The 57,671-nt window shown below is 71.6% G+C and carries 45 protein-coding genes (1 of these 45 running past the window's edge); 34 read left to right on the top strand and 11 right to left on the bottom strand.

Annotated elements, in window-relative coordinates; genetic code table 11:
• A protein-coding gene (mnmA, locus tag FHS38_RS08055; RefSeq protein ID WP_184732340.1) for a tRNA 2-thiouridine(34) synthase MnmA crosses the window boundary here: on the top strand, positions 1-737 show its 3' portion. The gene continues 430 nt to the left of window position 1, outside the view; the window shows 737 of its 1,167 coding nt (coding positions 431-1,167); its start codon lies beyond the left edge, outside the window; its stop codon occupies positions 735-737.
• Positions 738-835: 98 nt separating this feature from the next.
• Here the strand turns inward: mnmA and FHS38_RS08050 are convergent, their stop codons facing one another.
• The gene (locus FHS38_RS08050) at positions 836-1,438 is read right to left on the bottom strand and encodes a hypothetical protein (protein ID WP_184732338.1); all 603 of its coding nucleotides are present in this window, start codon (positions 1,436-1,438) and stop codon (positions 836-838) included.
• 248 nt (positions 1,439-1,686) lie between these two features.
• On the opposite strand from FHS38_RS08050, the gene FHS38_RS08045 reads away from it, so the two are divergent.
• The 13 genes from FHS38_RS08045 to FHS38_RS07985 all read left to right on the top strand — a co-directional run bounded on the left by FHS38_RS08045 (position 1,687) and on the right by FHS38_RS07985 (position 19,963).
• Positions 1,687-2,226 carry an LOG family protein gene (locus FHS38_RS08045; RefSeq protein ID WP_184732336.1) on the top strand — a complete coding sequence of 180 codons (540 nt, stop codon included), beginning with the start codon at positions 1,687-1,689 and terminating at the stop codon, positions 2,224-2,226.
• 15 nt (positions 2,227-2,241) lie between these two features.
• Complete coding sequence (locus FHS38_RS08040; RefSeq protein WP_184732334.1) at positions 2,242-2,931, top strand: SDR family oxidoreductase; 690 nt, start codon at positions 2,242-2,244, stop codon at positions 2,929-2,931.
• Positions 2,932-2,991: 60 nt separating this feature from the next.
• Positions 2,992-4,014, top strand: coding sequence for a methionine synthase (locus FHS38_RS08035; RefSeq protein WP_184732332.1), 1,023 nt, complete (start codon positions 2,992-2,994; stop codon positions 4,012-4,014).
• Positions 4,015-4,047: 33 nt separating this feature from the next.
• Positions 4,048-6,351 (top strand): NAD-dependent DNA ligase LigA, encoded by a 2,304-nt coding sequence (gene ligA / locus FHS38_RS08030; RefSeq protein WP_184732330.1) that lies wholly within the window; start codon positions 4,048-4,050, stop codon positions 6,349-6,351.
• Between the two features lie 362 nt (positions 6,352-6,713).
• Positions 6,714-8,849 (top strand): putative bifunctional diguanylate cyclase/phosphodiesterase, encoded by a 2,136-nt coding sequence (locus tag FHS38_RS08025; protein ID WP_184732328.1) that lies wholly within the window; start codon positions 6,714-6,716, stop codon positions 8,847-8,849.
• Positions 8,850-9,478: 629 nt separating this feature from the next.
• Entirely contained in the window at positions 9,479-9,775 is a 297-nt protein-coding gene (gatC, locus tag FHS38_RS08020; RefSeq protein WP_130880053.1) for an Asp-tRNA(Asn)/Glu-tRNA(Gln) amidotransferase subunit GatC, read from the top strand.
• 1 nt (position 9,776) lies between these two features.
• Positions 9,777-11,276 (top strand): Asp-tRNA(Asn)/Glu-tRNA(Gln) amidotransferase subunit GatA, encoded by a 1,500-nt coding sequence (gatA, locus tag FHS38_RS08015; RefSeq protein WP_130880054.1) that lies wholly within the window; start codon positions 9,777-9,779, stop codon positions 11,274-11,276.
• Complete coding sequence (locus tag FHS38_RS08010) at positions 11,273-11,527, top strand: hypothetical protein (protein WP_184732326.1); 255 nt, start codon at positions 11,273-11,275, stop codon at positions 11,525-11,527. The genes gatA and FHS38_RS08010 overlap by 4 nt, the downstream gene beginning before the upstream one ends.
• Positions 11,528-11,541: 14 nt before the next feature.
• A complete protein-coding gene (gene gatB, locus FHS38_RS08005) occupies positions 11,542-13,050 on the top strand; it encodes an Asp-tRNA(Asn)/Glu-tRNA(Gln) amidotransferase subunit GatB (protein WP_184732324.1) in 1,509 nt (502 codons plus the stop codon).
• 186 nt (positions 13,051-13,236) lie between these two features.
• Positions 13,237-13,827, top strand: coding sequence for an AMIN-like domain-containing (lipo)protein (locus FHS38_RS08000; RefSeq protein WP_184732322.1), 591 nt, complete (start codon positions 13,237-13,239; stop codon positions 13,825-13,827).
• A gap of 347 nt (positions 13,828-14,174) precedes the next feature.
• The gene (locus FHS38_RS07995) at positions 14,175-16,406 is read left to right on the top strand and encodes an MMPL family transporter (RefSeq protein ID WP_184732320.1); all 2,232 of its coding nucleotides are present in this window, start codon (positions 14,175-14,177) and stop codon (positions 16,404-16,406) included.
• Between the two features lie 147 nt (positions 16,407-16,553).
• Positions 16,554-16,772 carry a hypothetical protein gene (locus tag FHS38_RS07990; RefSeq protein ID WP_184732319.1) on the top strand — a complete coding sequence of 73 codons (219 nt, stop codon included), beginning with the start codon at positions 16,554-16,556 and terminating at the stop codon, positions 16,770-16,772.
• 161 nt (positions 16,773-16,933) lie between these two features.
• Positions 16,934-19,963: a helix-turn-helix transcriptional regulator gene (locus tag FHS38_RS07985; protein ID WP_184732317.1), complete on the top strand. Its 3,030-nt coding sequence runs from the start codon at positions 16,934-16,936 to the stop codon at positions 19,961-19,963.
• On the opposite strand, the gene FHS38_RS07980 is transcribed toward FHS38_RS07985, so the two are convergent.
• The 3 genes from FHS38_RS07980 to FHS38_RS07970 form a co-directional block, all read right to left on the bottom strand.
• Positions 19,941-20,105, bottom strand: a complete 165-nt coding sequence (locus FHS38_RS07980; RefSeq protein WP_184732315.1) for a DUF6191 domain-containing protein — start codon at positions 20,103-20,105, stop codon at positions 19,941-19,943. The genes FHS38_RS07985 and FHS38_RS07980 overlap by 23 nt on opposite strands.
• Positions 20,106-20,182: 77 nt before the next feature.
• Positions 20,183-21,361, bottom strand: a complete 1,179-nt coding sequence (locus FHS38_RS07975) for a PQQ-dependent sugar dehydrogenase (RefSeq protein ID WP_184732313.1) — start codon at positions 21,359-21,361, stop codon at positions 20,183-20,185.
• Between the two features lie 154 nt (positions 21,362-21,515).
• Complete coding sequence (locus FHS38_RS07970; RefSeq protein ID WP_184732310.1) at positions 21,516-22,508, bottom strand: aldo/keto reductase; 993 nt, start codon at positions 22,506-22,508, stop codon at positions 21,516-21,518.
• Between the two features lie 72 nt (positions 22,509-22,580).
• Here FHS38_RS07970 and FHS38_RS07965 point away from each other — a divergent pair, with 72 nt between their 5' ends.
• The 7 genes from FHS38_RS07965 to FHS38_RS07935 all read left to right on the top strand — a co-directional run bounded on the left by FHS38_RS07965 (position 22,581) and on the right by FHS38_RS07935 (position 33,646).
• A complete protein-coding gene (locus FHS38_RS07965; RefSeq protein WP_184732308.1) occupies positions 22,581-23,543 on the top strand; it encodes a 2-hydroxyacid dehydrogenase in 963 nt (320 codons plus the stop codon).
• A gap of 292 nt (positions 23,544-23,835) precedes the next feature.
• Entirely contained in the window at positions 23,836-26,745 is a 2,910-nt protein-coding gene (locus FHS38_RS07960; protein ID WP_184733355.1) for a putative bifunctional diguanylate cyclase/phosphodiesterase, read from the top strand.
• Positions 26,746-26,988: 243 nt separating this feature from the next.
• On the top strand, positions 26,989-28,845 hold the full coding sequence (locus tag FHS38_RS07955) for an acetolactate synthase large subunit (protein WP_184732306.1): 1,857 nt from the start codon (positions 26,989-26,991) through the stop codon (positions 28,843-28,845).
• A 30-nt stretch (positions 28,846-28,875) separates the two neighbouring features.
• Positions 28,876-29,400, top strand: coding sequence for an acetolactate synthase small subunit (ilvN, locus tag FHS38_RS07950; protein WP_130880067.1), 525 nt, complete (start codon positions 28,876-28,878; stop codon positions 29,398-29,400).
• A 155-nt stretch (positions 29,401-29,555) separates the two neighbouring features.
• Positions 29,556-30,557: a ketol-acid reductoisomerase gene (gene ilvC / locus FHS38_RS07945; protein ID WP_184732303.1), complete on the top strand. Its 1,002-nt coding sequence runs from the start codon at positions 29,556-29,558 to the stop codon at positions 30,555-30,557.
• Positions 30,558-30,844: 287 nt separating this feature from the next.
• Positions 30,845-32,449 carry a phosphoglycerate dehydrogenase gene (gene serA / locus FHS38_RS07940; RefSeq protein ID WP_184732301.1) on the top strand — a complete coding sequence of 535 codons (1,605 nt, stop codon included), beginning with the start codon at positions 30,845-30,847 and terminating at the stop codon, positions 32,447-32,449.
• Between the two features lie 207 nt (positions 32,450-32,656).
• A complete protein-coding gene (locus tag FHS38_RS07935; RefSeq protein WP_184732299.1) occupies positions 32,657-33,646 on the top strand; it encodes a TetR/AcrR family transcriptional regulator C-terminal domain-containing protein in 990 nt (329 codons plus the stop codon).
• Positions 33,647-33,671: 25 nt separating this feature from the next.
• On the opposite strand, the gene FHS38_RS07930 is transcribed toward FHS38_RS07935, so the two are convergent.
• Positions 33,672-35,237 carry an MFS transporter gene (locus FHS38_RS07930; protein ID WP_184732297.1) on the bottom strand — a complete coding sequence of 522 codons (1,566 nt, stop codon included), beginning with the start codon at positions 35,235-35,237 and terminating at the stop codon, positions 33,672-33,674.
• A gap of 96 nt (positions 35,238-35,333) precedes the next feature.
• Here FHS38_RS07930 and FHS38_RS07925 point away from each other — a divergent pair, with 96 nt between their 5' ends.
• The 3 genes from FHS38_RS07925 to FHS38_RS07915 all read left to right on the top strand — a co-directional run bounded on the left by FHS38_RS07925 (position 35,334) and on the right by FHS38_RS07915 (position 37,570).
• Entirely contained in the window at positions 35,334-35,936 is a 603-nt protein-coding gene (locus tag FHS38_RS07925; protein WP_184732295.1) for a TetR/AcrR family transcriptional regulator, read from the top strand.
• 198 nt (positions 35,937-36,134) lie between these two features.
• The gene (locus tag FHS38_RS07920) at positions 36,135-37,331 is read left to right on the top strand and encodes a cytochrome P450 (protein WP_229822741.1); all 1,197 of its coding nucleotides are present in this window, start codon (positions 36,135-36,137) and stop codon (positions 37,329-37,331) included.
• A gap of 44 nt (positions 37,332-37,375) precedes the next feature.
• Positions 37,376-37,570 carry a ferredoxin gene (locus FHS38_RS07915; RefSeq protein ID WP_184732291.1) on the top strand — a complete coding sequence of 65 codons (195 nt, stop codon included), beginning with the start codon at positions 37,376-37,378 and terminating at the stop codon, positions 37,568-37,570.
• Positions 37,571-37,584: 14 nt separating this feature from the next.
• On the opposite strand, the gene FHS38_RS07910 is transcribed toward FHS38_RS07915, so the two are convergent.
• On the bottom strand, positions 37,585-38,844 hold the full coding sequence (locus tag FHS38_RS07910) for a helix-turn-helix domain-containing protein (RefSeq protein WP_184732289.1): 1,260 nt from the start codon (positions 38,842-38,844) through the stop codon (positions 37,585-37,587).
• Positions 38,845-39,033: 189 nt separating this feature from the next.
• On the opposite strand from FHS38_RS07910, the gene FHS38_RS07905 reads away from it, so the two are divergent.
• Positions 39,034-39,960 (top strand): proline dehydrogenase family protein, encoded by a 927-nt coding sequence (locus FHS38_RS07905; RefSeq protein WP_184733354.1) that lies wholly within the window; start codon positions 39,034-39,036, stop codon positions 39,958-39,960.
• 44 nt (positions 39,961-40,004) lie between these two features.
• The gene (gene pruA, locus FHS38_RS07900; RefSeq protein ID WP_184732287.1) at positions 40,005-41,636 is read left to right on the top strand and encodes an L-glutamate gamma-semialdehyde dehydrogenase; all 1,632 of its coding nucleotides are present in this window, start codon (positions 40,005-40,007) and stop codon (positions 41,634-41,636) included.
• Positions 41,637-41,813: 177 nt separating this feature from the next.
• Here pruA and FHS38_RS07895 read toward each other — a convergent pair whose 3' ends face one another.
• Positions 41,814-42,164 carry an SH3 domain-containing protein gene (locus FHS38_RS07895; protein WP_184732285.1) on the bottom strand — a complete coding sequence of 117 codons (351 nt, stop codon included), beginning with the start codon at positions 42,162-42,164 and terminating at the stop codon, positions 41,814-41,816.
• 142 nt (positions 42,165-42,306) lie between these two features.
• Positions 42,307-43,191: a phosphatidate cytidylyltransferase gene (locus FHS38_RS07890; RefSeq protein WP_184732283.1), complete on the bottom strand. Its 885-nt coding sequence runs from the start codon at positions 43,189-43,191 to the stop codon at positions 42,307-42,309.
• Positions 43,192-43,521: 330 nt separating this feature from the next.
• On the opposite strand from FHS38_RS07890, the gene FHS38_RS07885 reads away from it, so the two are divergent.
• On the top strand, positions 43,522-43,674 hold the full coding sequence (locus FHS38_RS07885; RefSeq protein WP_184732280.1) for a hypothetical protein: 153 nt from the start codon (positions 43,522-43,524) through the stop codon (positions 43,672-43,674).
• Positions 43,675-43,933: 259 nt separating this feature from the next.
• On the opposite strand, the gene FHS38_RS07880 is transcribed toward FHS38_RS07885, so the two are convergent.
• Positions 43,934-45,517, bottom strand: a complete 1,584-nt coding sequence (locus tag FHS38_RS07880) for a purple acid phosphatase family protein (protein WP_184732279.1) — start codon at positions 45,515-45,517, stop codon at positions 43,934-43,936.
• Between the two features lie 130 nt (positions 45,518-45,647).
• Between FHS38_RS07880 and FHS38_RS07875 the strand changes: the two genes are divergently transcribed.
• The 4 genes from FHS38_RS07875 to cimA all read left to right on the top strand — a co-directional run bounded on the left by FHS38_RS07875 (position 45,648) and on the right by cimA (position 51,522).
• Positions 45,648-46,688, top strand: coding sequence for a 3-isopropylmalate dehydrogenase (locus FHS38_RS07875; protein ID WP_184732277.1), 1,041 nt, complete (start codon positions 45,648-45,650; stop codon positions 46,686-46,688).
• A 261-nt stretch (positions 46,689-46,949) separates the two neighbouring features.
• The gene (locus FHS38_RS07870) at positions 46,950-48,056 is read left to right on the top strand and encodes a branched-chain amino acid aminotransferase (RefSeq protein ID WP_184732275.1); all 1,107 of its coding nucleotides are present in this window, start codon (positions 46,950-46,952) and stop codon (positions 48,054-48,056) included.
• 162 nt (positions 48,057-48,218) lie between these two features.
• Positions 48,219-49,583: an MFS transporter gene (locus FHS38_RS07865; protein ID WP_229822713.1), complete on the top strand. Its 1,365-nt coding sequence runs from the start codon at positions 48,219-48,221 to the stop codon at positions 49,581-49,583.
• Positions 49,584-49,887: 304 nt separating this feature from the next.
• Positions 49,888-51,522 (top strand): citramalate synthase, encoded by a 1,635-nt coding sequence (cimA, locus tag FHS38_RS07860; RefSeq protein WP_184732273.1) that lies wholly within the window; start codon positions 49,888-49,890, stop codon positions 51,520-51,522.
• 77 nt (positions 51,523-51,599) lie between these two features.
• Here the strand turns inward: cimA and FHS38_RS07855 are convergent, their stop codons facing one another.
• Complete coding sequence (locus FHS38_RS07855) at positions 51,600-52,247, bottom strand: TetR/AcrR family transcriptional regulator (protein ID WP_184732271.1); 648 nt, start codon at positions 52,245-52,247, stop codon at positions 51,600-51,602.
• A gap of 106 nt (positions 52,248-52,353) precedes the next feature.
• On the opposite strand from FHS38_RS07855, the gene FHS38_RS07850 reads away from it, so the two are divergent.
• A complete protein-coding gene (locus FHS38_RS07850; RefSeq protein ID WP_184732269.1) occupies positions 52,354-53,871 on the top strand; it encodes an FAD-dependent monooxygenase in 1,518 nt (505 codons plus the stop codon).
• An 11-nt stretch (positions 53,872-53,882) separates the two neighbouring features.
• On the opposite strand, the gene FHS38_RS07845 is transcribed toward FHS38_RS07850, so the two are convergent.
• Entirely contained in the window at positions 53,883-54,506 is a 624-nt protein-coding gene (locus FHS38_RS07845) for a YceI family protein (RefSeq protein ID WP_184732267.1), read from the bottom strand.
• 219 nt (positions 54,507-54,725) lie between these two features.
• Here FHS38_RS07845 and FHS38_RS07840 point away from each other — a divergent pair, with 219 nt between their 5' ends.
• Together FHS38_RS07840 and FHS38_RS07835 are read left to right on the top strand one after the other, a co-directional pair.
• A complete protein-coding gene (locus FHS38_RS07840) occupies positions 54,726-57,128 on the top strand; it encodes a polysaccharide lyase 8 family protein (RefSeq protein ID WP_229822712.1) in 2,403 nt (800 codons plus the stop codon).
• A gap of 199 nt (positions 57,129-57,327) precedes the next feature.
• On the top strand, positions 57,328-57,671 hold a 344-nt coding region (locus FHS38_RS07835), incomplete at its 3' end, for a carboxyl transferase domain-containing protein (RefSeq protein ID WP_311775269.1).

The following is a 57,671-nucleotide window of genomic DNA, read 5'->3' as shown; positions in this document are numbered from 1 at the left end:
GCCACTACGCGACGGTCGTGCTGAACGAGGACGGCACTCGCGAGCTGCACCGCGCGAGCGACATGGCCAAGGACCAGTCGTACGTCCTGGGCGTGCTGGACGAGAAGCAGCTGGCGCACGCGATGTTCCCGCTGGGCGACACCCTGACGACCAAGGACGAGATCCGGGCCGAGGCGGAGCGCCGCGGCCTGGCCGTGGCGAAGAAGCCCGACAGCCACGACATCTGCTTCATCGCCGACGGCGACACCCAGGGCTTCCTCGCCAAGCACCTGGGCACCTCCGAGGGCGACATCGTCGACGAGACCGGCACCAAGATCGGCACCCACGAGGGTGCGTACGGCTTCACCATCGGCCAGCGCAAGGGCCTGCGCATCGGCCACCCGGCACCCGACGGCAAGCCGCGCTACGTCCTGGACATCTCCCCGGTGAACAACACGGTCACGGTCGGCCCGGTGGAGGCCCTGGACGTGACCGCCCTGACCGCGATCAAGCCCCGCTGGTGCGGGGTGGCCCCGGAGGGCGTCGGCACGTACACGGCGCAGCTGCGCGCCCACGGCGGCGAGACGTCGGTGACGGCGGAGCTCGTCGGCGAGGAACTGCGCGTCTCCTTCGCCGAACCGGTCCGCGGTGTGGCCCCCGGCCAGGCGATCGTGCTCTACGACGGCACCCGGGTCGTCGGCTCGGCCACGATCGCGGCGACGGACCGCGCCCCGGCGAACGCCGCCCACAGCGGCTGACGACCGTCCCGCTACGCCCGGCCCGCACATACGGCGGCGCCGGGCGCCGGTCTTTTCCGGCACCCGGCGCCGCCGGATGAAGAAGGGCCGCAGAGGCGTCAGTGCTGCGTCGTGGTGCGCACGACGTTCGTGACCTCGCACTTGCCGCCGCTCGTGGAGGCGCCCGGCTTGGGGACGTACGGGGTCGAGACGTCGAGGTTGCTCGTCTTGCCCGGCTGGACCCACGGGATGGAGGGGTTGCGGGTGCCGATGACGGCACCGTCCGGGCCGGTGAACTTCACGGTGATGCGGTAGTCGTACGAGGCCGTCGAGCTGCTGTTGGTGGCGGCCAGCTTCGCGGTGACGCCCAGCCGGTCGGTGTACGCGCAGTCGAGGATCTTGATGTCCCGCATCGCGGAGTTCCGGCTGCTGCTGCCGCCGGTCGAACCGTAGGTGGTGGAGCCCGACGAGGTCGTCGAGTCACCGGACGTGCCGCTGGTCGTGCCGCTCGTCGTACCGGACGAGGTCGTGCCACCGCTCGTGAGCCCACCGGTGGAGTCGCCCGACGTACCGCCCGACGTGCTGCTGCCGCCCGAGGAGGACGAGGAGGAGCTGTGGCTGGACCCGCCACCACAGCTACCGCCGTGGCTGCCGCGCGCACCGGTCAGGGCGACGACGGCGATGACGAATACGGCGGCGCCGCGGACATGACGAAGCTTCACGTGAGAACTCCCCCGAGGAATTGGCTTGATTCGTGCCCGCTTGACGAGCGCACGTCAGGCTAGCAATGCCGGGCCGTGCCCCCAAATCGCGGCGTGGACTGTGACGAGGCCGCGACGGAACAGATCCGGAAACGGGACAGAGGGTGTCCGAAAGCAGGTCATAGCGGAGGTCCGTACGATTCGCGCCCTTGTCCCGGCGGGTACCGAGTCACCGTCGAGCCGCATATTCGCGCGCGTACCGTGGGCTTATGCATATTTCCGTCTTCTGCTCCGCCGCCGACCTCGACGACCGCTACACCGCCCCCGCCCGTGAATTCGCCGAACTCATCGGCAAAGGCGGTCACACCCTGGTCTGGGGCGGTTCGGAGTCCGGTCTGATGAAGGTCATGGCGGACGGCGTCCAGGCGCACGGCGGGCGGCTGGTCGGGATCTCGGTGGAATTCCTCGCGGCGAAGGCCCGTAAGAACGCCGACGAAATGGTGATCACCAAGGATCTCGCCGAGCGCAAGGCGCAGTTGCTCGCGCGGGCCGATGCAATCGTGATCATGGTCGGCGGCACCGGAACGCTCGACGAGGCGACGGAGATCCTGGAGCTGAAGAAGCACGGAATGCACACCAAGCCCGTGGTGCTGCTGAACGCCGCCGGTTTCTACGACGGGCTCAAGCAGCAGTTCCAGCGGATGGACGCGGAGGGTTTTCTGCCGCTTCCCCTCGCCGACCTGGTGTTCTTCGCGGAGGACGGCGTGGGCGCGATGGCGTACCTGGAGGAGTCCGCCGGGATTCAGTAGGGCAAGCTGGGCGGTATGGCAACACATCTGATCACTGGGTCCGGTTCCGGCATCGGGGCGGCGGTCGCCCGTCGGCTGCTCGAGCGCGGCGACGAGCTGTATCTGTTCGCGCGGGACGCGGGCCGGGCGAAGGACCTGGCCGCGCAGTTCCCCGGCGCCCGGACGCTCGTCGGCGACCTGTCCAACCCCGACCGGCTGGCCTGGGCCCTCAGCCAGCAGTCGCTGCCCGACCACGTCGACTCGCTGCTGCACATCGCGGGCGTCTGCGACCTCGGCGGCGTCGGCGACCTGGCGCCCAAGGCGTGGAACCGCCAGCTCGCCGCGAACCTCGTCTCCCCGGCCGAGCTGACCCGGCTGTTCCTGCCGCAGCTGCGGGTCACCAAGGGGCACGTGGTCTTCGTCAACTCCGGTGCCGGGATGCGCGCCCACGCCAACTGGGGCGCGTACGCGGCGAGCAAGCACGGCCTCAAGGCGCTCGCCGACGCGCTGCGCGAGGAGGAGCACGGCAACGGCGTCCGGGTCACCAGCGTCTACCCCGGGCGCACGGCCACCCCCATGCAGGCGAAGGTGCACCAGCAGGAGGGCAAGGAGTACGACCCGCAGGCGCACATCGACCCCGAGTCCGTCGCGACGACGATCCTGCTCGCGATCGACCTGCCGCGGGACGCGGAGATCAACGATCTGACGGTCCGGCCGGGTCGCTGACGCGGCCACCGGCAGCCGTCGGCGCGGCGTGACCCCGGTCCGGCCCCGTACCCTTCCTGCGTGAGCGAGAAGAGCAAGTTCAGCTGGGGTGCGGGCGTCGCCACCGGGGTCGGTTCGATGCCCGGGACGGACGCGCGCGAGGCCGCGAAAACCGTCACGGGGTCGCTGGAGGCCCTGCCGTATCTGCCGGAGCTGCCCGCGCGCGGGCCCGGCGCCGACATGATCGGCAGGACCGCCGGGCTGCTCGTGGAGGTGTTCGCGCACGTCGAGCCGAGCGGCTGGCGGATCAGCGACCGGCCGGGCCGGGACACCCGGCGCGCACGGTCGTGGCTGGGCGAGGACCTGGACGCGATCGAGGAGTTCACCCAGGGGTACGAGGGCCCGCTCAAGGTGTCGGCCGTCGGCCCGTGGACCCTGGCCTCCGCCCTGGAACTGCGCGGCGGTGAGGCGGCGCTGAGCGACCCCGGAGCCTGCCGGGACCTGACTGCCTCCCTCGTCGAGGGGCTGCGGAACCATCTGACGGAGGTGCGGCGCCGCGTGCCCGGCGCCCAGGTGGTGCTCCAGCTCGACGAACCGTCCCTGACCGCCGTGCTGCTCGGCCAGGTCCGCACGGCCAGCGGCTACCGCACCCACCGTGCCGTCGACCGGGCCGTCGTCGAGGGCGCGCTGCGTGACCTGGTGGGCCTCGCGCGGGACGTCACCGGCGCACCCCCCGTCGTGCATTCGTGCGCCCCCAACGTGCCGTTCGCACTGCTGCGCCGAGCCGGCGTCGAGGGCGTCTCGTTCGATTTCTCGCTGCTCACCGAGCGTGATGACGAGGCGATCGGCGAGGCCGCGGAGGCCGGGACCAAGCTCTTCGCTGGCGTGGTGCCGGGCGTGGACGGTCCATTGTCAGACCCTGCCGGTAGCGTCATGGGTGTCAGGACGCTGTGGCGCAGGTTGGGGCTGTCGCCGGGGACTCTCGCGGAGTCCGTGGTGGTCACCCCGTCGTGCGGGCTCGCGGGCGCTTCGCCCGCATATGCCCGGGCGGCCCTCGCCCACTGCGCCCGGGCGGCGAGATCACTCGCAGACAACCCTGAGTGACTGCGCTCTTGGAATAAACGGGAGGACGAGACGGTGGCTGGCGAACAGCACGGCGAACAGCTCGAGGCGAAGACGCCGCTTGCTACGGCACCCGCTGAGGCGCGGGAGAAGCACGCGCTGCTGGCCGAGCAGATCGAGGAGCACCGCTTCCGGTATTACGTGAAGGACGCCCCGGTCGTCAGTGACGCCGAGTTCGACCAGCTGCTGCGCTCGCTGGAGGTGCTGGAGGAGGAGTATCCGGAGCTGCGCACCCCCGACTCGCCCACCCAGAAGGTCGCGGGGTCCTACGAGACGGAGTTCACCGCCGTCGAGCACCGCGAGCGCATGCTCTCCCTCGACAACGCCTTCGACGACGAAGAGCTGGCCGGCTGGGCCGAGCGCGTCGCCAAGGACATCGGCGGGGGCACCCCGTACCACTTCCTGTGCGAGCTCAAGGTCGACGGCCTCGCCGTCAACCTCACGTACGAGCGCGGCCGGCTCGTCCGCGCCGCCACCCGCGGCGACGGCCGCACCGGTGAGGACATCACGCCCAACGTCCGCACCATCACCGAGATCCCGCACCGCCTCCAGGGCGACCGCGTCCCCGCCTTCGTCGAGGTGCGCGGCGAGGTGTACTTCCCGATGGAGAAGTTCCAGGAGCTGAACGCCCGCCTGGTGGAGGCCGGCAAGCCGCCGTTCGCCAACCCGCGCAACGCGGCGGCCGGCTCGCTGCGGCAGAAGGACCCCAAGGTCACCGCGTCCCGCCCGCTGCACATGGTGGTGCACGGCATCGGCGCCCGCGAGGGCTTCGACATCGACTGCCAGTCGCACGCCTACGAACTGCTGCGCGAGTGGGGTCTGCCCACCGCCGCGCACGCCAAGGTCGTCGACTCGCTGGCCGATGTGCGGGAGTTCATCGCCCACTACGGCGATCCCGAGGTCCGGCACTCGATGGAGCACGAGATCGACGGCACGGTCGTCAAGGTCGACGAGATCCCCCTCCAGGGCCGTCTCGGCTCCACCTCGCGCGCCCCGCGCTGGGCCATCGCCTGGAAGTACGCCCCGGAGGAGGTCAACACCAAGCTGGTCGACATCCGCGTCGGCGTCGGCCGCACCGGGCGCGTCACCCCGTACGCCGTGGTGGAGCCCGTCACGGTCGCGGGCTCCGAGGTCGAGTTCGCCACCCTGCACAACCAGGAGGTCGTCAAGGCCAAGGGCGTCCTCATCGGCGACACCGTCGTGCTGCGCAAGGCCGGCGATGTGATCCCCGAGATCCTGGGACCGGTGGTGGATCTGCGCGACGGCACCGAGCGGGAGTTCGTGATGCCCGCCGAGTGCCCGGAATGCGGGGCCGGGCTACGCCCGATGAAGGAGGGCGACATCGACCTCCGGTGCCCCAACGCCCGGTCCTGCCCCGCCCAGTTGCGTGAGCGCATCTTCTATCTGGCGGGCCGTAAGGCGCTCGACATCGAGGCGCTCGGCGAGGAGACGGTCCGGGCGCTCACGAGCCCCGACGAGGGCTCCCGCGCGCTCACCACCGAGGCCGACCTGTTCGACCTGAAGGTCGAGGACCTGCGCGACATCCGCATGTGGCGCCGCGACACCCGCAAGGGCGCCGGCGAGGACGACCGCCTCCTCGTCCCGTACTTCTACGGCCAGGGGAAGACGGTGGGCCGGGGAGAGGAGAAGCGCACGCTGCCTCCCGAGCCGAAGGAGAACACCAAGAAGCTCATGAACGAGCTGGAGCGGGCCAAGTCCAGCCCGCTGTCCCGCATCCTCACCGGGCTTTCCATCCGCCACGTGGGCCCCGTAGCGGCCGTCGCGCTGGCACGGGAGTTCCGCTCGCTGGACCGGATCGCCGAGGCGAGCGAGGAGGAACTGGCGGCCGTCGAGGGCGTCGGCGGCACCATCGCGGCCTCGGTGCGGCAGTGGTTCGCCGAGGACTGGCACCGCGAGATCGTGGAGAAGTGGAAGGCCGCCGGCGTCCGCATGGAAGAAGAGGTCGGCGAGGACGAAGGCCCGCGCCCGCTGGCGGGACTGACGGTCGTCGTCACCGGAACGTTGGCCTCCCACACCCGGGACGGGGCGAAGGAAGCCCTCCAGAGCCAGGGCGCGAAGGTGACCGGATCGGTTTCCAAGAAGACGGACTTCGTCGTCGTCGGCGACAACCCCGGGTCGAAGTTCGACAAGGCCATGCAATTGAAGGTCCCCGTCCTGGAAGAGGACGGCTTCGCCGTGCTGCTCGCGGAAGGGCCCGAAGCGGCCCGCGCGGCGGCGGTCCCTCAGGAGGGTGGCGCGGGCGCCGGCACGGACGACAGTTCGGGTGACGCCAAGGCTGACGTCCCCGCCGCCGGCTAGGGCCCGTCCGTCCGGCGGATCTTCGTGGATCGGCGGGCGGTGTCCGCTGTGAGCGCGCGGCGGAGGATCGCCCTCGTGCCGGGCGTCGGGAGCCCGCGAAGATCCACCGGGCGGGCCCCGGCCCGCTCCCCGGCTCGCCGGGGGGCGCGCGGGGGAGGCGGGTACCCAGGTCGCCACCCCAGCGGAGTAATGCCCGCATAGTCAGTGGGCATTACCTCTACAGCGCCTACCAAAGGCCGGAGGAGGGCGGATCGCAATCGGGCAACCGCTGCCGATCGCTGCCCGTCGTAGCCTTCTGCGGCCTACTGTTGAGATGTGCGCCTGCCGTGGCGCGGGCACCGCCGGCTGTGAGAGGGACGGGCATGAAACCCACCGACAGCGCCGAACCGGCCTCGCGGCTGCGCCGGGTCCCCCCGCCCGCGCTGCCGGCGGTCTGTGTCGTGATGGCCGCGCTCGCGCTCGCCACCGGAATCTGTTGGGCACTCAGCACCGGACACGGCCTCTTTCCCGGCCGTGCCGTCGGCTGGTCGCTGGCGACGCTGACGGCGCTCATCGTCGCCCATCTCGTCGCACTCGGCCGGGACCGCTGGTGGGGCGGCACCGGATCCGGCGCCGCCCTCACCCTCGCCGTCCTGATGCTCTACGGCTGGGTCCCGGCCGCCCTCATCAGCATCACCGTCGTCACCCTCGTCGCCACCGCCCGCAGGCACCGATGGCGGCAGGCATTACTCCACGGCGCGGTCGACATACTCGGCATCGTCGCCGCCGGTCTCGCCCTCGCCCTGTGCGGGACGGCCGCCACCGTCGAAGCCCCCTGGCTCCCGGACACCTGGCAGCTCACCGACATCCCCCAGATCGCCGTCGCGGCCTTCCTCTACCTCGTCGTCACCCGGGCCCTGCTCTGGTACTCGATGGCCCCGCGCAACGGCGGCATCAGCAGCATCGCCCGTACGGCCCTGGTCCGGCAGGCCCTCGTCGGCGGCGCCCTCCTCGGCATCGCCCCGCTCATCGCCGTCGTCGCCGACCACGCCCCCCTGCTGCTGCCGCTCTTCGCGGTCCCGCTCATCGCCCTGGACTCCACCCTGTGGATCGCCCACGCCCGCGCAGAGGAGCAGCTCCGCGACCCCCTCACCGGGCTGCCCAACCGCCAATGGCTGCTGGAAAGCACCTGGAACGCCCTCGACGAGGCCGAGCAGGCCGGCGACCGCGCCGCCCTCGTCCTCATCGACCTCGACCGCTTCCGGTCCGTCAACGACACCCTCGGCCACCTCGCCGGCGACCGGCTGCTGCTCCAGATAGCCGAGCGACTGCGGCTCGCCCTGCCGCACGGCGCGGAGGCCGCCCGGCTCGGCGGCGACGAATTCGCCGTCCTGCTGCCCACCACCGACTCCCTGACCAGCGCCCAGCGGGTGGCCCGGTCCCTGGTCGCCGCCCTCGGCTCACCGCTCGACCTGGACGGCCTCACCCTCGTCCTCGAAGCCAGCGCGGGCGTCGCCGTCTACCCCGACCACGCCCTCGACGCGGAAGGGCTGCTGCGCCGCGCCGACGTGGCGATGTACCAGGCCAAGCGGGACCGCAGCGGAGTCGAGGTCTACGAGGCCCGCCGCGACGGCAACACCCCGGACCGGCTCGGCCTGTTGGGCGATCTGCGGCGCGCCCTGGACGCGGGCGACGTCGAGCTGCACTACCAGCCCAAGGTCGGCTTCGACGGTCACGTCGCGGGGCTGGAGGCGCTGGTGCGCTGGGTGCACCCCGAGCGCGGCAGGGTCTCCCCGGACGAGTTCATCGCGATAGCCGAGTCGTCCGGCCTCATGCCCCGGCTGACCGAGTACGTGCTGGAGACCGCCCTCGGGCAGGTCGCCAAGTGGCGGGCCATGGGCCTGGAGGTGCCCGTCGCGGTCAACGTCTCGCCGCGCGACGTCCACACACCGGGCTTCGCGGGCTCGGTCGCCGCCCGCCTCGCCCGGCACGGGGTCCCCGCCGGGTCGCTCCAGCTGGAAATAACGGAGCACGTCCTCCTGGAGGACCCGCAGCGCGCCGCCGACACCCTCGCCGGGCTCACCGGCCACGGCGTGAAGATGTCCCTCGACGACTTCGGCACCGGCTACTCCTCCCTCGTCCACCTGCGCCGCCTGCCGGTCAGCGAGCTCAAGATCGACCGTTCCTTCGTCGCCCGCCTCGCCATCGACAACGAGGACGCCGAGATCGTCCGCTGCACGCTCGACCTGGCCCACTCCCTGGGCCTGGTCGTCGTCGCCGAGGGCGTCGAGGACGACGAGACCTGGGAGCGACTGCGGGATCTGGGCTGTGACGCGGTCCAGGGCTGGCTGGTCGCGGCGGCGATGCCGCCGGACGAGACGACGGCGTGGCTGCGACTGCGCAGCGAAAGCGGTTGGCACCGCGAGGACGAACCCCTCCACGCGGCCGCCGCCGCGGCGGCGGCAGCCGCGTCCTCCACCGCCCCGGCGGAGGAGGACGCGGACCAGCCGGTGACCTAGCCGGTCTTTGCGGGGACGGCGCGGTTCGGCTCCGCGGTTCGGCTCCGCCGTGGGGTCAGTGAGCGCTCCGCGCGGTCGCGGCCGGCCGCCGCCGGCCTGCGCCCTCGTGGGTGCCCGCCGTGGCGGCGGGATGGAGTGCCGGCTCTGGGCCGGTATGCCCCACCACCGGTGGCCGGGCACCGCCGGGCCGCGCCGTCGGGGTTGTCCGCCGTGGCGGCGGGATGCGGTGCCGGCTCTGGGCTGGCATGTCCCACCACCGGTGGCCGGGCACCGCCGGGCCGCGCCGTTGTGGGTGCCCCGCCGTGGAGGTGGGATGGTGTGCCGGCTCTGGGCCGGCACGTCCCACCAGCGGTGGCCGTCGCGCACGCGGGGGCGCGGGCAAGTCCGGGGACCGGTCGGGTGCGCCGGGCGTCGCCCGTGGCGGCACGTGGGCCGCGGCCGCGAAGGCCGGGACGGTGCCTGCAGCCCGCCGCAGGCGACCCGCGCGGTAGCGCGGATCCCTCCCGGGGGCCCGGAAACCGGCACCGGCACAGCGCCCAGCGAAACCGTTTCGCGGGCAGTGCTTGCGGCGCCATAGGATTGGGCGCATTAACCCGCCCAGAACCGTCACGAACCCTGAGGATCGCCGCATGCCTGGCATCACGCGCGAGGAGGTCGCCCACCTCGCACGGCTGGCACGTCTGGAGCTGAAGGACGAAGAGCTCGACCACTTCGCCACGCAGCTCGACGACATCATCGGCGCGGTCGCCCGCGTTTCCGATGTGGCCGACGAGGACGTACCGCCGACGTCCCACCCGCTGCCGCTGACCAACGTCATGCGCTCGGACGACGTCCGTCCGTCGCTGACCCCGCAGGAGGCGCTGTCCGGCGCCCCGGCCCAGGAGCAGCAGCGTTTCAAGGTGCCGCAGATCCTGGGGGAGGACTGACATGACCGACCTGATCAAGCTCACCGCGGCCGAGATCGCCGCGAAGATCGCTTCGGGCGAGGTCACCGCCGTCCAGGTGACCGAAGCGCACCTGGCCCGGATCGAGGCCGTCGACGAGAAGGTGCACGCCTTCCTGCACGTCGACCGCGAGGGCGCGCTCGCCCAGGCGCGCGAGGTGGACGCCAAGCGCGAGCGCGGCGAGAAGCTCGGCCCGCTGGCCGGCGTGCCGCTGGCGCTCAAGGACATCTTCACCACCAAGGGGATCCCGACCACCGTCGGTTCCAAGATCCTCGAAGGCTGGATCCCGCCGTACGACGCGACGCTCACCCGCAAGCTCAAGGAAGCGGACGTCGTCATCCTCGGCAAGACCAACATGGACGAGTTCGCCATGGGGTCGTCGACGGAGAACAGCGCGTACGGCCCCACCGGCAACCCCTGGGACCTGACCAAGATCCCCGGCGGTTCCGGAGGCGGCTCCTCCGCCGCCCTGGCGTCGTACGAGGCCCCGCTCGCCATCGGCACGGACACCGGCGGCTCGATCCGCCAGCCCGCCGCCGTCACCGGCACCGTCGGCGTCAAGCCGACCTACGGCGCCGTCTCCCGCTACGGCATGGTCGCCTTCTCCTCCTCCCTCGACCAGGGCGGGCCCTGCGCCCGTACGGTCCTGGACGCGGCCCTGCTGCACGAGGCCATCGCCGGCCACGACCCGCTGGACTCCACCTCCATCGACGCCCCGGTCCCGCCGGTCGTCGAGGCGGCGCGGAACGGCGACGTCAAGGGCATGCGCGTCGGCGTCGTCAAGCAGTTCCGCGGCGAGGGCTACCAGGCGGGTGTCCTGCAGCGCTTCGACGAGTCCGTGGAGCTCCTCAAGGAGCTCGGTGCCGAGGTCGTCGAGGTGGACTGCCCGTCCTTCGACCTGGCCCTGGCCGCGTACTACCTCATCGCGCCGTCCGAGTGCTCCTCCAACCTGGCCCGCTTCGACGCCATGCGCTACGGCCTGCGCGTCGGCGACGACGGCACGAAGTCCGCCGAGGAGGTCACCGCGCTCACCCGCGAGGCCGGCTTCGGCGACGAGGTGAAGCGCCGCGTCATCCTGGGTACGTACGCCCTCAGCTCCGGCTACTACGACGCGTACTACGGCTCCGCGCAGAAGGTCCGTACGCTCATCACGCGCGATTTCGAGAAGGCCTTCGGGGAGGGTGGTGTCGACGTGCTGATCTCGCCGACCACCCCGACCACGGCGTTCCCGATCGGCGAGCGGGCCGACGACCCGATGGCGATGTACCTCGCCGACCTGTGCACCATCCCGACCAACCTGGCCGGCAACGCCGCCATGTCGCTGCCCTGCGGTCTGGCACCCGAGGACGGGATGCCGGTGGGTCTGCAGATCATCGCGCCCGCGATGGCCGACGACCGGCTCTACCGGGTCGGTGCCGCGGTCGAGGCGGCGTTCAACGCCCGCTGGGGTCACCCGCTGCTCGAGGAGGCACCGTCACTGTGAACACCGAAAAGGGCGGAAAGCTCGCGAAGGCCAAGGGCTTCAAGAAGTCCAGGCCCGGCACGTACCTGTCCATCGGCACCACGCTCTTCGGCGCCGTGAGCGTCATCAAGCAGGCGAAGAAGGCCAAGGGCGAGCAGGACACCCTCCAGCTCGTGGACGCCATCGTCTCCGCCGCCGCCATCGCCACCGGTGTCGCCCTGCTCGTGCGCGAACTGCGCCGGATGAGCAGCGACGACGTCCTCGCGGACTGAGAGGTTAGTTTTCCGTGACCACCATTGATCTGGTGTCGTACGAGGACGCGCTGGCGTCCTACGACCCCGTCATGGGCCTCGAAGTCCATGTCGAGCTCGGCACCAGGACCAAGATGTTCTGCGGCTGCTCCACGGAGCTGGGCGCCGAGCCCAACTCGCAGACCTGCCCCACCTGCCTCGGCCTGCCCGGCTCGCTGCCGGTCGTCAACGCGATCGGCGTCGAGTCGGCCGTGAAGATCGGTCTCGCGCTGCACTGCGAGATCGCCGAGTGGTGCCGCTTCGCCCGGAAGAACTACTTCTATCCGGACATGCCGAAGAACTTCCAGACCTCCCAGTACGACGAGCCCATCGCCTTCAACGGCTACCTGGACGTCCAGCTGGAGGACGGCGAGATCTTCCGCGTGGAGATCGAGCGCGCCCACATGGAGGAGGACACCGGCAAGTCGCTGCACGTCGGCGGCGCCACCGGCCGCATCCACGGCGCGTCCCACTCCTTGCTCGACTACAACCGGGCCGGCATCCCGCTCATCGAGATCGTCACCAAGCCGATCGAGGGCGCGGGCGAGCGGGCCCCCGAGGTCGCCAAGGCCTACGTCGCCGAGCTGCGCGAGCTCATCAAGGCGCTCGGCGTCTCCGAGGCCCGCATGGAGCAGGGCCAGATGCGCTGCGACGTGAACCTGTCGCTGCGCCCGAACGGCACCGAGAAGTTCGGCACCCGCTCGGAGACGAAGAACGTCAACTCGCTGCGGAGCGTCGAGCGCGCCGCCCGCTTCGAGATCCAGCGGCACGCGGCGGTGCTGTCCTCCGGCGGCACGATCGTGCAGGAGACCCGGCACTTCCACGAGGAGGACGGGTCGACCACGGCGGGTCGCATCAAGGACAACGCCGAGGACTACCGCTACTTCCCCGAGCCGGACCTGGTGCCGGTCGCTCCCTCCCGGGAGTGGGTCGAGGAGCTCCGCAAGGGCCTGCCCGAGCTGCCGCGCGTGCGCCGCAACCGGCTGCGCGAGGAGTGGGGCGTCTCCGAGCACGACATGCAGTCCATCCTCAACGCCGGTGCCGTCGACCTGATCGTCGCCACCATCGACGCGGGCGCGGACGCCGCCTCCGCGCGCAAGTGGTGGATGGGTGAGCTGGCCCGCCGGGCGAACGAGGCCGGTACCGACCTCGCCGCCCTGGAGATCACCCCGGAGCAGGTCGCCCGGGTGTGCGCGCTGGTCGCCGAGGGCTCCCTCAACGACAAGCTCGCCCGTCAGGTCATCGAGGGCGTGCTCGCGGGCGAGGGCGACCCGGACGCGGTCGTCGCCGGCCGCGGTCTCGCGGTCGTCTCCGACGAGGGCGCGCTGGGCACGGCCGTGGACGAGGCCATCGCGGCCAACGCGGGCATCGCCGACAAGATCCGCTCCGGCAAGGTCGCGGCGGCGGGCGCGCTCGTCGGCGCGGTCATGAAGGCCACCCGCGGCCAGGCGGACGCGGCGCGCGTCCGTGAGCTGATTCTCGAGAAGCTGGGCGTCGAGGGCTGATCCCCGCACCGCGTCCAGCAGCGCATTCGTAGAACACAAGGCCGCCCCTCTCACCGAGGGGCGGCCTTTGCGCATGGGTGCATTGGCCGGAATTGGTCGGTGTGGGGTGCGCATTCCGAATGGTCCGGCATGATCCCGGGAAACGGGCCGGTTCGGAGTCCGTACGCGAAGGCTGGGGGTAGGTGCATGCGACGGTGGAGTACAGCGCTGGCGGCGCTGATGCTGGCGGGTGCCGGGCTGGCGGCGGCGACGGCTCCGGTCTCGGCGTCCCGGACCGCGGCGGGGACCGGCCCGTCCTCGGCGATGTGCGAGGTCGGCTGGGGAAGCTACGGCAAGTCCGGCGCCGACCCCGCGTACAGGCCGCTGACCGACGTGAGAACCGGGCGGCACGAGTGTTTCGACCGCATGGTCCTCGACATACAGGGCGCCGGTCACCGCGCGATCGGGTACCGGGTCGGCTACGTCGACAAGCTGAACCAGGACGGCTCGGGCGATGTCATCCCCGTCGCCGGCGGCGCGATCCTGGAGGTCCGGGTCGCGGCGCCCAGCTACGACCCGGCCACGGGCAAGGCGACCTACCGCGCGAAGGCGGGGCAGCGGCTGCCGGGCGTGGACGTCACGGGCTACCGCACCTTCAAGGACACCCGGTTCGCCAGCAGCTTCGAGGGCGACACCCAGATCGGTGTGGGCGTCCGTGCCCGGCTGCCGTTCCGGGTCTTCCAGTGGGACCACCGCATCGTGATCGACGTCGCCCACCGGTGGGACGTCCTGGGCTGACGCGATCCCGTGGCGTGAGCCCGGCGCCGTTCGCGCATCGACCCGTGGGGGCCGGTCGGGGGACTTCCCCGGCCGGCCCCCACGGGCATGCCGGGAACCGTTCGCGACGCCCGTCCCTGCCGCACCCGACGGGGATCCGTCACCGGCTGATACGCCCGTTCGGCTCCCTGTTAGCGCCTTGTGGGCTAACCCACAAAAGGGACAAATGATCTTTTCTGGCTGTCAGAGTTGCTCGGCATAGGACCCCCGACCACTATCGGCGGTGGCCCTTCCGTCCCAGTAGCCATGCGATCGGCACCACGGGTTCCGCCCGGTGAGATCGACGCGATACACGGGAAGCAGCGATTTTGACCTCACTTGCCCGGTGGTGCCTGCGCCGCCGTTTCGTCGTCATCGTGCTGTGGCTCGTCGCCCTTGCGGGCACGACCGCCGCCGCGACGTTGACGGGGTCCGCGTACTCCAACGACTACACCGTCCCCGGCACCGAAGCGTCCCGTGCCACCGCCCTCCTGGAGAAGGCGTTCCCCGGCCAGGGCGGCGACAGCGCCACCCTCGTCTGGCACACCGACCAGGGCACCGTACGGGCGGCCGACGTCGAGCAGCGCATGACCGACACCCTGCGTGAGGTCGTCGAGCTGCCCGGCGTGGCCTCGGTCAGCGGCCCCTACGGCAGTGACGGCGCGAGCCGGATCAGCGCCGACGGGCACACCGCCTACGCCTCCCTCAGCTTCGAGCCGACCTCCGGCGAGCTCGCCAAGGGCGACGTCCAGCGGGTGATCGACACCGCGCGGTCCGCCGCCACCGGCAATCTGGACGTCGCGGTCGGCGGCAGCGCCGCCGGCGCCGCCGAGGGCAAGAGCGGCCACCTCAGCGAGATCATCGGCGTCGTCATCGCCGCCGTCGTGCTCTTCCTCGTCTTCGGCTCGCTGGCCGCGAGCCTGCTGCCCATCGCCACGGCCCTCGTGGGCGTGGGCACCGCCGCCATGGGCACCGTCCTGCTCGGCCATCTGATGTCCGTCGCGGACTTCGCCCCCATGCTGGGCACCCTCATCGGGCTCGGGGTGGGCATCGACTACGCCCTGTTCATCGTCACCCGGCACCGCCGGGGCCTGCGGGCCGGGCTCCCCGTGCACGTCGCGGCGGAACGGGCCGTCGCCACCACCGGGCGCGCCGTCGTCTTCGCCGGCGGCACCGTGTGCGTCGCCCTGCTCGGCATGCTCATCCTGCGGCTCAGCTTCCTCAACGGCGTCGCCGTCGCCGCCTCCCTCACCGTCGTCCTCACCGTCGCCGCCTCCGTCACCCTGCTGCCCGCCCTCCTCGGCGTCATCGGGCCGCGGGCGCTCAGCCGCCGCGAACGCCGCCGGCTGGCCGAGCACGGCCCGCGGCCGGAGATCCCCACCGGGCTCGCCGCCCGCTGGTCCGCCTTCGTCGAGCGCCACCCCAAGCTGCTGGGCACCCTCGCCGCGGCCGTCATGCTGGTGCTGGCCCTGCCCACGCTCTCCCTCCACCTGGGCACCTCCGACCAGGGCAACAACCCGGCGACCTCCTCGACCCGCCAGGCGTACGACATGCTCGGCGAGGGCTTCGGGCCCGGCATCAACGGCCCGCTGACCCTCGTCGCCGACCTGGGCGGCGCCGCCGACCGGCTCGCCTTCGACAAGCTGCCCGACACCCTCCGGCAGACCGAGGGCGTCGCCTCCGTCAGCTCCTCCACCCTCAGCGGCAGCGGCGACACCGGTGTGATCACCGTCGTCCCCACCGCCTCCCCGCAGTCCACCGACACCAGCGACCTCGTCGAGCGGCTGCGCGCCGACGTCCTGCCGAAGGCCACCGCCACCAGCGGCATGGACGTCCACGTCGGCGGGGTGACCGCGAGCTACGACGACTTCGCCCAGGTCATCCTCGGCAAGCTGCCGCTGTTCGTCGGCGCGGTCGTCGGCCTCGGCTGCGTCCTGCTGCTCCTGGCGTTCCGCAGCATCGGCATCCCGCTCAAGGCCGCCGCGATGAACATCGCCGCCGTCGCCTCCTCCTTCGGCGTCGTCACCGCGATGTTCCAGTGGGGCTGGGGCAGCGAGCTGCTCGGCCTCGGTGCCGCGGGCCCGATCGAGCCGTTCCTGCCGGTCGTGATGGTCTCGGTGCTCTTCGGACTCTCCATGGACTACCAGGTCTTCCTGGTCAGCCGGATGTACGAGGAGTGGCTCGCCACCCGCGACAACACCCGGGCCGTCCGCGTCGGCCTCGCCGAGACCAGCCGCGTCATCAACTCCGCCGCGGTCATCATGATCGCCGTCTTCCTGGCCTTCGTCCTCAGCGGCGACCGCGTCATCGCGATGTTCGGCATCGGACTGGCCTCGGCCGTCGCCCTGGACGCCTTCGTCCTGCGGACCCTGCTGGTCCCGGCCCTCATGCACATGCTGGGCGGCGCCAACTGGTGGCTGCCGAAGTGGCTGGACCGCAGGCTGCCGCGCATCAGCATCGAACCGTCCGAGCACAGCACGGCGGTCCCGGCGAGCCCGGTGGATCTCATCCCGCTGCCGACGGCGGCCGAGTCCGCCAAGGTTCCCTCCAAAGCTCTCTGAGCAGGGCCGGGTGCTTACCTAAGGCCCCACCGGGGTCTCGGATGAGGCAGTCGCCCGATGTGCGCGACCCCCCTGGGAGACGAAGCTTCTCGTGGGCCAAGAAAGGCCCGCCGAACCGAGAAGCCCGTCATCACCAGGGGGAACGCCATGTTCGACTTCAACCTCACACTCCACCACTTCCGCGCCGCCGACTTCGCCCGTGAGGCCGCCGAACACCGGCTGGCCCACGAGGCCCGGCTCGCCGCCCGGACCGAGGACGCCCGCGAGACCCGTCAGGTACGCCGGGAAGCCGAGGGGCGGGTGAGGTCCACCGGCACCCGGCGCCTCGCCCGGCTCCACCACCGTTCGCACCGCGTCGCCGCCTGAGCACCGTGGCGGCGACCATGCCCACGGCGACCCCGCCCACGACAGCCATGACAGCGACAGCCGTGACCACGACAGCCGTGACCACGACAGCCGTGACCGCGACGGACGTGCCGGCCCCCGGGTCCGTGGATATCCGTACCCCATTGTCGGACGGCTGTGCGATGCTCAGCACCGTGCAGAACACCAACGTCAGCCCGGTGTTCGTCGGCCGCTCCGACGAACTGGCCGCGCTCACCGACGCGCTCGCCCGTGCCGCCGACGGCGAACCTCAGGCGCTGCTCGTCGGCGGCGAGGCCGGCGTGGGCAAGACCCGGCTCGTCGAGGAGTTCCTGACCGCCGCCGCGGCGGCGGGCGCGGTCACCGCGGTCGGCGGATGCGTGGAGATCGGCGCGGACGGCCTGCCGTTCGCGCCCGTCTCCACCGCCCTGCGCGCCCTGCACCGCAAGCTCGGCGACGCCCTCGCCGACGCCGCCGCCGGCCAGGAGGGCGAGCTGGCGCGGCTGCTGCCCGAGCTCGGCGAGACCGCCCGCGAGTCGCACGACGAGGACGGCCGCGCCCGGCTGTTCGAGCTGACCGCCCGGCTGCTGGAGCGGCTCACCGCCGACCGCACGCTCGTGCTCGCCATCGAGGACCTGCACTGGGCCGACCGCTCCACCCGCGAGCTCCTCGGCTATCTCTTCCGTTCGCTCCAGACCGCCCGGCTGGTCATCGTCGCCACCTACCGCTCCGACGACATCCACCGCCGCCACCCGCTGCGCCCCTTCCTCGCCGAACTCGACCGCACGCGCAGCGTGCACCGCGTCGAGCTCTCCCGCTTCACCCGCGCCGAAGTGGGCGCCCAGCTCACCGGCATCAGCGGCGCCCGCCCCGATCGCGAGCTCCTCGACCGGATCTTCGAGCGCTCCGACGGCAACGCCTTCTTCGTCGAGGAGATCGTCGCCTCCCTCTCCTGCGGCTGCTCCACCGGGCTCAGCGAGTCCCTCCGCGACCTGCTGCTCGTCAGGGTCGAGGCGCTGCCGGACCGCGTGCAGCGCGTGGTCCGCATCGCCGCCGAGGGCGGCTCCGCCGTCGAGTACGAACTGCTGCGCGCCGTCACCGGCTTCGGCGAGGACGAGCTGATCGAAGCGCTGCGCTCGGCCGTCGGCGCCAACATCCTGCTCCCCACCCCCGACGGCGACGGCTACCGCTTCCGGCACGCCCTGGTGCGCGAGGCCGTCGTGGACGACCTGCTGCCCGGCGAGCGCTCCCGGCTCAACCGCCGCTACGCCGAGGCACTGGAGGCCGAGCCCGGGATCGTCCGGGCCGACGAACGCCCCGCCCGCCTGGCCAGCTACTGGTACCACGCCCACGACCCGGCCAAGGCGCTGCCCGCCGTGCTCGACGCGTCGGTGCGGGCCCGCGGCCGCTACGCCTACGCCGAGCAACTACGGCTGCTGGAGCGCGCGCTGGAGCTGTGGGAGGACGTGCCGGCCGAGGTCCTCGAACGCCAGCGCCCCGTCGACGACGCGGGGGTCTACCCGGCGTGCGGCTGTAGCGACGAGGCCCTGCGCCGGCTGGACCTGCTGGCCGAGATCGTCGTCGCCGCGCAGATGGCGGGCGACCGGGAACGGGCCCTCGCGCTCATCAAGCGCGGGCTGCGCCAGCTCGACGAGGACAAGGACCCGCTGCGGGCCGCCTGGTTCCGGACCCAGCGCGGCAGGATGCTGGGAGCCCTCGGCCGGGGCGACGCCCGGGTGGAGTTCGCACACGCGCAGGAGCTGGTGCGCGGGCTTCCGCCGTCCGCCGTGCACGCCGAGGTGCTGACGCAGGTCGCCGCCTGGGAGGCCACCCACACCCCCGGGCCGGGGAGCCACGGCACCGCCGAACGGGCCGTCGAGCTGTCCCGCCTCGTCGGCGCCGAGGGCACGGAGCTCAACGCCCGGCTCACCCTGGCCGGCCTGAAGATCGACGCGGGGGACGCGGAGGGCGGCATCGCCGAGATGCGCGCGGTCTGCGGGCGCGTCGTCGAGCTGGGCAACGTGCACGTGCTCGGCCGGTGCTACATCAACCTGGCCTCCGCCCTGGAGGGCGTCGGCCGGTCGGCGGAGGCCGTCGAGGTGGCGGCCGAGGGGGTCCGGGAACTGCGCCGCTACGGCCTGCCCGACGCCCGTGCCTGGGTGTTCGGGAACGAGTCCGAGTCCCTGTTCTCGCTCGCCCGCTGGGAGGAGTCGGAGGAGGCCGCCCGCGAGTGCCTGCGCATCGCCCAGAGCCGCAAGTCGCGCGGCATCGCCGCCAACCGCTTCACCCGGCTGGCACTGGCCCGAGGCCAGTGGGAGACCGCCGAGCGCGAGCTGGCCACCGCCCGTGAGCACTACGACGCCCACCAGCCGGAACCGCAGCACACCATCCCCCTGGCCCGCTTCACCGTCGAGCTCGCCGCCGCCCGGGGCAGGATCACCGAGGGCCGCACCGCCCTGGACGGCGTGCTGGACCAAGGGGTGAACCCGGCCGTCCAGCGCTACGTCTGGCCGCTCCTGGTGGCCGCCGCCACGGCCGAGGCCGACGCCCGCGGTCTGCCCGCAGCCGAGCCCGGCCGGGCCGGCGTGCTCGCCCGGATCCGGGCCGGGGCCGAGCAGCTCGCCCGGGCCGTGCCCGTCTGGGACGCGTACGGGATCTTCCTGGAGGCCGAACTCCAGCGGGCCGAGGACGGCCGGCAGGACGCGGGCCGCTGGGCGGACGCGGTGGCCGCCTTCGAGGCCACGGACCGCCCCTACGAGCTGGCCCGGGTCCGCTACCGCTGGGCCGAGGCCCTGCTGGCCACCGACGGATCCGGCGCGGAGGCCGCCGCGGAGCCGCTCAGGCAGGCCTACGCGACCGCGGACCGGATCGGTGCCCGGCCCCTGCGCGAGGCGGTGGAACTGCTGGCCCGCCGTGCCCGGCTGCCGCTCACCGCGGCCACCGCGCCGCCGCCGGCCGCCGAGGAGCCCGCGCCCGCCGAGTCGCTCGGTCTCACCCCGCGCGAGCGGGACGTCCTCCGGCTGGTCGCGATGGGCCACAGCAACCGCCGGATAGCCGAGGAGCTGTTCATCTCGCCGAAGACGGCGAGCGTGCACGTGTCCAACATCCTCGCCAAGCTGGGGGTTTCGGGCCGTGGCGAGGCGGCGGCCCTGGCCCACCGGTTCCGGTTGTTCAGCCCTGCCGAGGCCGGATGACCACCTGACCGGACTCGAGGTCGATCGGGCCCTTGCCCGGGTCGGCGTCGCCGACGTCGTCGCGAACCAGCTCCAGCCGGTTCTGCTCCTCTTCCTCGTGCTTCCGCCCGGGCGAGAACAGTTCTTCGAATACGTTGAACACGTCAACCCCCTCGCTCAACTGTCCCCCTCAGTGTAGGCAGACGGTTCGCGCGTCCCTTCGGGCGCGGCCCCGGCCGGTCAGCCCACCTTCAGCCGCAGCAGACGATCGTCCTGGTCACCGGGCTTGCCGCGACCGTCGGTGTTGCTCGTCGTGAGCCACAGCCCGCCGTCGTCCGCCGCGACGACCGTCCGCAGCCGCCCGTACTCGCCCGGCAGGAACGGCTGCGGGGCGGCCGCCGGCCCGGCGCCCGCCAGCGGGACGCGCCAGAGCCGCTCGCCGCGCAGACCGGCGAGCCACAGCGAGCCCTGCGCGTAGGCGAGGCCGCTGGGGGAGGCGTCGGCGGTCTTCCACTGTGCGACGGGGTCCACGTAGCCGCTCCTGCCGCCCTTGCCCTCGACCAGCGGCCAGCCGTAGTTCTTGCCCGGCTCGATGAGGTTCAGCTCGTCCCAGGTGTCCTGGCCGAACTCCGCCGCCCACAGCCGTTTGTCCGCGTCCCACGCCAGGCCCTGCACATTGCGGTGCCCCAAGGAGTAGACCACCGAGTCGGCCCGCGGATTGCCCGGGGCGGGTCTGCCGTCCGGGGTCATGCGCAGGATCTTCCCGCCGAGCGACTCCTGGTCCTGGGCCAGGCCGCGCCGCCCGCTCTCGCCCGTGCCCGCGTAGAGCATCTTGTCGGGGCCGAAGGCGATCCGGCCGCCGTTGTGGACGGTGCCCTTGGGAATGCCCCGGAAGACCGTGTTCGGCGCGCCGAGCCGGCGCCCCGCGGGCTTCCGCCCGTCGTAGAGCATGCTCGCGACGCGGTTGTCGGACTCGGTCGTGAAGTAGGCGTACACCTGGTGATCGGTGTCGAAGTCGGCGGTCACGGCGAGGCCCAGCAGCCCGCCCTCGCCGCCCGGCGAGACGCCGGGCACCGAGCCCAGCTCGGTCTGCTTGCCGTCCTTCACCGCGACGTGGAAGATCTTCGCCGTGTCGCGGGAGGCCACCAGCAGATCCCCGTCGGGCAGCGTGGCCACGCCCCACGGGGAGCCGAGCTTCGTGGTGAGCGTACGGACGACCTCGACCGAGCCCTTGGCCGGGGCGGGGGAGGCGGCGGCCGGGGCGGAGCCCGAAGGCCCGCCGGAGCCGGGGGACTTGGACACCGGCGGCGTCCGGTCGCCGGAGGTGGCGACGCCGTCGGGGAGTTCGCCGGTGGAGCAGCCCGTGACGATCAGCAGCGCGGCGGCGGCCAGCGCGGCGGTGACGGCGGTACGTCGCACGGTTCGTTCCTCTCACGGGGACGGCCCGCCGGAGCGCGGCGTTCTCCTGTACTGCGTTCCTGTGTGCTGCGTTCCTTATACACCGCACCGCGGCACACCGCGCCGCACCACGGACACCGCGCCGCCCGTGCCGGTCGGCGCCCGGGCCGTACGGTCAGTACCAGGAGCCCAGTGCCCTCGGCAGTGCCGCCAGCTCCGCGAAGTCCTCCCCGGTGAGCCGCAGTTCGGCCGCGGCGGCGTTGTGCACCGCCCACCGCGCCTTCTTCGTGCCCGGTACGGGCACCACGTGCCGCCCCTGTGCCAGCACCCACGCCAGCGCGACCTGCGCGGCGGAGGCGTCGTGGCGGTGCGCGACCCGGCGCAGCCCCGCCACGATCGGCTGGTTGGCGGCCATCATCTCCGCGGTGAAGCGCGGATGGCGGGCCCGGATGTCCTCCGGCTCGAAGCCCTGGCCCGGAGTGAGCGTGCCACTGAGGAAACCATTCCCCAGAGGCATCGCGGCCAGCAGCCCCACGCCCCGCGACGCGCACCACGGGACCAGCGCGTCGAGCGCCTCCCGCGACCACACCGACAGCTCCGCCTGCACACAGCTCACCGGGAAGACCTGCTGCACGCGCTCCAGCTGCCGGACCGTCGCGTCGTAGAGTCCCGCCCGGGACCGGCGGTGGGTGCGCGCCCCGATCGCGCACCACCCCAGCGCGCGCACCTTTCCCGCGGAGACCAGCTCCGCCATCGCGCCCCAGGTCTCCTCGACCGGCACCTCGGGGTCGGGCCGGTGCAGCTGGTAGAGGTCGATGACATCGGTCTGGAGGCGGCGCAGCGAGGCGTCGCACGCCCGCTTCACATAGCCGGGGCGGCCGTTGGCGACGACGTGCTGCTCGCCCACCAGCAGCCCGCACTTGGTCGAGACGAACGCCTCCGAGCGCCGCTCCCGCAATACCCGCCCCACGAGCAACTCATTGGTGAAGGGCCCGTACATATCGGCGGTGTCCAGCAGGCTCACCCCGGCGTCGAGCGCCGCGTGCACCGTGCGCAGGGCTCCCTCGCCGCTCTGCTGGGAGGCGGTGTACGCCCAGTGCATGGGCATGCACCCGAGGCCGATCGCGCCCACCTCGAGCGCCGTCGCACCGATTGTCCTGCGCTCCACCCGCCGTACCCTCCCGTTCCTCGCCCCCAAACTAACCTCTGTGGTCCCGGCCGGTTCGCATAGCCTCCTTGCATGAGTGCAGATCACAGCGGTTCCGGGCGCCCACTGGCGTGGCTGCCCATCCACCCCGAGGAGATCGACGGGCTGCCCGGCGAACTCGACTACGCCTACTGGGCCGGGGTCTCGGACTTCCCCACCGACCCCGCCCGGTGCGTCTTCTACGGCGTGCCCTACCTGTCGCCCCCCGAGGTGTGCGCCCGGCCGCTGGCGCACATGCCGCGGCTGCGGGTCGTGCAGACCCTCACCGCCGGCGTGGACCACATCCTGCCCGCCGTGCCGCAGCTCCCGTCGGGCGCCCTGCTGTGCAACGCCCGCGGGCTGCACGACGCGAGCACCGCCGAGCTGGCCCTCGCGCTGACCCTCGCCGCCCTGCGGGACATCCCCGGCTTCGTGCGGGCCCAGGACGCGGGGGAGTGGCGGCAGGGCTTCCGCCCGGCGCTCGCCGACAGCTCCGTGCTCATCGTCGGCTACGGCTCGATCGGCAGTGCGATCGAGGACCGGCTCGCGCCCTTTGAGTGCGCGCGGGTGGCGCGCGTCGCGCGCTCCGCGCGTAACACCGCGCGCGGTCCGGTGCATCCGGTCGCCTCCCTGCCCGAGTTGCTTCCCGACGCCGACGTGGTGATTCTCGCGACGCCGCTCACCGAGGAGACCCGGGGACTCGTCAACGCGGGGTTCCTCGCCCGGATGAAGGACGGGGCCCTTCTGGTGAACATCGCGCGCGGCGCCGTCGTGGACACCAAGGCGCTCCTCGCCGAGCTGGAGAGCGGCCGGCTGCGGGCCGCACTGGACGTGACCGACCCCGAGCCGCTGCCCCCGGGGCACCCGCTGTGGACCGCTCCGGGGACCCTTGTCACCCCCCATGTGGGTGGTCCTTCGTCGGCGTTTCTGCCCCGCGCCAAGGCCCTGCTCCGCGATCAACTGGCCAGATTTGTACTGGACGAGCCTCTGCGAAATGTCGTAGTCAGCGCCGCGTAGAGGCACGTAGAGGTACCGTTTGACTGCACTGCGTATCCATAAACCCCTGCCTAGTTACGCTGCGTATATGACCTATGTCCCTGAGTGACGAGTCTGGTGTATCGTCCCGACCGGGGGCTGCGCCGCGCACCGTACGGCCGCAGCGAGGTACCGCGACTCGAGGGGGGCGACGGGCGATGCACGGCCAATGGACGATCTACCCGACGCGGCTCATGCGCCGATCACGACTCCGCCGCGCCGCGACCCCGGTTCCACGGCTCCTTGTGAGCCCCCGGCCCGGGACGGCGGCGCGGTGAGCGCCCCCGGAGCGACGCTGCCCCGCCAGTCGGCCCCCGCCGGCTCCGGGCTGTGGTCCCAGCTCCTGCTGGCCCTGGTCTGCGGCGGCTACGCCACGGGCGCGGCCCTCGGCTGGGGCTCGCCCGAGCTGGCGCGCGTCATGGGCGACTTCGGGCTCAGCGGCGCCGCCGTCCTCGCCGCGATCTCCTGCTCCTGGTACAGCCGCACGCGCAACACCCGCTTTCGGCCCGCCTGGCTGCTCTTCGCGGCCTCCTCCGCGATGGCCGGCTTCGGCAACGCGGTCTGGGGCTGGTACGAGGTGATCCTGCGCCAGCAGGTGCCCACCCCGTCCCCGGCCGACTTCTGCTTCCTGCTCTTCGCGCCGCCCGCCATCATCGGCCTGCTGGTCCTCGCCCGCCGCCCGGTCACCCGGGCCGGCTGGGTCTGCCTCGCGCTCGACGCCTGGCTGATCGGCGGCTCCCTGCTCACGCTCTCCTGGAGCCTGGCGCTCGCGCACACCGCGCACTTCGAGGGCGAGACCGTGGCGCACGCCGCGCTCTCGCTGGCCTACCCGCTGCTCGACATCGTGCTGGTCTCCATGGTGCTGGCGCTGCACTTCCGCCGCTCGTCCGCCAACCGCTCCGCGATCAACACCGCCATCGCGGCCCTCGCCCTGACCGTCCTGTGCGACGCCCTGTTCACCTCGCCGCTGCTGAAGGCGAACTACCGCTCCGGCCAGATCCTCGACGCGGGCTGGTTCGCGGGGTACATGCTGATGGCGTACGCACCCTGGGTGGCCCGCGAGAAGGGCGACGACACCGCGAGCCGGCCGGTCCAGGCCGGCCAGGCGGGCAAAACGGCCCAGCACCCCAGCCGGCCCATCGCCGGCTCGCTCGCCGCCCTCACCCCGTATCTCGCCGCCGCCGTCTGCACGTTGGGCATCCTGTACAACGTCCTCGACGGCCACCAGGTCGACCGCGTCGTGCTCTTCACCGGCTGTACGGTCGTCCTGGCCCTCGTCGTCCGGCAGGGCATCATGCTGCTGGACAACATCTCCCTCACCCAGGAGCTGGCGCAGAAGGAGAACCACTTCCGCTCCCTGGTCCAGGGCTCCAGCGACGTCATCATGATCGCCGCCCCCACCGGGATACTGCGCTACGTCAGCCCCGCCGCCGCCGGGGTCTACGGCCGCGACGCCGAGGAGCTGGTCGGCTCCGAGCTGGCCTCCCTCATCCACCCCGAGGACCTGGGCCGGGTCGTCCACGAGGTGCGCCGCTTCCTCGCCGCGCCACCCGCCGAGGAGCCCACCACTCGCATCGAGTGCCGCTTCCGCTCCGGCAGCGGCGACTGGCTCAACGTGGAGTCCACCGTCAACCGCCACCACGGCGGCCTGATCTTCAACAGCCGGGACGTGACCGAGCGGGTCCGTCTCCAGGCCCAGTTGCAGCACACGGCCGAGCACGACCCGCTCACCGACCTGCCCAACCGCGCCCTGTTCACCAGGCGCGTCCAGCAGGCCCTCGCCGGCCGCAGAGCGACCGACGCGGGCACCGCCGTGCTCTTCATCGACCTCGACGGCTTCAAGGCGGTCAACGACACCGTCGGCCACCAGGCAGGCGACGAGCTGCTCGTCCAGGCGGCCCGCCGGCTCCAGGAGTCGGTACGGGCCGGGGACAGCACCGCGCGGTTCGGGGGCGACGAGTTCGCCGCGCTGATCATCGGCGACGGCACCCGCGACCCCGCCGCGCGCGAGTACCGCATCCACGAGATCGCCGACCGGCTGCGGCTCACCCTCTCCCAGCCGTACAAGGTGGAGGGCGGCCAGGAGGTCCGCGTCGCCGCCAGCATCGGCGTCGCCTTCGCCGAGCCCGGCATCACCCCCGGCGGCCTGATGCGCAACGCCGACCTCGCGATGTACCGCGCGAAGCAGGCCGGAAAGGGCCGCGTCGAGCTGTACGCACCGCAGATGCAGGCCGACGTCGTACGCCGCGCCGAGCTGGCCACCCGGCTGCGCACCGCCCTGCACGACGGCGAGTTCGCACTGCTGCACCAGCCCGTGGTGGAGCTGTCGAGCGGCCGGATCACCGCGGTCGCCGCACAGCCCCGCTGGCGCTCGACCCAGGGCATCCTCTTCACCCCGGCCGAGTTCCTCCGGGTGGCCGAGATGGAGCGGGCCGACGAGAGCGCGCGCACCGCCGAGCTCGGCCGCTGGACGCTGGAGAAGGCGCTCGAGCACGCCGCGCAGCGCCGCCTCGCGGGCTACGGCGTGCCCGTCTACGTCCGGCTCTCCGGCGCCCGGCTGCTGGACAAGTCCCAGCCCCCGAAGAACCTGGAGGCGCTGCTCATCCGGCACGCCCTGCCCACGGGCGCGCTCACCCTGGAGCTGTCCGGCAGCGATCCGCGGATCCCGCTGGACGAGCTGGAGCGACGGCTGGTCGCCCTGCGCCGCTTCGGCGTGCGCATCGCCCTGGACGGCTTCGGCAGCGGATACGCCGCGATCAGCGCGCTGCGCAGGCTCCCGATCGACGTCCTCAAGATCGACCGGGGGCTGGTCGAAGGGGTCATCGAGTCCCCCCGGCTGCACAAGATCACTGCCGGGCTGCTGAAGATCGCGGCCGACCTCGGGATGCAGTCCGTCGCCGAGGGCGTGGACGTGCCCGAGCAGGCGCACGCCCTGCGCACCATGGGCTGCACCCACGGGCTGGGCGCCGCCTTCACCGGCCCCGTCGACGAGCACCGGCTGCGCCACGCCCTCGACCGGGGCGCGTACGCGGTGCCGGCCGCTGAGTCCGTACCGGTGGACGATGCGGAACAGGTGCTCGTCGGGGGTTCGCTGCCCGTACGATCCGGAGCGGCGGGCGGCGCGGGCTCGCTCGCCCATGCTCCATTGCGCTCAAATAATGAGACGCCCGTCCCACCCACTTGACACCTCGTGGGCGGCGGGGGGAGGGTCAGTGCCATGCGCACCCGAATTCTCGTACTTGGAAAGCGCGTCGGCTGAAGCAGGCCATCGTCTTGATCCCTGCTGACCACACCGACGTGCTCCCCTCGCTTGCCTCACGGCACGAGGGGTTTTTTGTTGCACCGGAACCTCGCAGACCCCCACAAATCTCCGTCGTATTTCCATCGAACCCATCGAAATCGCCGAATCCTTCGAGAAGAGAAGTCGATGACCGAGCAGGCCACCGGGGCCCATCATCCGCAGCCGCGGGCCCGTAGCGGCGGGGCGCAGCAGCCCGCCACCGTCGAGCACGTCACGGGCGCGCAGTCCCTCATCCGTGCGCTGGAGGAGGTCGGGGCCGACACCGTGTTCGGCATCCCGGGCGGTGCGATCCTCCCGGCGTACGACCCGATGATGGACTCCTCGAAGGTTCGCCACATCCTGGTCCGCCACGAGCAGGGCGCGGGTCACGCGGCCACCGGATACGCGCAGGCCACCGGCAAGGTCGGGGTCTGCATGGCCACTTCGGGCCCCGGCGCGACCAACCTCGTCACCCCGATCGCCGACGCCCACATGGACTCCGTCCCGCTGGTCGCCATCACCGGTCAGGTCGCCTCCAAGTCGATCGGTACGGACGCCTTCCAGGAGGCGGACATCTGCGGCATCACCATGCCGATCACCAAGCACAACTGGCTGGTCACCGACCCGGCGGAGATCCCCCGGACCATCGCCGAGGCGTTCCACGTCGCCTCCACCGGCCGGCCCGGCCCGGTGCTCGTCGACATCGCCAAGGACGCCCTCCAGGCACAGACCACCTTCGTCTGGCCGCCGCACACCGATCTGCCCGGCTACCGTCCCGTCACCAAGCCGCACGCCAAGCAGATCCGCGAGGCCGCCAAGCTGATCACGCAGGCCAGACGGCCGGTGCTCTACGTCGGCGGCGGCGTGCTGAAGGCCCGTGCCACGGCCGAGCTGAAGGTCCTCGCCGAGCTGACCGGCGCCCCCGTCACCACCACCCTGATGGCGCTGGGCTCCTTCCCCGACAGCCACCCGCTGCACGTCGGCATGCCGGGCATGCACGGTGCGGTCGCCGCCGTCACCGCCCTGCAGAAGGCGGACCTGATCGTCGCCCTCGGCGCGCGGTTCGACGACCGCGTCACCGGCAAGCTCGACTCCTTCGCCCCCCACGCCAAGATCGTCCACGCGGACATCGACCCCGCGGAGATCGGCAAGAACCGCGCCGCCGACGTCCCCATCGTCGGTGACGCCCGCGAGGTCATCGCGGACCTGATCGTCGCCCTCCAGACGGAGCACGCCGCAGGGCACCGGGGTGACTACGGCGACTGGTGGACCGACCTCAACCGCTGGCGCGACACCTACCCGCTGGGCTACGACCAGCCCGAGGACGGCAGCCTCTCCCCGCAGCAGGTCATCCAGCGCATCGGGCAACTCGCCCCCGAGGGCACCATCTACGCGGCCGGCGTCGGTCAGCACCAGATGTGGGCCTCGCACTTCATCGACTACGAACAGCCCTCCACCTGGCTGAACTCCGGCGGCGCCGGGACGATGGGGTACGCGGTCCCGGCCGCCATGGGCGCCAAGGCCGGCGTGCCCGAGCGCACGGTGTGGGCCATCGACGGCGACGGTTGCTTCCAGATGACCAACCAGGAACTGGTCACCTGCGCGCTGAACAACATCCCGATCAAGGTCGCGATCATCAACAACGGCGCGCTCGGGATGGTCCGCCAGTGGCAGACCCTCTTCTACAACCAGCGCTACTCCAACACCGTGCTGCACTCCGGCCCCGAGCACGACGGCAAGGAAGCCGCCGCCGGCACCCGGGTCCCGGACTTCGTCAAGCTGTCGGAGGCCATGGGCTGCGTGGGGCTGCGCTGCGAGGACCCGGCCCAGCTCGACGCCGTCATCGAGCAGGCCAACGCCATCAACGACCGCCCCGTGGTGGTGGACTTCATCGTCCACCAGGACGCCATGGTCTGGCCGATGGTCGCCGCCGGCACCTCCAACGACGAGATCCTCGCGGCGCGCGGCGTCCGCCCGGACTTCGGCGACAACGAAGACGACTGAGGACTTTCGAGGACGACGAGGAAGAACGAGATGACCAAGCACACGCTCTCCGTCCTGGTGGAGAACACCCCCGGCATCCTCACCCGGATCGCCGCCCTGTTCGCCCGCCGCGGTTTCAACATCGACTCGCTCGCCGTCGGGGTCACCGAGCACCCCGACATCTCCCGCATCACCATCGTCGTCAACGTCGAGACGCTGCCGCTGGAGCAGGTCACCAAGCAGCTCAACAAGCTCGTCAACGTCCTGAAGATCGTCGAGCTGGAGGACAGCGCCGCGATCCAGCGTGAACTCGTCCTGGTGAAGGTCCGCGCCGACAACGAGACCCGTTCCCAGATCGTCGAGATCGTCCAGCTCTTCCGCGCCAAGACCGTCGACGTCTCCCCGGAGGCCGTCACCATCGAGGCCACCGGCGGCAGCGACAAGCTCGGCGCGATGCTCAAGATGCTGGAGCCCTTCGGCATCAAGGAGCTGGTGCAGTCCGGGACGATCGCCATAGGGCGTGGCGCCCGGTCCATCACGGACCGCAGCCTGCGCGCCCTGGACCGCTCGGCCTGACGCGCACCCCCGGCGCGCGGCGTCCCCCGAGGACGCCGCCGCCCGCTCCACCCCCGTCGATCCGGGACGCGCCCGGATACCGAGACCCGAACACCTTCCCGCACCCGCCCGTCATACGGTGGGACGTACAACCGGAACTCAAGGAGATACCCCAAGTGGCTGCCGAGCTGTTCTACGACGACGACGCCGACCTGTCCATCATCCAGGGCCGCAAGGTCGCGGTTATCGGATACGGCAGCCAGGGCCACGCCCACGCGCTGTCGCTGCGCGACTCGGGCGTGGACGTCCGCGTCGGTCTGCACGAGGGCTCCAAGTCCAAGGCGAAGGCCGAGGAGCAGGGCCTGCGGGTCGTCACCCCGGCCGAGGCGGCGGCCGAGGCCGACGTCATCATGATCCTCGTCCCGGACCCGATCCAGGGCAAGGTCTACGAGGAGTCCATCAAGGACCACCTCAAGGACGGCGACGCGCTGTTCTTCGGTCACGGCCTGAACATCCGCTTCGGCTTCATCAAGCCCCCGGCCGGCGTCGACGTCTGCATGGTCGCCCCCAAGGGCCCCGGTCACCTGGTGCGCCGTCAGTACGAGGAGGGCCGCGGCGTTCCGTGTATCGCGGCCGTCGAGCAGGACGCCACGGGCAACGGCTTCGCCCTGGCGCTCTCCTACGCCAAGGCCATCGGCGGCACCCGCGCCGGTGTCATCAAGACCACCTTCACCGAGGAGACCGAGACCGACCTGTTCGGTGAGCAGGCCGTGCTCTGCGGCGGTGCCTCCGCGCTGGTCAAGGCGGGCTTCGAGACCCTGGTCGAGGCGGGCTACCAGCCGGAGATCGCGTACTTCGAGTGCCTCCACGAGCTCAAGCTGATCGTGGACCTGATGTACGAGGGCGGCCTGGAGAAGATGCGCTGGTCGGTCTCCGAGACCGCCGAGTGGGGCGACTACATCACCGGCCCGCGGATCATCACGGACCAGACCAAGGCCGAGATGAAGAAGGTCCTCGGTGAGATCCAGGACGGCACCTTCGCCAACAACTGGATGAAGGAGTACAACGACGGTCTGCCGAAGTACAACGAGTACAAGAAGGCCGACCAGGACCACCTGCTGGAGACCACCGGCAAGAAGCTCCGCAAGCTGATGAGCTGGGTGGACGACAAGGAGTAAGTGCCTTCGGCGCGGTCCTGGGGGTGCCGGGGGCTTCGCCCGCCGAACCCCTTTGCCCTCAATCGCCGGGCAGGCTTGAAATAGCCTGCCCGGCGATTGAGGGCGACACGAAGCCGCACCCGGCGGGTGACCTTTTCCCGTCCGCCCGGGCCCGGGCCCGGGTCCCCGATACACTGCGGAGCACAAACGCGTCAGGCTCACAGCGTCGTGCGTCTTCCACGCGGCTGCCCCCTTCACCGCCTTCGGCCGTAGGGACGGCCGTCCCGCAAAGGACTAGTGAGGACCACGTGAGCACTGCTTCGTCCCGTAAACCCGTTGTACTCATCGCCGAAGAGCTGTCGCCCGCCACCGTCGACGCCCTCGGCCCGGATTTCGAGATCCGGCACTGCAACGGCGCGGACCGCGCCGAGCTGCTGCCCGCCGTCGCCGACGTGGACGCCATCCTCGTGCGCTCCGCCACCAAGATCGACGCCGAGGCCATCGCGGCCGCGAAGAAGCTGCGGGTCGTCGCCCGCGCCGGAGTCGGCCTGGACAACGTCGACGTCTCCGCCGCCACCAAGGCCGGCGTGATGGTCGTCAACGCCCCGACGTCCAACATCGTCACCGCCGCCGAGCTGGCCTGCGGTCTGCTCATCGCCACCGCCCGCAACATCCCGCAGGCCAACACCGCGCTCAAGAACGGTGAGTGGAAGCGCTCGAAGTACACCGGCGTCGAGCTGTCCGAGAAGGTCCTCGGCGTCGTCGGTCTCGGCCGGATCGGTGTCCTCGTGGCCCAGCGCATGTCCGCGTTCGGCATGAAGGTCGTCGCCTACGACCCGTACGTGCAGCCCGCGCGCGCCGCGCAGATGGGGGTGAAGCTCCTCACCCTCGACGAGCTGCTGGAGGTCGCGGACTTCATCACCGTGCACCTGCCGAAGACCCCCGAGACCCTCGGGCTGATCGGTGACGACGCGCTGCACAAGGTCAAGCCCTCGGTCCGCATCGTCAACGCCGCCCGCGGCGGGATCGTGGACGAGGCCGCGCTGGCGACGGCCCTGAAGGAGGGCCGGGTCGCGGCCGCGGGCCTCGACGTCTACACCACCGAGCCGTGCACCGACTCCCCGCTCTTCGACTTCGACAACGTGGTCGCCACCCCGCACCTCGGCGCCTCCACGGGCGAGGCGCAGGAGAAGGCGGGCATCGCGGTCGCGCGGTCCGTGCGGCTCGCACTCGCGGGCGAGCTGGTGCCGGACGCCGTCAACGTCCAGGGCGGGGTCATCGCCGAGGACGTCAAGCCCGCGCTGCCGCTGGCCGAGAAGCTGGGCCGGATCTTCACCGCCCTCGCGGGCGAGGTCGCGGTCCGGCTCGACGTCGAGGTCTACGGCGAGATCACCCAGCACGATGTGAAGGTGCTCGAACTGAGCGCGCTCAAGGGCGTGTTCGAGGACGTCGTCGACGAGACGGTGAGCTACGTCAACGCCCCGCTGTTCGCGCAGGAGCGCGGCGTCGAGGTCCGGCTGACCACCAGCTCCGAGTCGCCCGACCACCGCAACGTGGTCACCGTGCGCGGCACGCTCTCGGGCGGCGGCGAGGTGTCCATCTCCGGCACGCTGGCCGGCCCGAAGCACCTCCAGAAGATCGTCGCCGTCGGTGAGCACGACGTGGACCTCGGGCTCGCCGACCACATGGCCTTCCTCCGCTACGGTGACCGCCCCGGCGTCGTCGGCACGGTCGGCCGCATCCTGGGCGAGGCGGGCATCAACATCGCCGGAATGCAGGTCTCCCGCGCCACGGAGGGCGGCGAGGCGCTGGTCGCCCTCACGGTCGACGAGTCGATCCCGGCACCCGTGCTCGCGGAGATCTCCGAGGAGATCGGCGCCGCGTCGGCCCGCGCGGTCAACCTGACCGACTGACGGCCGCCGTACGGTACGGGGGCCCGGCCCGCCGGGTCCCCGGACCGTCCCACGCGTGCGGGGATCGGCCCCGGGCCCCTTCGCGTACGCGTCCCGCATCATCTGCGCGAAGGTGACGGTCTCCCCCGGCCGGGGGCGACCCCGTCGCGTCACCCTCGATCAGGCGGCGCTCGCCCTTGGCCCCCTTGCCGTCCTAGCCTGTCGGCCATGGGCGCACCTGGACAGTCCACGGATCCGGCTCCCTATCTGCGGATCGCCGCCGAACTCAGGACGCGCATCGCCTCCGGTGAGCTGCGCGCGGGCCAGAAGGTCCCCTCCGCCCGCCGGATCACCCAGGAGTGGGGGGTGGCGATGACGACCGCCACCAAGGTGCTGGCGACGCTGCGACGGGAAGGGCTCGTGCGGGCGGTGCCCGGCGTCGGTACGGTCGTCGACACTTCGGGAGCGTGCGGGGAGCCGCCCGTACGGTCGTCCCGGCGGCCCCGGAAACGGCCGGCCGAGTCCGTGCTCAGCCGGGAACGCGTCGTGCGCACGGCCATCGCCCTTGCCGACGCGGGCGGTTCGGCGGCCCTGTCGATGCGCGCCCTCGCCGCCGAACTCGGCGTCTCCACCATGGTGTTGTACCGCTACGTGCCGGGCAAGGACGAGCTGGTCGTGCTGATGGCGGACGTCGTCTTCGGCGAGGTCGAGCTGCCGGCGGACGCGCCCGCGGACTGGCGGGGGCGGCTGGCGACGGGCGCCCGGCTGCAATGGGCGCTCTACCGCCGGCACCCCTGGCTCGCGAAGGCGATGTCGTTCACCCGGCCGCCACTGTCCGGGAACGCGCTGGCCCTGATGGAGTGGATGATGGCCCCGGCCCGTGAACTCCTGCCCGACACGCCCGCGTTGCTGCACACGACCGTCACGGTGGCGGGCTATGTGCGCGGTCTCGCCGTGAACCTGGAGGACGAGGCGGAGGCCGAGCAGGACACGGGCCTCACCCACGCGCAGTGGCTGAAGACCCGGCACGGGCGGTTGGCGGAGATCCTCGACGGCGGGAACTACCCGATGTACGCGCAGATCCTCGCGTACCCCGACATCGGCTTCGATCCCGACTCGATGTTCGCGTTCGGGCTGGACCGGCTGCTCGACGGGCTGGGGGCGGTCATGACGGAGCGGCGCCCCGGTCCGGGTGGACGGGGGCGCCGCTCGGTGTGAGGGTGACCGGTGAGGGCCGACCCGCTCAGTGGTGGGTGAGGACCGCATCGGGCGCGGTCTCCTCGGCGGCGGGGTGCTCCGGCGCCGACGTCACCCCCCGCAGCGCGGCCACGGCGCCGACGGCGGCGAGGGCCAGCACGGCGGCTCCGCCGAAGGCGGCGAGGTTCATGCCGTGGGTGAAGGCGTCGCGGGCGACGGCCAGGACGGTCTCGCCCGCCCGGCCCGGCAGCCCGGCCGCCACGCCCGCCGCCCCGCCGAGCGTCTCGCGGGCCGCCTCCAGCGCCCCGTGCGGCAGGTCCGCGGGCAGGGAGTCGGTCACGTCACGGCGGTAGACGGCGACACCGACGCTGCCGAAGACCGCCATACCGAGCGCACCGCCGAACTCCTGCCCCGTCTCCAGCAACGAGGCCGCCGAACCTGCCTTCTCCGGCGGTGCGGTGGACAGCGCCATGTCGGAGACCAGGGCCATGACCGTCACGATGCCGCAGCCGATGACACCGGCGCCGATCAGCGTCGTCCACAGCGAGTCGGTGCCGGCCCCGGTCAGGACGGCGTAGCCCAGGGCGGCGACGACGAATCCGGCGGCGATGACATACGCCTTGTCGACCTTCTGTGCGACCACCGTCGCGACGGGCGCGGCGACGCCGACCGCGAGGGACGGGACGACGCTCCACAGCGCGGCCTCCATCGGGCCCTTGCCGAGCACGGACTGCAGGTACTGGGTGGTGAAGTAGACCGATCCCATCATGCCGAACGCCGCCACGGTGTTGAGTGCGACGCCCGCCCCGAAGGCGCGGTGGCGGAACAGCTCACGGCTGATCATCGCGGACCGCAGGGTGCGCTGGCGGTGTACGAACATCCAGCCCACGACCAGGCCGGCGGCGACGCACAGTGCCATCGGCACGCTGAACCCCTCGGCGGCGATCTCCTTGAGCCCGTAGGTCACCGGGAGCACGGCGGCCATCGACAGCGGCACGCTCAGCAGGTCGAACCGGCCCGGCTTCGGGTCCTTGTACTCCGGCACCAGGAACGGCACGAGCACCAGCAGCAGCACCATCGCGGGGACGTTGATCAGGAAGACCGAGCCCCACCAGAAGTGCTCCAGCATCACCCCGCCCAGCACCGACCCGAGCGCGATACCGCCCGCCATGGCCCCGGACCAGATGCCGATGGCCTTGGTGCGCTGGGCGTCGTCGTGAAACATGTTCCGCACCAGCGCCATCGTGCTCGGCATCAGGGTCGCACCGCCGATCCCGAGCACGGCACGCGCCACGATCAGCATCTCCGCGCTCTGCGCGTACGCGGCCGCCACCGAGGCCGTCCCGAAGGCCGCCGCCCCGAACATCAGCAGCTTGCGGCGGCCGACCCGGTCGCCGAGCGACCCCATCGTGATCAGCAGCCCGGCGAGGGCGAAGGCGTAGACATCGAAGATCCACAGCTGCTGGGTGGCGGAGGCGTCGAGCGACTCGCTGATGGAGGGCACCGCGAAGAACAGGACGGAGGCGTCCATCGAGACCAGGAGGAGGGGCAGCAGGAGGACGACGAAAGCCGTCCATTCCCTGCGCCCGGCGCGTGCGCTGGGGTTCGTCATGACCATGAATATACGGGTGTCTTAAACGCTTGTCTATGACGCTTGTGTAGGACGGTTGTCTGGTACGGGCGTATGGGGCGGCGCTAGGGTTCTGACATGGGACATCGCGAAGATCTGCTCGAAGGCGCGAAGCGCTGCCTGCTCGAAAAGGGCTGGGTGCGCACCACCGCGCGCGACATCGTGGCCGCCTCCGGCGCCAACCTCGCCTCCATCGGCTACCACTACGGCTCCAAGGACGCGCTGATGATGGCGGCGTTCCTGCAGATGACCGAGGAGTGGGGCGACGAGGTCGGCCGCTCGCTGGCCGCCGCCGACCCCCGGGGCTCCCGGAACGAACACCTCGCTTCGGTGCTCGACGCGTTGCTCGTAGGGTTCGCGACGAACCGGCCGTTCTGGGCCGCGCAGCTCGAAGTGATCGGGCAGTTGGAGAGCAACCCCGCCCTCAAGGAGAAGTTCGCCGAGGTGCTGCCCAGTGGCCGCGAGGGCATGGTCGCCATGTTCGAGGGCGTCGAGGACACGGAGGTCCCCACGGAGGCGACGCGGACCGCGGGTGCCTTCTACCACGCCCTGTTCACCGGCCTGTTCGTGCAGTGGCTCATGGACCCCACGGCCGCGCCCACCGGCACCGAGATCGTCGAGGGCATGCGCAGGGTCATGACCGGCACGGCCCTGAGCGGCGAGCCCGTGCCGGAGAGCTGACGGGCGGGGACGTGGGGGACTTGTTGGTGGTTGAACGGAAATATGGCCCGAACCGTACCCAGTCCGGCAAGCTGACGCCTCGCCATGGGTAGGGAGGGGGGAGGACGTCAGTCCCGAACTGGGAGGTTGACCGTGACCCGGAGCCGCACCAGCAGCGACGTCGTTGTCGACGACGGCACCACCGACGCCGACGGCCGCGTGGAGCAGAGCGCCACCGCCCCCGATTTCCCCCGTGCCCGTACCTGCCCCTACCAGCCCCCCGCCGGCCACGAGGCCCTGGCCGAGCGCGGTCCCCTGTCGCGCGTGACGTTGTACGACGGCCGCGAGGTGTGGCTGGTGACCGGGCACGCCGAGGGGCGCGCCCTGCTCACCGACCAGAGGCTCTCCTCGGACCGGCAGAATCCGGCCTTTCCGGTCTTCGCGGCCCGAGCCGAGGGGCAGGGCGAGGCCCCCCTCCCGCTCATCGGCTACGACGACCCCGAGCACGCCCGGCAGCGCCGCATGCTGATCCCCAGCTTCGGGCTCAAGCGGATCGCCGCCATGCGTCCGCAGATCCAGCGGATCGCGGACGAGCTCATCGACGCGATGCTCGCCGGCGGGCCGGAGGCGGAGCTCGTCTCCGCGTACGCCCTGCCCCTGCCGTCCATGGTCATCTGTTCACTGCTCGGCGTCCCCTATGAGGAGCACGAACTCTTCGAATCCCTGTCCCGGGCCCTGTTGCTCTCGGAGACGGGGGCCCAGGCGCGGGGGATCCGGCAGGAGTTCGAGGACTACCTCGACGGGCTCATCGCCCGCAAGGAAGCGGCCCCCGGCGAAGGGCTGCTCGACGAACTCATCGCCGACCGCCTCACGGAAGGCCAGCTCGACCGCCGGGACCTGGTCATGACGGCCATGGTCACGCTCGTCGCCGGGCACGAGACCACCGCCAACATGATCTCCCTCGGGATGTACACCCTCCACGAACACCCGGACCAGCTCGCCGCGTTGCGCGCCGATCCGGCCCTGATGCCGGGCGCGGTCGAGGAACTGCTGCGCTATCTGTCCATCGCCGACGTCATGGTGCGGGTCGCCACCGCGGACATCGAGGTCGCCGGCCAGACCGTACGGGCGGGGGACGGGGTCATCCTCGGGGCCTCGCTGATCAACCGTGACGCGGGCGTCTACGAGCGGCCCGGGGTGCTCGACGTCCGCCGCTCGGCCCGGCACCACGTCGCCTTCGGCTTCGGCATCCACCAGTGCCTGGGGCAGAACCTGGCCCGCGCCGAGCTGGAAATCGCCTTCACCACCCTTTTGACCCGCATCCCCACCCTGCGGATCGCCGTTGCCCGTGACGAGCTGCTCATCAAGCCCGCCACGACCCTGCAGGGACTGTTCACCCTGCCGGTCGCGTGGTGACGCGAGCGGCCGACCAGCGGCACACGGAGAGAACGGAGCCCGTCATGAAGCTCGCCATCGACGCGGACACCTGTATCGGCAGCGGCCAGTGCGCCCTCGCCGCGCCCGGTGTCTTCACCCAGGACGACGACGGATTCGGCGCCGTCCTGCCGGGCCGTGAGGACGGCGCCGGCGACCCGCTCGTACAGGAGGCGGTGCGGGCCTGTCCCGTACAGGCGATCACGGCCGAGGAGGGCTGAGGGCGCCCCGGGCCCTAGAGCCGGGACGCCTTGAGCGACATGTGCAGCAGCAGCCGGTCCTCGCCCTCGTCCAGGTCGAGGCCGGTGAGCTGCTCCACGCGCGCGAGGCGGTAGTAGAGGGTCTGGCGGTGGATGCCGAGGGCGGCGGCCGCCCGGCCCGCCTGGCCGGCGGAGTCGAGGAAGGTCTCCGCCGTCCGGGCCAGCTCGGTGTTGGCGGGCTCGAGCAGGCGCAGCACGGCCGGATCCGCCGCGCGGTCGGCCGGCAGCGCCGTCAGCGCGCGGTACGCGCCGAGCGCCTCCCACTCCGCCACCGGTCCCAGCCGCCGCCCCGACCCGGCCGCGGCGCCCGCCGCGCGCGCCGCGGCCAGCGCCTCCGACCAGGCGGTGGGCAGCTCGGCCAGGCCCCGGCGGGGGGTGCCGATCCCCGCCGTGGCGGCCGCGGCCGGGCCGGCCGCGCGCGGGGAGCGCAGCAGCCGCTCCGCCGCGGTGCGGGCCGGGGCGGGCGTGGTGACGGCGCGCAGCCGGACCAGGGCGGCGAGCGCCGCCGAGCCGTCGGGCAGTGAGTCCGGGACCGCGCAGAGCGCGGCGACGCCCGACTGCGCGGCGAGCATCGAGCCGGAGCCCGTGTCCGGCTGCGCCGCCGACCGGTCCGGCTCCTCCACGGCGGAGCCGGGTTCGCCCACCGGGCGCCACGGGGCCACCGCGACGAGCGCCAGCGGGCCGTCCGCCGCCGGGCCGAGCGCCTCCCGCAGCGCGCCGCGCGCCGCGTCCCGCCCGGCGGGGCGGGCCGTCAGCAGCTCCCGCAGCAGCTCGCCCAGCTCGGCCCCGGCCCGGGCCTCCGCGGCCAGCAGCGCACCGATCCGGTCGGCGGTCTCCATGGCGTGCGCGAGCCGGGGGTCCGCGTAGGGCAGGCTGAGATCGAGCCCCGCCAGCTGCTCGTCGTCCAGCAGCCAGACATAGCCGTGGACCACTCCGCGGTGGCGCACGGGCAGACAGATGCGCCCCTTGAACACCCCCGCCGCCGGGTCCGGCGGAATCCGTAGCGGCGACTGCGCCCGCGCGATGCCGAACGCCTCGAACCACGCCCGTACCGCCGCCGTCGACCGGCGCTGGAGGATCGAGCGGGTACGGACGGGGTCCATCATCAGGTCGAGATCGTCGTCACCGCCGTGGGCGCCGAACGCGATCAGCCCGAAGTCACGGTCCTCGAGCGTCGCGGGCGCGCCGAGCGCCGCCGAGATGTCGTCCACGAGCTGCTGATAGTCGCCCCGCATGCCGCGCTCCGCTCCTCTCCTCGGGTATTCCCCATGCCCCTTTCCCCATTGTCATACATATGTCTGAGATCCCGGCCACGGATGCGTGACAGCTGTCGATGGCCGCGCGGTGGCGTGAACTCTACGTTTCACGTTGAGTTACTTATGCCGACTCCCCAGGTGGGGGCGGCCGTCATTGTGGAGGTGCCCGTGCTGGCTCCCGTGATCCTCGCCGCTTCGCGCAGCGACAAGATGCGCCGTTTCGTGTCGGCTGCCCCGGGCACCAAGCAGGTCGTCGACCGGTTCATCGCCGGCGAGACCGTCGATCAGGTCATCCCGATCGTGCAGGACGCCGCGGCCAAGGGCCTCGAGGTCACCCTGGACGTCGTGGGCGAGGACATCACCACGGTCGAGCAGTCGTACGCCGCCCGTGACGCCTATCTCGAGCTGGTCGACCGCCTCAAGGCGCTCGGCCTGGGCACCAAGGCCGAGATGTCGGTCAAGCTCTCCATGTTCGGCCAGGCCCTGGAGGGCGGCCACGAGCTGGCGCTCGCCAACGTGCGCCCGGTCGTCGAGGCCGCCGCCGCCATCGGCACCACGGTCACCCTGGACGCCGAGGACCACACCACCCTCGACTCGATGTTCGCCATCCACGAGGAGCTGCGGAAGGACTTCCCGCAGATCGGCTGTGTGATCCAGGCCTACCTCTTCCGCACCGAGGACGACGCCCGCCGGCTCGCCGCGGCCGGCAGCCGGGTGCGTATCGTTAAGGGTGCGTACAAGGAGCCCGCCTCCGTCGCGTACCAGGACAAGGCCGAGATCGACAAGGCGTTCGTCCGCATCGTCAAGATCCTCATGCAGGGCGAGGGCTACCCGATGATCGGGTCGCACGACCCGCGTCTGATCGCCATCTCGCAGGAGCTGGCGCGGCAGGCGGGGCGCAAACTGGATGAGTACGAATTCCAGATGCTGTACGGCATCCGCAGCGACGAGCACGTCCGGCTGGCCGCCGAGGGCCACCGGATGCGGGTGTACACGGCGTACGGCACCGACTGGTACGGCTACTTCATGCGTCGCCTCGCCGAGAAGCCCGCGAACCTGCTGTTCTTCGCCCGTTCCATCCTCACCACGGGCTGACACCCCCAGAACCCCCGCAAGAGCCCGAAGGAGACACGGAACTCATGGACGCCGTCACCCAGGTCCCCGCGCCGGTCAACGAGCCGGTGCACAGCTACGCCCCCGGTTCCCCGGAGCGTGCCCGCCTCGAGGCCAAGCTCAAGGAGCTGGCCGGCAACCCCATCGACCTGCCCATGACCATCAACGGTGAGAAGCGGATGGGCGGCGGCGAGCCGTTCCAGGTCGTGCAGCCGCACAACCACGCGGCCGTCATCGGCACCTTCAACAACGCCACCACCCGGGACGCCCAGGACGCGGTCGACGCCGCCCTGGCCGCCGCCCCGGCGTGGCGCGCGATGTCCTTCGACGACCGCGCGGCGATCATCCTGCGCGCCGCCGAGCTGCTGGCCGGCCCCTGGCGCGAGACGCTGGCCGCCTCCACCATGCTGGGCCAGTCGAAGACCGCCCAGCAGGCGGAGATCGACACCCCCTGTGAGCTCGTCGACTTCTGGCGCTTCAACGTGCACTTCGCGCGCCAGATCCTCGCCGAGCAGCCGGTCGCCAACTCCGCCGGCGTGTGGAACCGCAGCGACCACCGTCCGCTCGAGGGCTTCGTGTACGCGATCACGCCCTTCAACTTCACCGCCATCGCGGGCAACCTGCCGACCGCCCCGGCCCTGATGGGCAACGTGGTCGTCTGGAAGCCGTCCCCGACCCAGACCCACTCCGCCGTGCTGCTGATGCAGCTCCTGGAGGAGGCGGGCCTGCCCAAGGGCGTCATCAACCTGGTGACCGGTGACGGCATCGCCGTCTCCGAGGTGGCCCTGAACCACCCCGAGCTGGCCGGCATCCACTTCACCGGCTCGACCAAGACCTTCCAGTACCTGTGGAAGACGGTCGGCAACAACATCGAGAAGTACAAGTCCTACCCGCGCCTGGTCGGCGAGACCGGCGGCAAGGACTTCGTCGTGGCGCACCCGAGCGCCGACCCGGCGATCCTGAAGACCGCGCTGACCCGCGGCTCCTTCGAGTTCCAGGGCCAGAAGTGCTCGGCCTCCTCCCGCGCCTACGTCCCGCGTTCCCTCTGGGACAACGGCCTCAAGGAGCAGTTCGCGGCCGAGGTCGACGGCATCACCATGGGTGACGTCACCGACCTGTCGAACTTCATCGGCGCCGTCATCGACGACCGCTCGTTCGCCAAGAACAAGGCTGCGATCGACCGTGCCAAGTCCGACCCGACCTGCACGATCGTCGCGGGCGGCACGTACGACGACTCGGTCGGCTACTTCGTCCGCCCGACGGTCATCGAGTGCACGGACCCGGAGAACGAGGTCTTCACGACCGAGTACTTCGGCCCGATCCTCGCCGTCCACGTCTACGAGGACGCCGACTTCGACGCGATGCTGGCCCAGATGGAGTCCGTCTCGGCGTACGCCCTGACCGGCTCGATCATCGCCCAGGACCGCTACGCGGCGGCCGACGCGATGGAGAAGCTCCGCTTCGCCGCGGGCAACTTCTACATCAACGACAAGTCGACCGGCGCCGTCGTCGGCCAGCAGCCCTTCGGTGGCGGCCGCGCGTCCGGCACCAACGACAAGGCCGGCGCCGCGTCCAACCTGATGCGCTGGACCTCGACCCGCTCCATCAAGGAGACGCTGGTCCCGCCGACCGAGTACGGCTACCCGCACATGGGCTGATCAGCCCTTTCATAAGTTCCGCCCCCGCCCGGCTCCCCAGCCGGGCGGGGGCGTCGCTTTTCGCCGCCGTGTTTTCCCCGGTCACCGGGCTTCCCCGGCCCGGTTCACCCGGTCTCCCGGTTCACCCGGTCTCCACGGCCGGCCGCCGGACCGGCCGTGGAGGGTGCCGCGGTGGTGCTACAGCCCGCCGCAGTACGGCGGGATGATGTTGGCGTGGGCCACGTAGCCGCGGGTGCCCTTGGGCAGCCCGCCCCTGCTCTTGGCCTTCAGCTGGACGTAGTCCCACTTGCCCGACTTGCTCAGGATCCGGATCGGGTCCTTGAAGTAGAGCTGGCCCTTGACGCCGCTCGACGCGCTTGCCTTGGTGCGCAGCCGGGTGCCGTCGGTGTAGATGGCCGCGTTGTCCGCGTTGCAGGGCTTGGCGGCCGCCGCGCGCTGCGGAGCCGCGGTGGCTGCCTGGGCCGGGGCGGCCAGGGCGGCACCGCCGATCAGCGCGACCGTGGTGAGCGCGAGGGATATTCGACGCACGGACATGTCCTCCGGTGGGTGGAGCGATGGGTGGAGCGATGGGTGAATCAAGATCGCGGCTACCGCCGCGGCGATCACCCTAGGCGCCGTCGGGTCGTGCTCGTATGGCAGTTTTGTCACGCCCCTGTCACGGGGATGGTCGTCACAGCATCACCAGCATCGCGAGCGGCAGCGCCAACAACAGGGAGCCGAGCCGGTCGAGGAGACCGCCGAAGCCCGGCAGCCAGTCGCCCGTGCCCCGCACGCCGGCCTCCCGGGTGAGCGCGGAAACGAGCAGGCCGCCGACGACACAGCCGCACAGCACCGCGGCCCACAGCGTGACCGTGAACCCGCCGACCGCGCTCAGACCGACGGCCACGCCGATGCCCCCGGTGAGCACACCCGCCCAGGTCCGGTCGGGGGAGAGCCGGGACAACGGCCGGGCGAGGCCGCCGCCCAGCCGGGACAGCAGGGCCCCGCCGCACCAGGCGGCCACGTCACCGAAGGCGACGGCCACGGTCACGGCGATCGCCGTGCCGTCCAGCGCCATGAGTCCACTCAGGGCCACCGGGATCCACAGCACTCCGAAGACCGTGCGCGCCGCCCGCTCACCGGCCCTCGCCGGATCCCCGGACAGCACCGCGGCCGCCACGCACGCGATCAGCACGAGCACCGGGAACCGCAGACCGAAATCGAGGCGTTCCGGCAGTACGTGGGCCACGTCCGCCAGCGGCGGCAGCAGCACGGCCGCGACGCCCAGCACCACCCGCTCGCCCCGGCCGAGGCGCATCAGCCGCGCGTACTCGACGACCGCGACCAGCCCCAGCACGGCCGGCAGCAGCATCGGCCCCGGCGAGTCCACCGGGTACAGCGCGGTGAAGAACAACAGCGCCATCACGAGCGAGGTGCCCCAGGCGCGGCGCAGTTCACGTCGGGCGGTGACGCGCGCGGGGAGGATCGCGACGGCCAGACCGCCGACGACCAACGCCCCGGCGACGACGGGCAGGGCGCGGCCGAACGCCTCCTCGGCCTCCAGTAGAGCGCTCATCGCGCCTCGTCGGGCGTGCGGCGGGCCGGGGCCCAGGGTTCGCGTATGTACTGGCCGTTCATGGGCCCTACTGTCGCCGACCCGTTTCCGCGCCGGGCGGGCGGGTGGACCCGTACCCCGTCTCAGATAGTAGGAAGGCCGACTAAATGTGCAGACAGCGCGGTCCCGCTGACCTAGCGTGGAAGCAGCCGAACGTCCCGCTCCATCGAGCGAAGGCGGTTGCGGCCCGGTGCGTGAGCGCAGGTGACCCCTGCCGTACGCGGGCCCCCGCACTCTTTCCGGCATTCATCCGCACTTCTCGGGGCTTCCTTTCAGAGGAGACGTGACTCCATGGCCGAGACCGCCGTCCGCAGGACCCGCCGCAGCGCCCGCGGCGCCCGTACGTCCGACACCACCGCCCGCAAGACCGACCGCGCCAACGCCGCCGCCGCACTCCAGCGCGCGCTCGACCGCCGCGACAACGGCGGCGTGACGGGACACTGATCGCCCGTCCGGCGGATCTTTCGGCTGCGGGTCGTCTGCGCCGCCTGCGGCGGCGGGCGCCCTGCGGGCGCGTCCTCAATCGCCGGACGGGCTCATTCAAGCCCCTCCGGCGATTGAGGACACCGCCGCGCAGCGGAGGTGCACGTGAGGCGGCCCGCAGCCGCTGTTTCACCTTCGCTGCGCGTCACGTCGCGCCCGCGCTCCGCGTCACCGTGCGGTGCTATTCCTTCCCGGCTCCGCTCCGCGTCACCGTGCGGTGCTATTCCTTCCCGGCTCCGCTCCGCGTCACCGTGAAGTGATCCACCCGCGCGCCGCTCTCCGCCAGTGCCGTCACCCGCAGTCGTGGGTGACGGCCCGGCTCGGCCTCGACGGCGAGGAAAGAGAAGCCGGTGTACCGCACGCGTGACCACTCCACCGTTTCCGGCTTCTTCACCCGGCCCTTCTCCCAGTGGTAGCTGGCGACACCGTCGAGGTCCTTCACATGGCCCTCGTAGCTGTCCGGCACGGGGAAGTCGTACAGCGCCTTGCCCGCCCCGCCCGCGGTGACGTACACGATGCCGTCCCGCGTCGAGTCGACGCTCCCGCCGATCGGGACCTTCCTGCCCACCCGCCTGCCCCGGATCGCGTCGGTCCGTTCGTAGACGTGGTTGTGGCCGTTGACGACCAGGTCCACCTGGTGTTCCTCGAACAGCGGCAGCCACGCGTCGCGCACCCCGCCGTCCGAGGCGTGCGCCTTCGTCGTCGAGAACGCGCAGTGGTGGAAGAAGACGACGAGGAAGTCGATCCCGCGCTGCGCGCGCAGCTCCCGCAGCCGCCGGTCCAGCCAGGCGGTCTGTCTGCCGCCGGTGTAGCCGGTGTTGGCGGCGATCTCGTACGAGACGTCGTTGGCGTCCAATGCGACGACGCCCACGTTTCCGTAGGTGAAGGAGTAGACCCCCGGTGCGTGGCGCGCGTCGAAGCCGTTGTCCGGCAGGGTCCAGCGGGCGCGCTGGCCGCCGTAGCCGTTGGGGGAGTACCAGGCCTCCATGTCGTGGTTGCCGGTGGTCACCATCCATGGCACCCGTGCCGCCACCGACTCGGTCTGCGCGAGGAACTGGTCCCACACCCGCGCGTCGTAGACGTCCGTCGGCTTGCCCGCGCCGCTGTTGTCGGCGTAGCAGATGTCGCCCGCGTGGAGATGGAAGGCCGGGTCCTGGCCGAGGATCAGCTGGTCGTTGGCGAGCGCGTCGTAGCTGACACCCTGGTCGCCGAAGGCGGTGAAGACGAATTTCTCCGCGTGGTCCGGGGCGGTGCGGAAGGTGCCGACGGTCGCGAAGTGACGCGGGTCGGCGGGGTCGTGGCCGGTGTGGCCGACGCCGTAGTAGTAGGTCCTGCCCGGGAGGAGGCCGTCCAATGCGGCGTGCAGATAGACCTGGTCGACGGCCGGGAGCTTGTCGCTGAGCGCGGGCGTGTGCAGAGCGCGCACCTCCGCCTCGACGCGCAGGTCGAGGTCCCACGGTTCGAGGCCCACCCGGACGAACGGGCTCTTGACCGCGAACGGCACCTGCCAGGAGATCCGCATCTGCGTCTGCGGATCGGCGCCGAAGGCGAGATGGCGGCCGAAGGGCGCCACCAGCGAGCCGTCCACCCGGGCGGTCGCGGGCGCGTCGACCAGGGTGGGGCCGGTCACCGCGTACGCGCTCGCGCCGCCGAGGACGCCCATCCCGGCGACCGTCCCGGCCGCGGCGGCACCGGTGCGCAGCATCCCGCGCCGGGTGAGCTTCGTCCGCAGGTACTCGTGCTGCTCCGCCATCGTCATCCGGACGGCCAGGTGATCGGGAATGCCTACCCGTGGTGTCTCCATGCTCGAAAACGTCCCAGGAACGAGCGACACCGTCCCGTACTTGGGGTGAACGTGACCTGACCGGACTGCCATCTGTCCGTATCGTGGACGTTGCGTGTCAACCACCGGGACGGCGGAGTACGGTCCCGATATGTCTCGCACCATGCGCCTCGCAGTGATCCCCGGTGACGGTATCGGCCAGGAAGTCGTGGCCCAGGGCCTCAAGGTCCTCACGGCCGTCCTTCCCTCGGACGTGAAGCTGGAGACCCGGGAGTACGATCTCGGCGCCCGGCGCTGGCACGCGACGGGCGAGACCCTGACGGACGCCGAACTCGCCTCCCTCAAGGACCACGACGCGATCCTGCTCGGCGCGGTCGGCGACCCCTCCGTGCCGTCCGGCGTGCTCGAGCGCGGGCTGCTGCTCAAGCTGCGCTTCGCCTTCGACCACTACGTCAACCTGCGTCCCTCGAAGCTCTTCCCCAACACGGACACCCCGCTGGCCGGGCGCCCGGAGATCGACTTCGTCGTCGTCCGCGAGGGCACCGAGGGCCCCTACGTCGGCAACGGCGGCAGCCTGCGCACCGGCACCCCCGACGAGGTCGCCACCGAGGTCAGCCTCAACACGGCACTGGGCGTGGAGCGCGTGGTGCGTGACGCGTACGAGCGCGCGCAGGCCCGGCCGCGCAAGAAGCTGACCCTCGTCCACAAGAACAACGTCCTCGTCTACGCGGGCCACCTGTGGAAGAACGTCTTCGACCGGGTCGGCCTGGAGTACCCCGAGGTCACCACCGACTATCTGCACGTCGACGCCGCGACGATCTTCTTCGTCACCCAGCCCGAGCGCTTCGACGTCATCGTCACCGACAACCTCTTCGGTGACATCCTCACCGACCTCGCCGCCGCCGTCACCGGTGGCATCGGGCTGGCCGCCTCCGGGAACATCAACCCGACCGGCGCCTTCCCGTCGATGTTCGAGCCGGTCCACGGCTCCGCGCCCGACATCGCCGGCACCGGCAAGGCCGACCCCACGGCCGCCGTCCTCTCCGTCGCGCTCCTGCTGCGCCACCTCGGTCACGAGGCGGAGGCGGCCCGTGTCGAGGCGGCCGTCGCCGACGACCTCGCCGCTCGCGACGGTTCACCCCGGACGACGGACGAGATCGGCGACGCGCTCGCCGCACGAGTATCCGGCTGACCCGGCCGCCACGGCTCCGGCGCCATCCCTGACGGCAGTGCTGTAGATGTAGAGCACCGCTATATGAGATGGATCGCTGTGCTACCGCGCGGTTGGGTGCGACCATCCATCCAGGGCCGCGCACGGTTTTTTCGTCCACGGCCCCACGCGAGCGATAATCGAACGTGGGGCCGCGGTATGAGGGGAAGCTCGGACGTCCTCGAGTCGATCGGGACGGAATGAGCGCGGTCCGCCACACACCAAGGTGAAGGACACGCATTCATGACGACGCCCACGATCGAGCTCAAGCCCTCCTCGCACCCGCTGTCCGACGCGGAGCGCGAGAAGATCCTGGCCAGCCCCGGTTTCGGCCGGCACTTCACCGACCACATGGTCACCATCAAGTGGACCGAGGGCCGTGGCTGGCACGACGGACAGCTCGTGCCGTACGCGCCGCTGTCGATCGACCCGGCCAACATGACCCTGCACTACGCGCAGGAGATCTTCGAGGGCCTGAAGGCCTACCGCCGCCCCGACGGCTCGGTCGCCACCTTCCGGCCCGAGGCCAACGCCGAGCGCTTCCAGAAGTCCGCCCGCCGCCTGGCCATGCCGGAGCTGCCCGTCGAGACCTTCATCGAGGCCTGTGACGTGCTGGTCCAGCAGGACAAGAAGTGGGTGCCCGAGCACGGCGGCGAGGAGTCCCTCTACCTGCGCCCGTTCATGATCGCGACCGAGGTCGGCCTCGGTGTGCGGCCCGCCAACGAGTACCTCTTCATCGTCATCGCCTCGCCCGCGGGAGCGTACTTCCCCGGCGGCGTGAAGCCGGTCTCCGTCTGGCTCTCCGAGAACTACGTCCGCGCGGTGCCCGGCGGCATGGGCTTCGCCAAGACCGGCGGCAACTACGCGGCCTCCCTGCTCGCCCAGGCCGAGGCGGCGGAGAAGGGCTGCGACCAGGTGGTCTGGCTCGACGCCCTGGAGCACCGCTGGGTCGAGGAGATGGGCGGCATGAACCTGTACTTCGTGTACGGGGCCGAGGCCAATGAGCAGCCCAGGATCGTCACCCCCGAGCTCACCGGCTCGCTGCTCGCCGGCGTCACCCGTGACTCCCTGCTGAAGCTCGCCAAGGAGCTCGGTTACGAGTCCGAGGAAGGCCGCATCTCCACCGAGGACTGGAAGCGCGACACCGAGAACGGCACGCTCACCGAGGTGTTCGCCTGCGGCACGGCCGCGGTCATCACCCCGGTCGGCTCCGTGAAGTCCGCGGGCGCCGAGTGGACCCAGGCCGACGGGCAGCCGGGCGTGGTCACGATGAAGCTGCGCGAGGCGCTGCTCGACATCCAGACCGGCAAGGCCGAGGACACCCGCGGCTGGATGCACCCGCTGGGCTGAGCCCGCTGCCGCCACCGCCGAGGCCGCCCCGACGAACCGTCGGGGCGGCCTCGGCGGTTCGGGGCCCGGGCGGCCGCCGTGAACGCAACGCACGCAAGTTGGCATGATCGTTGCCGCCCGGCCCCTTGTCCGGCACGTGTCGTTCCGCCAACGTGATCGACCATGGGACGACAGCACTGGAAGAAGATCTGGGTCGGCTCGGCCGGCAACATGGTCGAATGGTTCGACTGGTTCGTGTACGCCAGCTTCGCCACCTACTTCGCGGGTGCCTTCTTCCCCTCGGGTGACGACACGGCGAAGCTCATGAACACCGCGGGCCTCTTCGCCGTCGGCTTCTTCATGCGTCCCCTCGGTGGCTGGCTGCTCGGCCGCGTCGGCGACCGGCGCGGCCGCAAGTCGGCGCTCACCTTGACCGTCACCTTGATGTCGGCCTCCGCCGTACTGATCGCCATCGCGCCGACCTACGCGGTCGCGGGCTACGGCGGCGCGGCCGTCCTGCTGGTCGCCCGACTGCTCCAGGGCCTCTCGGTCGGCGGCGAGTACGCGGCCAGTGCCACCTACCTCACCGAGGCGTCCGCGCCCGGCCGCCGCGGCTTCGCCTCCAGCTTCCAGTACGTGTCCATGACCGCGGGCCAGCTCGTCGGCCTCGGTCTGCAGATCCTCCTGCAACACACCCTGTCCGACAGCGCGCTGCACAGCTGGGGCTGGCGCATCCCCTTCGTCGTCGGCGCGCTCGGCGCGGCCGTCATCTTCTATCTGCGGCGCAACATGCTGGAGACGGAGGTGTACGAGGAGTCGGGCGAGACCTCGCACGAGGACCGCGGCACGATCAAGGCGCTGCTGCGGCACAAGCGCGAGGCGTTCCTCGTCGTCGCGCTGACCATGGGCGGCACGGTCGCGTACTACACGTACACGACGTACCTCACCAAGTACCTCTCCAACAGCGCGGGTCTGTCCAAGCAGACGGCGACCCTCGTCAGCTTCTGCGCCCTCTTCGTCTTCATGTGCCTGCAGCCCCTCGCGGGCGCCCTCTCGGACCGCATCGGCCGCCGCCCGCTGCTCGTCACCTTCGCCGTGGGCTCCACCTTCCTGACCGTGCCGATCATGACGCTGCTCGGGCACGCGGGTTCCTTCTGGCCGGCGTTGGGCCTGGCCCTGCTGGCGCTGATCGTCGTCACCGGTTACACGTCGATCAACGCGTGCGTGAAGGCGGAGCTGTTCCCCACCGGCGTACGGTCGCTGGGAGTCGCCCTGCCGTACGCCATCGCCAACGCGCTCTTCGGGGGGACGGCGGAATACGTGGCGCTGTGGTTCAAGAAGGGCGGCATCGAGTCCGGCTACTACTGGTACGTGGCGGGCTGCGCGGCCGTCTCCCTGATCGTCTACCTCACCATGCGCGAGACGCGGGACATCGACCTGAAGAACGTGGGCGGGGCGGCGACGGTGGTTCCGGCCCGCCCGGCGATCGAGGACACGACCGAGCCCGCGAAGTCGAGCCCGGCACAATCCAGCCCGCCCGGCGTTTGAGGGCGACACTGACCGCATCGTGAGATCCGACCGCGCCCCATCGGGGTTCCGTGCCAGGATGGCGCCATGCTCTCGTTCGCCATGATTATTGGCAGCAGGCGCGCCGGTCCGCAGTGACCGCCTCGTACCAACCCAGTACGACGCGGACACCGTCGTCCCAGACCCGCGCGCAGACCTCTCGCACCCGCGAGAGGTCTTTTCGTTTCCCGGCCCACCACGCCGGAGGCGTATCGCGCGGGATCATAGGGGGACGGTGGAACCGGTTATTCCGGTAGACCGAGATCTCGACAGGAGTCAGAGCAGCATGACGGACGCACCCGAGGACGGCTTCCCCGCCGAGGACAGCCTTCAGGTCGACGACGGCTTCCACGTCTTCGACACGACGCTGCGCGACGGCGCACAGCGCGAGGGCATCAGCCTCACCGTCGCGGACAAGCTGACCATCGCCCGGCACCTGGACGACTTCGGCGTCGGCTTCATCGAGGGCGGCTGGCCCGGCGCCAACCCCCGCGACACCGAGTTCTTCCAGCGGGCCGCCGCCGAGATCGACTTCCGGCACGCACAGCTCGTCGCTTTCGGTGCCACGCGCAAGGCGGGCGTACGGGCCGAGGACGACCCGCAGGTCGCCGCACTGGTCGACTCCGGCGCCCCGGTCGTCACCCTGGTGGCCAAGTCCCACGACCGGCACGTCGAACTCGCCCTGCGCACCACGCTGGACGAGAACCTGGCGATGGTGCGGGACACCGTCTCCTATCTGCGGGAGCGGGGCCGTCGCGTCTTCGTCGACTGCGAGCACTTCTTCGACGGCTACCACGCCAACCCCGGCTACGCGACGCAGGTCGTGCGCACCGCGCACGAGGCCGGTGCCGATGTGGTCGTGCTCTGCGACACCAACGGCGGCATGCTCCCCGCCCAGGTCCGGACGGTGGTGGAGGCCGTGCTGGCCGAGACCGGCGCCCGGCTCGGCATCCACGCCCAGGACGACACCGGCTGCGCGGTGGCCAATACGCTCGCCGCCGTGGACGCCGGCGCCACGCACGTGCAGTGCACCGCCAACGGCTACGGCGAGCGGGTCGGCAACTCCAACCTCTTCCCCGTGGTCGCGGCGTTGGAGATCAAGTACGACCGACGGGTGCTCCCGCCGGGAAAGCTGGCGGAGATGACGCGCATCTCGCACGCCATCGCCGAGGTCGTCAACCTCACGCCCTCCACCCACCAGCCCTATGTAGGGGTCTCCGCCTTCGCCCACAAGGCGGGGCTGCACGCATCGGCGATCAAGGTCGACCCCGATCTGTACCAGCACATCGACCCGGAGCGGGTCGGCAACACCATGCGGATGCTCGTCTCCGACATGGCCGGGCGGGCGTCCATCGAGCTCAAGGGCAAGGAGCTGGGCATCGACCTCGGCGACGACCGCGCCCTGGTCGCGCGGGTCGTCGAGCGCGTCAAGGAGCGTGAACTCGCCGGCTATACGTACGAGGCCGCCGACGCTTCCTTCGAGCTGCTGCTGCGCGCGGAGGTCGAAGGCCGATCCCGCCGCTACTACCGCGTGGAGTCCTGGCGCGCGATCGTCGAGGACCGGCCCGACGGCACGCACGCCAACGAGGCGACCGTGAAGCTGTGGGCCAAGGGCGAGCGCATCGTCGCCACCGCGGAGGGCAACGGCCCGGTCAACGCCCTCGACCGCGCGCTGCGCGTCGCGCTGGAGCGCATCTATCCGCAGCTGGCCGCGCTGAAGCTGACGGACTACAAGGTCCGCATCCTGGAAGGCAGCCTGGGCACGGGCTCGATCACCCGGGTCCTGGTCTCCACGAGCGACGAGCGCGGCGAGTGGTCCACCGTCGGTGTCGCGGAAAACGTCATCGCCGCGTCCTGGCAGGCACTCGACGACGCCTACGCCTACGGTCTGCGGCGAGCGGGGGTCGAGCCGCAGGAGTAGCGCCGGGGGCGCAGGGTGGTGCCGGGACGCAGGGGCGCCGCCGTGGGCGCGGCCGCCCGCCGCCCCGGCGCCGCCCGTCAGCCGTAGTGGGCCGCCAGCCCGCCGCCGAGCAGGTCGTAACCGAGCTCGGCGGCGGCGTGCGCTTCGGGCAGCGCCTGCTCGGCGGTGCGGCCGTCCGCGATCCTGCGCCAGTTCGCCTCGGCGAGGCGCCGGTGGAGGGTGATGATCTGCGCGGCCGCGAGCTCGGCCGCGAACCGAGCCGTCGCCGCGCCGTCGTCGGCGGTCTCGTGGAGCGCCTCGGTCAGCTCCTCCTCGTCCCGCCCGGTGTAGCGCACCAGCCGGGCCAGCAGGCTGGGCGTGGTGTAGAGCATGTCGTTGAACGCCCGGATCCGGGCGTCGTCGTTGAGGCCCGTGATCGGGTCGTGGGCATCGAGCCGCGCATGGAAGTGGGAGCGCAGGGCGGCCAGCGGCGACTGGCCCGCGGCCCGGTCGCGCACCACGCGGGCGGACTCGCCCTGATGGTCGGCGATCCGGTGCAGGGCCAGATCCTCCTTGGCCGGGAAATAGCGGAAGAGGGTCGGCTTGGACACCTCCACCGCGGCCGCCACGTCCGCGACCGACACCTGATCGAAGCCCCGCTCCAGGAAGAGCTCGATCGCCGTGCTGGACAGCGCCTCTCGCGTGCGCTGCTTCTTCCGTTCCCGCAGTCCGGTCGCCTCGTTCACACGACCACCCTACCAGATTCTCGTTACCAAGAAAGATTTGTTACCCGGTTGCATTTTCTGTTCCGGGGGCCTTTCATGGAGACACCGAACGACGGAGGGACACCGCATGACATCCACAGTGCTGATCGTGGGCGCCGGGCCGACCGGGCTGACTCTCGCGTGCACCATCGCCCGGGCCGGGGTGCCGGTCCGCATCATCGACAAGTCCCCCGCCTTCCACCGCACTTCGCGCGCCAAGGGTCCCAATCAGCGCAGCCGTGAGGTGTTCAAGGACCTCGGCGTGGCGGCGGAGTTCGACGCCGCGGGCATCGAGCGCACGGTGTTGCGCAAGTACCGGGGAGGCGTCCCGCTGGCCGACACCGAGATCTTCGCGGGAGCGGTCCCGACGCCCGGCGCACCGTACGGAAAGGGCCTGGGCATACCGCAGTGGCGCACCGAGGAGATCCTCCGCGCCAAGCTCGCCGAGTACGGGGCCGAGGTCGAACTCGGCTGTGAGATGGCCGGGTTGACGCAGGACGAGCAGGGGGTGACCGTCACGCTCGTGGACGGGCGGCGCATCGAGACGTCGTACGTCGTGGGGTGCGACGGCGGAAGGGGCATCATGCGCAAGGCGCTCGGCGTGTCCTTCGAGGGCGAGTCCGAGGACGAGGAATGCATGGTGATCGGGGACGTGGAGGCCGAGGGGCTGGACCGCGCCTACTGGCACCAGTGGTTCGACGAGGACGGCGCGATCATGCTCTGGCCCGTTCCGGGCACCGACTCCTGGCAGCTTCAGGGGACACCCGAGCGCGATGCCGAGGGCCGCCTGGTGGCGCCTTCGCTGGAGACCTTTCAGCGCCTCTTCGACCGGCACGCGCGGATGCCCGGGGTGCGGCTCACCAACCCCACATGGATCTCGACCTACCGCATCAACGTACGGATGGCCGAGCGCTTCAGGGTCGGTCGCGCCTTCCTCGCGGGCGACGCGGCACACGTGCAGCCGATAGCGGGCGGCCTCGGGATGAACACCGGCGTCCAGGACGCCTTCAACCTCGGCTGGAAGCTCGCGCTCGTCGCCAAGGGGCAGGCGGGAGAGGGGCTGTTGGACACATACGAGGAGGAGCGGCTCCCCGTCGCGGCCTGGACGCTCCGGACCACCGACGAGCGGATGCGGGCGGTGCGGGTGGCCGTCAGGGAAGCGGGCGTCGGCACGGAGGTGGTCATCGACGACGCCGTCACCACGCTGGGCGTGGGTTACCGCTGGAGTTCACTGGCGTGCGGTGGGGAGACGGCGGGCGACCGGGCACCGGACGCGCCCTGCGTGGACGCGGTCACCGGCCGGCCGGTGCGGCTCTTCGACGTCTTCGCCGGACCGCATTTCACGCTGCTGGGTTTCGGCGAGGACAGCGCGAAGGCGCTGGCGGAGGTGGCGGGGGAGTGCGGTGACTCCGTCCGCACCTGCCTTGTCGGTGCGGGGCCCGGGGAAGGGCTCGCGGATCCCGAGGGGCACGCCCGCGCGGCGTACGGGGTGGCGGAAGGCCGGGGGAGTCTCGTGCTCGTACGGCCCGACAACCACATAGCGCTGAGCGCGGCCGCGGACCGAGGCGCCGACGTCATCGACTGTCTGCGGCGCCTCGGTCGCTGATCCGCACGGGGTCAGGCCTGGGCGGCGGTCTTGACGGCGGAGATGTCGAAGGTCAGCTTCACCTTGTCGCTGACCATCACACCACCGGTCTCCAGGGCCGCGTTCCAGGTCAGACCCCAGTCGGAGCGCAGGATCTCGGCGCTGCCCTCGAAGCCGACGCGCTCGTTGCCGTAGACGTCGGTGGCCGAGCCGTTGAACTCCAGGTCGATGGCGAGGGGGCGGGTGACGTCCTTGATGGTGAGGTCGCCGGTGATCCGGTAGCGGTCGCCGCCGAGCTGCTCGGCGGTGGTGGAGCGGAAGGTCATCAGGGGGAACGCCGCGGCGTCGAAGAAGTCGTCGCCGCGCAGATGGGCGTCGCGGTCCTTGATGCCGGTGTCCACGCTCTCGATCTTGATGTCGATGCGTGCCGTGGAGCGGGACGGGTCGGTGCCGTCGAGGTGAAGGCTGCCCTCGTGCTCGGCGAAGGAGCCCTTCACGTTGGTCACCATGGCGTGGCGCACGGTGAAGCCGATGCTGCTGTGAGCCGGGTCGATGGCGTAGTCGCCGGTCAGGGCCGCCAGTGCGGGGTCCACGTCGAGGACGGCGGTGGTGGCGACTGCGGTGGCGGTGCTGCTCTTGCGGCTGAAGAGGCCCATGACGTTCTCCTGAGGGATCGAGATTGTTGAAGGTTCAACGAGAAATAAGGTAGCTCGATCTGGTTCAAGTTTCAACATCTATGTCCGGGGATTCTTCGCGAAGGTCTTCGGGGAGGGGATCCGGCTATGGCCGAGTCGGCGGTATTGCCGCACGTCCACGCGCCGTGCCACGGTGTGGCCCCGGTACCGCCCGCACCTCGTGCCCCGGGAGAATCCGCCGTGCCGTCTGCCCCGAGCTGGACCCGCCGCGGCTTCCTCGCCGCCTCCGCCGTGACCGCCCTCGGCCTCACCGCCACCGGGCCGATGGACGCGGCCGCCGCGGCCGGCGCGGGTGCGGCCCCGGCCGATGAGTTCCGGGTGCTGCGGGAGAGATGGCGCGAGCTCATGCTCGGCACCGGCTTCGATGCCTCGGCCGAGCCGTACGCCTCGGTCCTGCGCCGCACCGGCGACCTCGCCCGCGCCCACCGGGCGGGCATGCGGCCCGGCCCCGCCTCGCTCTGGCCCGACGCGCCCTTCGACCCGCCCGCCGGCATCACCCAGAGCTACGCGCGCCTGCACACCATGGCCCAGGCCTACGCCCAGCCCGGCACCGGCGGCACCGGTGACGCCGGGCTCGCCGCCGACGTGATCGCCGGACTCGATCACCTCCACGACCGGATCTACCACCCCGGAACCACCCGCTACGGCAATTGGTGGGAGTGGCAGATCGGCAGCCCCCAACTGCTCCTCGACACCCTCACCCTCCTCCACGACCACATCGACCCCACCCGGCGCGCGGGCCAACTCGCCGCCGTCGACCACTTCGTCCCCGACGCGTTGCTCGGCGCCTACACCGGCACCAGCACCGGCGCCAACCGCGTCGACCTGTGCCGCGTCGTGGCCGTGCGCGGCATCCTGGGCGCGGCCCCCGCCAAGGTCGCCCTCGCCCGCGACGCCCTCTCCCCGGTCTTCCCCTACGTCACCAAGGGCGACGGGCTCTACGCCGACGGCTCCTTCATCCAGCACACCTGGGTCGCCTACTCCGGCACCTACGGCTACGTGCTGCTCGACGGACTCGGGCGGCTCTTCTCCCTGCTGCGCGGGTCGAGTTGGGAGATCGCCGACCCCCGTCGGCAGATCATCCACGACAGCGTCGAGCGGGCCTACGCCCCCCTGCTGTACAACGGCCTGATGATGGACAGCGTCTCAGGGCGCGCCATCAGCAGGGGTGTGCAGACCGCCGACCCCCGGCGGCTGCCCCAGGGCGACCACCAGCGCGGCCACGCGCTCATCGCCGCCATCGCGCTGCTGTCCGACGGAGCGAGCACGACGGATCGGGACCGCTGGCACGCCCTGGTCAAGGGGTGGATCGCCCGCGACACCACCAGCCCCGTGCGTTCCGACCCCCAGTTCGGTGTCGCCGACCTGGCCCGGCTCGCCGCCGTCGACGACGGCCCGGCACCCGCCGCCCCCGAGCCCGTCGGACACCGGATCTTCGCCGCCATGGACCGGGCCGTCCACCGGCGCCCCGGCTGGGCCGCGAACATCGCCATGGCCTCCGACCGCGTCAGCCACTACGAGAACGGCAACGGCGAGAACCCGCGCGGCTGGCACACCGGAGCCGGAATGCTCTACTGGTGGGGCCGCGACCACGGCGGCGACCAGTACACGGACGGCTTCTGGCCCACCGTCGACCCGTACCGGCTGCCCGGCACCACCGTCTCCGCCAAGCCCCTCGCCGACAACGAGGGCGGCGGCTGGGGCGAACCCAAGCCCGCCACGCGCTGGGTGGGCGGCGTCACCGACGGCGAGTTCGCCGCCGTCGGCCAGCACCTCAAGGGGCTCGGCTCCACCCTGGACGCCAGGAAGTCCTGGTTCTGCGCCGCCGATTCCGTCGTCTGCCTCGGCGCCGGGATCACCGCGCACGACGGCGTCCCCGTCGAAACGGTCGTCGACAACCGCAACCTCGGCGCCGCCGGCACCCCGCGGCTCACCGTCGACGGCGCACCCCAGCCCCCCGGCGACGGTTGGTCGCAGGTCTACGAGCGCGCCCACTGGGCCCATATCGAAGGGCACGGCGGCTACCTCTTCCCCGGCGGAACCCCGCTCACCGCACTGCGCCGATCGCGCACCGGCTCCTGGCGGGACATCAACACCGGCGGCAGCCCCGACCGGATCACCCGCCGCTACCTCACCCTCCTGCGCCCCCACGGCACCGACCCCGCGGACTCCTCCTACGCCTACGTCCTCATGCCCGGAGTCACCCCCCGCGCCCTCGCCGCCCACGCCCGGGACGAGCACCGGCTCACGGTCCTCGCCAACTCCCGCGACTGCCAGGCCGTCGAACTGCCCTCGCAGGGGCTGACCGCGGCCAATTTCTGGTCCCCGGGCACGGCCGGTACGCTCTGCGTCACGGCCCCCGCAGCCGTGCTCGTCCGCCGGCGGGGCCGCACCGCAACCCTCCACCTCGCCGACCCGCTGCGCGCCGGCACCCCGATCGACCTCCTCTGGGCCCGGCCCGTGCGCCGGGTCACCGCGCACGACGCCTCGGTCCGCGTGCTCGCCACGGGAGCCGCGCTGCGACTGCGCGTCCAGCCGGGAACGGCGTGTGCGGCGCACGCCTGCGAGGTGGTCCTCGGATGAGCCGCCGCCGTCAAGACGCTCGCCCTACGGCTCGCGACCTGGAGATTTGTGGAATACCCACAGCCCTGTAAGCCCACTGTGGGTGTGGTGAAGTGATAAAGCCCGTGTGCGTTTCTGTGCTGCCTGCCCACGAAACAGCGCATGACGTTGTATGAAACCGACATGAGTTTCCGGCACCCCCGGCACGTACCGTCTATGCATGAGCAATCTCGAAGGTGCGCCCGTAGAGGCGAGTGACGTCCGTGGGCGCGTCGCCGAGCTGCACGCCATCCGCGAGCAGGTTCGGCGTGGCCCCAGTGACCGGGCGACCCAGGCCCAGAAGGCCAAGGGCAAGCTGACGGCTCGCGAGCGTATTGACCTCCTCCTCGACGAGGGCTCTTTTTCCGAGGTGGAGCCGCTGCGGCGGCACCGCGCGCAGGGCTTCGGCCTGGAAGCGAAGAAGCCTTACACCGATGGTGTGATCACCGGGTGGGGGACGGTGCACGGGCGTACGGTTTTTGTGTACGCGCATGATTTCCGGATCTTCGGTGGTGCGTTGGGTGA

It is taken from the genome of Streptomyces netropsis, from assembly GCF_014203545.1.
Taxonomy (GTDB): domain Bacteria; phylum Actinomycetota; class Actinomycetes; order Streptomycetales; family Streptomycetaceae; genus Streptomyces; species Streptomyces netropsis.
This window is presented reverse-complemented; position numbering and strand designations above follow the sequence as displayed.

Excerpts from the sequence above, each read along its gene's own strand:
- FHS38_RS07955 (WP_184732306.1), top strand. The coding sequence starts at position 26,989 with ATGACCGAGCAGGCCACCGGGGCCCATCATCCGCAGCCGCGGGCCCGT.
- FHS38_RS07990 (WP_184732319.1), top strand. The coding sequence starts at position 16,554 with ATGTTCGACTTCAACCTCACACTCCACCACTTCCGCGCCGCCGACTTC.
- FHS38_RS07850 (WP_184732269.1), top strand. The coding sequence starts at position 52,354 with ATGACATCCACAGTGCTGATCGTGGGCGCCGGGCCGACCGGGCTGACT.
- FHS38_RS07870 (WP_184732275.1), top strand. The coding sequence starts at position 46,950 with ATGACGACGCCCACGATCGAGCTCAAGCCCTCCTCGCACCCGCTGTCC.
- FHS38_RS08000 (WP_184732322.1), top strand. The coding sequence starts at position 13,237 with ATGCGACGGTGGAGTACAGCGCTGGCGGCGCTGATGCTGGCGGGTGCC.
- FHS38_RS08025 (WP_184732328.1), top strand. The coding sequence starts at position 6,714 with ATGAAACCCACCGACAGCGCCGAACCGGCCTCGCGGCTGCGCCGGGTC.
- FHS38_RS07930 (WP_184732297.1), bottom strand. The coding sequence starts at position 35,237 with ATGACGAACCCCAGCGCACGCGCCGGGCGCAGGGAATGGACGGCTTTC.
- FHS38_RS07865 (WP_229822713.1), top strand. The coding sequence starts at position 48,219 with ATGGGACGACAGCACTGGAAGAAGATCTGGGTCGGCTCGGCCGGCAAC.
- FHS38_RS07885 (WP_184732280.1), top strand. The coding sequence starts at position 43,522 with ATGGCCGAGACCGCCGTCCGCAGGACCCGCCGCAGCGCCCGCGGCGCC.
- FHS38_RS07985 (WP_184732317.1), top strand. The coding sequence starts at position 16,934 with ATGCTCAGCACCGTGCAGAACACCAACGTCAGCCCGGTGTTCGTCGGC.
- cimA (WP_184732273.1), top strand. The coding sequence starts at position 49,888 with ATGACGGACGCACCCGAGGACGGCTTCCCCGCCGAGGACAGCCTTCAG.
- gatA (WP_130880054.1), top strand. The coding sequence starts at position 9,777 with ATGACCGACCTGATCAAGCTCACCGCGGCCGAGATCGCCGCGAAGATC.
- FHS38_RS07910 (WP_184732289.1), bottom strand. The coding sequence starts at position 38,844 with ATGCGGGGCGACTATCAGCAGCTCGTGGACGACATCTCGGCGGCGCTC.
- FHS38_RS07965 (WP_184732308.1), top strand. The coding sequence starts at position 22,581 with ATGAGTGCAGATCACAGCGGTTCCGGGCGCCCACTGGCGTGGCTGCCC.
- FHS38_RS07890 (WP_184732283.1), bottom strand. The coding sequence starts at position 43,191 with ATGAGCGCTCTACTGGAGGCCGAGGAGGCGTTCGGCCGCGCCCTGCCC.
- FHS38_RS08040 (WP_184732334.1), top strand. The coding sequence starts at position 2,242 with ATGGCAACACATCTGATCACTGGGTCCGGTTCCGGCATCGGGGCGGCG.
- FHS38_RS07875 (WP_184732277.1), top strand. The coding sequence starts at position 45,648 with ATGTCTCGCACCATGCGCCTCGCAGTGATCCCCGGTGACGGTATCGGC.
- FHS38_RS08045 (WP_184732336.1), top strand. The coding sequence starts at position 1,687 with ATGCATATTTCCGTCTTCTGCTCCGCCGCCGACCTCGACGACCGCTAC.
- gatC (WP_130880053.1), top strand. The coding sequence starts at position 9,479 with ATGCCTGGCATCACGCGCGAGGAGGTCGCCCACCTCGCACGGCTGGCA.
- FHS38_RS07845 (WP_184732267.1), bottom strand. The coding sequence starts at position 54,506 with ATGGGCCTCTTCAGCCGCAAGAGCAGCACCGCCACCGCAGTCGCCACC.
- ilvN (WP_130880067.1), top strand. The coding sequence starts at position 28,876 with ATGACCAAGCACACGCTCTCCGTCCTGGTGGAGAACACCCCCGGCATC.
- FHS38_RS07880 (WP_184732279.1), bottom strand. The coding sequence starts at position 45,517 with ATGGAGACACCACGGGTAGGCATTCCCGATCACCTGGCCGTCCGGATG.
- FHS38_RS07915 (WP_184732291.1), top strand. The coding sequence starts at position 37,376 with ATGAAGCTCGCCATCGACGCGGACACCTGTATCGGCAGCGGCCAGTGC.
- FHS38_RS07925 (WP_184732295.1), top strand. The coding sequence starts at position 35,334 with ATGGGACATCGCGAAGATCTGCTCGAAGGCGCGAAGCGCTGCCTGCTC.
- pruA (WP_184732287.1), top strand. The coding sequence starts at position 40,005 with ATGGACGCCGTCACCCAGGTCCCCGCGCCGGTCAACGAGCCGGTGCAC.
- FHS38_RS07935 (WP_184732299.1), top strand. The coding sequence starts at position 32,657 with ATGGGCGCACCTGGACAGTCCACGGATCCGGCTCCCTATCTGCGGATC.